The following is a 56,647-nucleotide window of genomic DNA, read 5'->3' as shown; positions in this document are numbered from 1 at the left end:
CTGGCGGGTTAATGCATGCTGATAAACGCGGATTCCCCGTCGTTCCTGCCAGGGGAACGGGGTTTTCGAGGCTTTGTCTTTCACCATTTCAACCGCAAGGGTCATGCCGTGCTGGCGGATGTCTCCCACGTTCGGGTGGTCGGCCAGATGTGCAACGGATTCGGCCATGCAGGCGGAGAGTCCGCGGTTGCTTTCGATCACGTTGTCATCCCGGAAGATGTCCAGGGTGGCCAGGGCCACGGCACAGCCAATGGGGTTGCCGGTGTAGCTGTGGCTGTGCAGGAAGGCCTTGAGGGTCTCGTAATCGTCGTAGAAGGCGTTGTATACGTCGTCAGTCGTCAATACGACAGACAAAGGCAGATAACCGGCGGTCAGCCCCTTGGACAGGCACATGAAGTCCGGGGTGATGCCGGATTGTTCACAGGCAAACAGGGTGCCGGTTCGGCCGAAGCCAACGGCAATCTCATCGGCAATCAGGTGCACGCCATAACGGTCGCAGGCTTCCCGCAGTTTGGTGTGATAGATCGGGTGATGCATTCGCATGCCGCCGGCACACTGGATCAGAGGCTCAACCACCACGGCGCAGATTTCATCGTGCTTTTCGGCCAGCAGTGTTTCCATTGCCTCGAACTGGCGCAGGGCGTAGTCTTCGTCGCTTTCACCCGGTTCCTTGTTATAGGCATCCGGTGAGGGGGCTGTCAGTACTTCCATCAGCAACGGCTGGTAGGTGTCCTTGTAAAGAGACACATCACCGAGGGCCAGCGCGCCCAGGGTTTCCCCATGGTAGCTGTTGCTCAGGTTCACGAAGTTTTTCTTGCCCGGTTTGCCCTGGTTTTTCCAGTAGTGGAAACTCATCTTCAGGGCGGCTTCGATCGCAGAAGAGCCGTTATCGGCGTAAAAGCACTTGTTCAGGCCCTCAGGCGTCACTTCGATCAGCCGTTCAGACAGATTGACCACCGGCTCATGGGTAAAGCCGGCCAGGATGACATGCTCCAGCTCGCCAATCTGCTTCTGAATGGCGGCATTGATTCTCGGGTTGGCGTGGCCGAACAGGTTGACCCACCAGGAGCTGACGGCGTCAATGAAGCGGTTGCCCTCAAAATCCTCCAGCCAGACACCTTCGCCCCGTTTTATGGGAACCAACGGCACGGCGCCTTCATGGTCTTTCATCTGGGTGCAGGGGTGCCACACGGACTTGAGGCCGCGGGCGACGAGGTCGGCATTGCGCATGAGAAATCTCCGTCAGACAGTCAGGTTCTTGATGGTTGGCGGTTAACCTGACTGGATATTACAGTTAACAGCGACAACTGGCCACTCTGCTGTCTGACGGTTGGGTTAGTGCGCCAACACCCGTGAAAGGAACGCCTGGGTGCGTTCGTTTTGCGGGTTGTCGAACACGTCGTCCGGTTTGCCTTGTTCCACGATCTGGCCTTCGTGGATGTAAATAACCCGGTCCGCCACTTCCCGGGCGAAGCCCATCTCGTGGGTTACGACCATCATGGTCATGCCTTCTTTGGCCAGCTCGCGCATGACGTCCAGCACTTCGCCGATCATTTCCGGGTCCAGGGCTGACGTAGGCTCATCGAACAGCATCAGACGCGGTTCCATGGCCAGGGCCCGGGCGATGGCGACTCGCTGTTGCTGGCCGCCGGACAGGTGGCTGGGGTATTTGTCGGCCTGGTCGCCGATGCCGACCCGGTTCAGCAACCTTTCGGCCGTGGCGTTGGCGACGGTTTCCGGCGCGTCCTTGACCTTCTTAGGTGCCAGCATAATGTTCTTCTTCACCGTGAGGTGGGGGAAGAGGTTGAACTGCTGGAACACCATGCCGACTTCCTTGCGGATTTCGGCCAGGACTTTCGGGTTGCCGCTCTTGGGCTCCAGCCGGTGGCCGTCCACCTCCAGATGACCGGATTCGAACTCCTCGAGGCCGTTTACACAGCGAATCAGCGTGGACTTGCCGGAGCCGCTGGCTCCGATAATCACCACGACCTCGCCCTGGCTAACAGTCAGATCTATATCTTTCAGGACATGCAGCTTACCGAAGTACTTGTTCATGCCCTTCATTTTGACGATATCAGTCATGAGTTGCTTCCTTCAGACAGAGACCAGTCCACGGCGCTCGATAAAGCGGAGAATCAGGGACAGTGAGAAAGTGATGGCGAGATACATGAGCGCGACCATAAAGTACACCTCGAACGCCTGGAAGGTAGTGGCGATGTAAATCTGGCCCTGACGAACCAGCTCGCCGACGCCGATAACCGAGAACAGGGAGGTGTCCTTGATGCTGACAATGGCCTGGTTGCCGAGGGGCGGTACCATGCGCCGGAAGGCCTGGGGCCAGATGATGGACCAGAAGGTCTGGGTCCGTGACAGGCCGAGTGACAGCCCGGCTTCGTTCTGGCCCTTGTCGATGGACTGGACGCCGCCGCGAACCACTTCCGAAATGTAGGCGCCGGAGTTTAATGCGATGGCGGCGATACCTGCGGTCAATGGATTAATGGAGGTGCCAATGAGGTCGGGCAGACCGTAGAAAATAAAAAGAACCTGAACAAGAATGGGTGTACCGCGGAAAATTTCGATATACGCGGTGGCCGGCCACTTCAAGAACCAGAGTTTGTTGATGCTCAGCAAACCAAAGAATATACCCAGGGCGAAGCCAATGAGCAGGCCGCCAAACGAAATCATCAGGGTATAAGGGATTCCCTCGAGCAGAAACGGAATTGCATTGATGGCTGCTTGCCAGTCGAACTGAAACTGGGATTCCACTGTAAGTGTCTCCAGAGGAAGTTGCGGTCAGAAAGAGCCGGGGCACTCAGGCCCCGGCGTCGAGAGTTGTATGTAGGTACCTTACAGGCCTTACATATCATCCGGCATGGGGCCGAACCATTTCTCGTAGATTTCCTTGTAGGTGCCGTCTTCTTTCATGGAAGCGAGGGCGCTGTTCACTTCGTCGACCCACTCACTGCCTTCTTTCAGGGCGATACCGTACTGCTGGCCTTCGTAGAGGGGGCCGATGGTTTTGACTTTGCCTTCGCCTTTGGTGCGTGCAAAGTAACCCACGTTCGGGGCGTCGTAGAAAACCGCGTCGATGGCTCCGGACATCAGCGCCATGTACATGTCGGCACTGCCTGGATAGGGCGTGACGCCGTCATCGGCCTCCAGGTTCTTCATCAGGTAGTCGTAACTGGTGCTGCCAATCTTGGTGCCGACCTTCTTGTCTTCAAGATCGTCGAATTCCTTGATGTCGCCATTGGCTTCGCGTACCAGAAGCCGAAGACCGGAATCGTAGTAAGGGTCGGAGAAATCAACGATTTCCTCGCGCTCGTCGGTGATGGTGATGCCAGCGATGGCAATGTCTACGTTACCGGATTGCAGGGCCGGAATGATGCCATTGAAATCCATGGTATTGAGATCAATGTCAAAGCCGGCGCGGTCCGCCACTTCGCGGATGATCTCCATATCGAACCCGATCATTTCGCCGGTTTCCTGATCCATCATTTCAAACGGAACGAAGCTTGGGTCGGTGACCACCTTGAGGGTTTCTGCGCTGGCGGTGCCCGCAGCCACGGTAAGGGCTAGGGTGACACCTACTGTTTTCAGCCATTTCGTACTCATGCTTTCTCCTTTTCTTTCTTATCAGGCTCCATTTGCCCGGTAAGGCAAACCGGACCAACCACTGCTGTTGACGGCGGTCTCCGGGGAGCGTTAGTGGAACTGCATCACATACACTTTAGACTATTACGCAGATGATCACAGGAAATCAAATGCTTGGAGATGAGGGACGTTGGCAGGTTGCCGGGAATCTTTGGGTCGGATTGGGCCCAAAAGGGCCGTCATCCGACCTCTTTAAATTCATCAGAAAGCGATCTTTTCCCGATCACTGATCCCCAGGTTCTTCCAGATGCTGATGCTGGGTTCTGCCTGGTTCAAAGTATAGAAGTGCAAGCCCGGTGCGCCGGCCTTGAGGAGCTTTTCACACATGTCAGTGACAACTTCTTCTCCGAATTTTCGGATGGAGTCGCTGTCGTCGCCGTAGGCTTCGAGCTGCTTGCGAATCCAGCGCGGGATTTCAGCGCCGCACATGTCGGAGAATCGGACCAGGCTGGAGAAGTTGACGATAGGCATAATGCCCGGCACCACGGGAATGGTGACGCCCATTTTTTCCAGGCGGTCGATAAAGTAGAAGTAACTGTCTGCGTTGAAGAAGTACTGGGTAATGGCGCTGTTGGCGCCAGCCTTCACCTTGCGGGCGAAGTTCTGCAGATCTTCCTCGGCATTGCGTGCCTGAGGGTGAAACTCAGGGTACGCCGCAACTTCCAGGTTGAAAGTGTCACCACTGTGCTCGCGGATAAATTCCACCAGCTCGTTGGCGTAACGCAGCTCACCGGCGGCCCCCATTCCGGAAGGCATGTCGCCCCGAAGGGCAACAATCCGGTTGATTCCGTTCTCTTTGTACACATCCAACAGCTCACCGATTTCCTGGCGGGTGCCTCCGACGCAGGAAAGGTGCGGTGCTGTGGAAATGCCCTGTCGGTGCAGGTTGAGCACAGTTTCAATGGTGCGGTCCCGGGTGGAACCGCCGGCGCCGAAGGTGACGGAGAAAAAGTCCGGATTCACCTCGGCCAGCTGATTGCGCACGTTCTGCAGCTTTTCCTTGCCCTGGTCGGTCTTGGGCGGGAAAAACTCAAAGCTGAAACGGCGCTTGAACTGTTTCTGGGATTGCATCTTTATACCCGATCAGTACTTGTAGCTTTCCGGCTTGTACGGTCCTTCGACCGGTACACCGATGTATTTGGCCTGCTCCGGGGTCATTTTGGTGACCACGCCACCAAAACCTTCCACCATGGCCCGAGCCACTTCCTCGTCCAGGTGCTTGGGCAGAACCTGAACGTACACGCCTTTCTCCCGGGCATCTTCCGGCAGATCTGCGAACTTGCGCTCGAACAGGTACATCTGCGCCAAAACCTGGTTGGCGAAAGAGCCATCCATGATCCGTGACGGGTGACCGGTGGCGTTGCCCAGGTTCACCAGGCGGCCTTCGGAGAGCAGAATCAGGTGGTCGTTGGTGGCCTTGTCGCGGTACACGATGTGAACCTGCGGCTTCACCTCGTCCCATTCCCAGTTCTTGCGCATGAAGGCGGTATCGATCTCGTTGTCGAAGTGGCCGATGTTGCACACCACGGCGCCTGGCTTCAGGGCCTTGAGCATGTGCGCGTCGCACACGTTCATGTTGCCGGTCGTGGTCACCAGAATGTCGGTGTTCTGCAGTAGGGCACGGTTAACACCCGCTTCAGTGCCGGTGTTCACGCCGTCGATGAAGGGAGACACCACTTCGAAACCGTCCATGCACGCCTGCATGGCACAGATCGGATCGGCCTCGGTGACTTTTACGATCATGCCTTCCTGACGCAGGGAAGCGGCAGAGCCTTTGCCCACATCACCGTAGCCGATTACCAGGGCTTTCTTGCCGGCAAGGAGGTGATCGGTGGCACGCTTGATCGCGTCGTTCAGACTGTGGCGGCAACCGTACTTGTTGTCGTTCTTGGACTTGGTAACTGCGTCGTTGACGTTGATGGCCGGCACCTTGAGGGTGCCTTCGCGCAGCATTTCCTGCAGGCGATGCACGCCGGTGGTGGTTTCCTCGGTCACACCGTGGCAGTTGGCCAGAACTTCCGGATACTTCTCGTGGAGCAGCGCAGTCAGGTCGCCGCCGTCGTCCAGGATCATGTTCGGCACCCAGCCTTCGACGTCGGCACCAACGGTACGCTCAAGGCACCAGTCGTATTCTTCGTCAGTTTCGCCTTTCCAGGCAAACACCGGGATGCCCTGTGCGGCGATGGCCGCTGCGGCCTGATCCTGGGTGGAAAAGATGTTGCAGGAGGACCAGCGCACATTGGCGCCCAGTTCCACCAGCGTCTCAATCAGCACGGCGGTCTGGATGGTCATGTGGATGCAGCCCATGATATTGGCGCCTTTCAGCGGCTGCTCGGCTTTGTACTTTTCGCGGAGCTTGATCAGGGCGGGCATTTCGCCTTCGGCGATGTTGATCTCTTTGCGGCCCCAATCGGCCAGTGACATATCGCGAACTTTGTAGTCATCAAAGTTGTTCAGGTTTTCTGCGGGAGTGCTCATGGTTTTCTCCTGTCAGTCAGTTTGGCTTGGGCGTATGCCAACGGACATACGCCCGAAATCGGTTTAGATACCGGCGGCGTCCTTGAGAGCGGCCGCGCGATCCGTCCTCTCCCATGGGAAGGAGGTAAACGTCTTGCCGCCAACCGTCATCTCGACTGGCTCGCGACCGAAGTGGCCGTAGGCTGCCGTCTGCTGATACATGGGGTGCAGAAGGTCGAGCATGTTAGTGATCGCGTATGGGCGCAGATCAAAGTGCTCTCGAACCAGCTGGACGATTTTGTCGTCGCTGATCTTGCCGGTGCCGAAGGTGTTCAGAGAGATCGACGTTGGCTGCGCTACGCCGATGGCGTAGGACACCTGGATCTCGCACTTGTCGGCCAGGCCGGCGGCCACGAGGTTCTTGGCTACATAACGACCGGCGTAAGCGGCTGAACGGTCAACCTTGGACGGATCCTTGCCAGAGAAAGCGCCACCACCGTGGCGGGCCATGCCGCCGTATGTGTCTACGATGATTTTGCGGCCAGTAAGGCCACAGTCGCCTACCGGGCCACCGATCACGAACTTGCCGGTCGGGTTTATGTGGAACTGGGTGTCCTTGTGCAACAGCTCGGCGGGCAGGGCGTGTTTGACGATCAGCTCCATCACCGCTTCCTTCAGGTCTTCCTGGGTCACGTCTTCGTCGTGCTGGGTGGACAGCACCACAGCATCGATACCGGCAACGCGGCCGTTTTCATAGCGGCAGGTGACCTGGCTCTTGGCATCCGGGCGCAGCCACGGCAGCAGGCCGCTCTTGCGGGCTTCTGCCTGGCGCTGGACCAGACGGTGCGAGAAGGTGATTGGCGCAGGCATCAGCACATCGGTTTCGTTGCTGGCGTAGCCGAACATCAGGCCCTGGTCGCCGGCGCCCTGGTCTTCCGGCTTCTGGCGGTCAACGCCCTGGGCGATATCGACGGACTGCTTGCCGATGATGTTGATGATGCCGCAGGTGTCGCCGTCGTATCCGACTTTGGAGGAGGTGTAGCCGATGTCCTTGATTACACCGCGCACAAGGTCTTCCAGATCGACCCAGGCGCTGGTAGTGATTTCACCACCGACGATAGCCACACCGGTTTTTACCATCGTTTCGCAGGCAACTCGTGCGTGGGGGTCTTCGGCCAGGATGGCGTCCAGGACGGCATCAGAGATCTGGTCGGCCAATTTGTCCGGGTGGCCTTCAGAGACCGATTCGGAGGTGAAGATATTGTAGTCAGACATAAAGCGTGCTCCTCTGTGAGCGTTTCAAAATCAGACCGATAAGAGCCTTGTTAAAGTGCCTTCCGGTTACCGGTTTGTTAGTTTCTGTGAGGATACGTAAAACTACGTATCTGTATATCAAAATTTGTTGATATTGCGACGTCGGTCTTCAGATCTGTCCGCTGATTTTCCAGAATTCCCGTACCTGTATCTGGAAGCCGTTGCGAAGACCGATGAACAGCTGTTCCCCGGCAACCAAACCCGCATCGGCAGCCCAGGCGGTCAGCTCTTCCGGCTCAAATCCCAACCAGAGGTCGCCGCAGTTCTCTTTGGTCCAGTCCTGGTCGTGGCTGCACAAGTCACTGATGACCAGGCAACCGCCATTGTTCATCAGCGCCGATGCATCAAGAAAAATATCAGCCGGGCTCGGTACGTGGTGCAGAACCATGTTGGCGACCACCAGGTCAAAGCCATCGCCCCGGGCTAGTAGTGTGTCGGTGACACCTTCAATCAGATCAATGTTATTCAGCCGCTCATCGATACAGGTGCGGGTGGCCTTGGCCAGCATGTCCCGGCTGTTGTCGAGGGCAACCACGTGCCCGCAAAGATCCGCCAGTACCGGCAGAAAACCGCCTTCGCCGGGGCCGATTTCCAGGGCCGTTTGCCACTGGTGTTTCCTGGACCGCTTGCGAATGAGCTGTGCCACAGGCTCGGCGTACAGATCAAAGGCGGCAATCAGTTCCTGCTGCTCCCGGAACTGTTCTGCATGCCGGGCGAAAAATGCCTGAGACTGGTCAGCGCGCTGGTTGCGGATGGCTTCAATCTTTTCCTGCAGGTGTAGCGGCAGCGGCACCCTGTCCACCGCTTCAAAAATCTGGCGGATGGTCTGGTCCATTGGCTTGTCGCTGTCCAGATGCAGGGGGCGGCGATAGAAAATGGCGTTGCCTTCCCGCTGTGGCTCCAGCAATCCTGCTTTGTTCATTACCTTCAGGTGGTGGCTCATGCCGGACTGGCGCATATCGAACAGCTGACTAAGCTCCAGCACCCCGAAAGTATCTCTCCTTAATACACGCAGGATTTCCAGGCGCAATGGGTCCCCACTTGCCTTAAAGATTGGGGCCAGTGTGTCCACTGAGGACAGCTCGTTTGCGCGTGTATTTATGGATGTCATGGGTGAGAAGTTTAGGTGGGTTCGGGTGGTCAATCAATAGGCATATCAAAAAAATTTGATATAGATTTATGATTCTTTGAAATCAGTCCGTTTACGGAGCCCTCAGACAAACTATCGCGAAAGAGTCGCATGCCGATTTGCCCCGGCACACAGTAATCGGCGAAAATACGCGCCTCTTTTTAAGTCGTCCGAATTCTTTCCTGAAAACACTGGAGAAACGTCAATGCCGTCTCGTAAAGATCTCGCCAACGCCATTCGCGCGCTGAGCATGGATGCGGTTCAGAAAGCCAAGTCCGGCCACCCGGGTGCGCCCATGGGTATGGCGGATATCGCCGAGGTTCTGTGGAACGATTATCTGAGCCACAACCCGGCCAACCCTCAGTGGGCCAACCGGGACCGTTTTGTGCTGTCCAACGGCCACGGCTCCATGCTGCAGTACTCGCTGCTGCACCTGAGCGGTTACGACGTTTCCATCGACGACCTGAAGAACTTCCGCCAGCTGCATTCCAAGACGCCGGGCCACCCTGAATACGGTTACACCCCGGGCATTGAAACCACCACCGGCCCGCTGGGTCAGGGCATTGCCAATGCCGTGGGTTTTGCCATTGCCGAGAAGTCCCTGGCAGCCCAGTTCAACCGCCCCGGTCACGAGATTGTTGATCACTACACCTACGCGTTCCTGGGCGATGGCTGCCTGATGGAAGGCATCTCCCACGAAGTGTCCTCCCTTGCCGGCACCCTGGGTCTGGGCAAGCTGGTTTTCTTCTATGACGACAACGGCATTTCGATCGACGGTGACGTCGATGGCTGGTTCACCGACAACACACCCCAGCGTTTCGAGTCGTACGGTTGGCAGGTGATTCCTGCTGTAGACGGCCACGACGCCGATGCCATTCGCGCTGCCATCGAAGCCGCCCGCGCGAACACCGAGCAGCCCACACTGATCTGTTGCAAGACCATCATCGGCTTCGGTTCCCCGAACAAACAGGGCAAGGAGAGCTGCCACGGTGCTCCATTGGGTGACGACGAAATCGCATTGACCCGGGAGCAACTGGGCTGGCAATACGGCCCGTTTGAAATTCCGGCCAACATTGCCAATGCCTGGAATGGTCGTGAGAAAGGTGCAGCGGCCCAGTCTGAGTGGGAGCAGAAGTTTTCTGCCTACGAAAATGCCGAGCCCGAGCTGGCTGCAGAATTCAAACGCCGCATGGCCGGAGACCTGCCGGCGGATTTCGCCGAACAGGCTCAGGCTTACATCCAGGAGTGCCAGGACAAGGGCGAAACTATTGCCTCCCGCAAGGCCTCCCAGAATACCCTGAACGCATACGGCCCCCTGCTGCCGGAGCTGATGGGCGGCTCTGCTGACCTGGCCGGTTCCAATCTGACCATCTGGAGTGGCGCCAAGGGGCTGACCAAAGAAGATGCCAGCGGCAACTACATCTATTACGGTGTGCGTGAGTTCGGCATGGCGGCGATCATGAACGGCATCGCGCTGCACGGTGGTTTCGTGCCCTATGGCGCCACCTTCCTGATCTTCATGGAATACTGCCGAAACGCGGTGCGCATGGCGGCACTGATGAAGCAGCGCTCCATCTTCGTGTTCACCCACGACTCCATCGGTCTCGGCGAAGACGGCCCGACTCACCAGCCCGTCGAGCAGATGGCCAGCCTGCGTACTACGCCGAACATGAGCATGTGGCGCCCGGCAGATGCCGTTGAATCCGCCGTGGCCTGGAAATCGGCCCTTGAGCGCACCGACGGCCCGACGGCCATGGTGTTCTCACGTCAGGGCTTGCCGGCCCAGCCGCGCGATGCTCAGCAGCTGGCGGATGTGGCCAAAGGTGGCTATATCCTGTCTGGCAGCGAAGGCACACCGGACCTGATCCTGGTCGCCACTGGCTCCGAAGTGGGTCTGGCTCAGGACGCTGCTGCCAAACTGCGGGCGCAGGGCAAGAATGTGCGTGTGGTTTCCATGCCGTCCACCGATGTGTTCGATGCCCAGAGCGCCGAGTACAAGCAGCAGGTTCTGCCGCTGGACGTGACCAACCGCATCGCCATCGAAGCCGGCATTGCCGACTACTGGTACAAGTACGTTGGCCTGGACGGTCGCATCATCGGAATGACCACCTTCGGTGAGTCCGCCCCTGCCGGTGAGCTGTTCAAGGAATTCGGCTTTACCGTCGACAACGTCCTGGAAGTAGCCGCTGAACTGCTGGACGCCTGATGACAGACTCTGCGCCTTTTCGTATTGCCATCAACGGGTACGGCCGAATCGGCCAGTGCGTGTTGCGTGCACTCTATGAAAATGGCTTCCGCGACCACCTGCAGGTGGTCGCGATCAACGAGCTGTCGGATATCGACACCATTGCCCATCTGACCCGATACGATTCCACCCATGGCCGGTTCCAGGGCGAGATTTCGGTGTCAGGCCAGGATCTGGTGGTCAATGGTGATGCCATCCGGGTGTTGCGTCATTCCGAACCGACGGAGTTGCCCTGGGATCTTCTCAAGGTCGATCTGGTGCTGGAGTGTTCAGGCGCATTTTCCGATCGCGCCACCGCCGAACGGCACATTGAGGCTGGCGCCAAACGGCTGTTGTTCTCCCAACCCGCCGAATCGGATGTGGACCGCACAGTGGTCTATGGCATCAACGACCGGGAGCTGACCGCGGACGATACCATTGTGGCCGCCGGCTCCTGCACCACCAACTGCCTTGTGCCCGTGATCAAGGTGCTGGACGAAGCATTCGGTGTAAAGCAGGGCAGTACCACTACCATCCACGCAGCGATGAACGACCAGCCGGTCATCGACGCCTACCACCACCAGGACCTGCGCCGAACCCGCAGCGCCCTGCACAATATCGTTCCGGTGGAAACCGGCCTCGCCAAGGGTATCGAGCGCCTGTTGCCCCATATGGAAGGCCGGTTCAGCTCCGTGGCCATGCGGGTACCGACCATGAACGTCTCCGCCATCGATATGGTGGTCAATGTCGGCAAAAGCACTGACGTGGCAGCGGTGAACAACCTGTTAAAAGAGGCCGCCAACGGCCCGTTGAAGAGCATACTCGGCTACACCGACGAACTGCTGGCCAGTTCCGATTTCAACCACGACGCCCATTCCGGCGTTGTGGACGGCGGCCAGACCCGGGTAACCGGGGGCTCCATGGTGAAAGTGTTGTGCTGGTTCGATAATGAGTGGGGGTTCGCGAACCGGATGCTCGATGTCAGCAGAAGCTGGTTAACCAAACACTCTTAATCTGATAATTTTGTTGAAGGGACGAACGTTATGGCCATCAAGAAAATGACCGATCTCAGCCTGGCCGGCAAGCGAGTGCTGATCCGTGAAGACCTGAACGTACCGGTCAAGGACGGCAAAGTCTCCAGTGATGCCCGCATCCGTGCGTCACTGCCCACTATTAAAGCTGCCCGCGATGCCGGCGCCAAAGTGATGCTGATGTCGCACCTTGGCCGCCCGGAAGAAGGCGTCTACGACGAAGCTTCCTCTATGAAGCCCGTCGCCGACCACCTCACCAAAGTACTGGGCCAGGAAGTGCGCCTGATCAAGGACTACCTGGACGGCGTTGAGGTTGCTGATGGCGAAGTGGTCCTGTTTGAAAATGTTCGCTTCAACAAAGGCGAAAAGAAAGACAACGAAGACCTCGCCAAAAAGTATGCGGCTCTGTGCGACGTCTATGTGATGGACGCCTTCGGTACCGCCCACCGCGCCCAGGCCTCCACCCACGGCGTAGCAAAATTCGCCCCCGAAGCTTGCGCCGGTCCGCTGCTGGCTGCTGAACTGGATGCCCTCGGCAAAGCCCTCGACCACCCGGCCAAGCCCGTCGTTGCCATCGTTGGCGGTTCCAAAGTCTCCACCAAGCTGGACGTCCTCAACGCCCTGGAAAATGTCTGCGACCAGATCATCGTCGGCGGCGGCATCGCCAACACCTTCCTGGCGGCAGCCGGCCACCCGGTCGGCAAATCCCTGTGTGAACATGACCTCATCGACACTGCTAAAGAGATTGCTTCCCGCGTGAACATCCCGCTGCCGGTAGACGTTGTCGTGGCTAGCGAATTCTCCGAAACCGCCACCGCCACCATCAAGAACATTTCCGACGTCAGCGACGACGACATGATCCTCGACGTCGGCCCGGAAACCGCTGGTCAGTTCGCCGAGCTCCTGAAAAACGCCAAAACCATCCTCTGGAACGGCCCGGTAGGCGTTTTCGAATTCGACCAGTTCGGCAACGGCACCAAAGCCCTGGCCGAAGCCATCGCCGAAAGCGGCGCCTTCTCCCTGGCTGGCGGCGGAGACACCGTCGCCGCCGTTGACAAGTACGGCGTTGCTGACAAAATCTCGTATATCTCCACCGGTGGTGGCGCGTTCCTCGAATTTGTGGAAGGCAAAACACTGCCGGCCGTAGCAGTGCTGGAAGAACGCGGCGCTTAAGCAACTGTTTAAAAGGCTTAGGCGCAAGAGCAAAGTCAGAATCGCAAGGAGGGTGGGGTAAGTCTTTCGCGGAATCTCGGAGGCCATGGACGGCCGGAGAGAAGCGCACATGGATGTGCTCGTAGCGGTTCCGCGAAAGACTTACCCCATCCTCCGCCGCAGACTCCAGAGTCTGCAACACAACCGAATTTAACTACTCAAAATCCAAATGAAGGAGACGACCCATGGCCCTGATTTCGATGCGGCAAATGCTGGATCACGCCGCCGAGCATGGTTACGGTGTGCCAGCCTTTAACGTGAATAACCTGGAACAGATGCGCGCCATCATGGAAGCCGCCGACAAAACCGACTCCCCGGTGATTGTCCAGGCCTCCGCCGGTGCCCGCAAATACGCCGGAGCCCCCTTCCTGCGCCACCTGATCCTGGCGGCCATCGAAGAATTCCCGCACATCCCCGTGGTCATGCACCAGGATCATGGCACCAGCCCCTCCGTGTGCCAGCGCTCCATCCAGTTGGGCTTCAGCTCCGTGATGATGGACGGCTCCCTGGGTGAAGATGGTAAGACTCCCACCGACTACGAATACAACGTCGACGTTACCCGTCGCACCGTTGAAATGGCCCACGCCTGTGGTGTCTCCGTAGAGGGCGAGCTGGGTTGCCTGGGTTCTCTCGAAACCGGCCAGGCCGGTGAAGAAGATGGCATCGGTGCCGAGGGTACCCTGGACCACAGCCAGATGCTGACCGACCCGGAAGAGGCGGCGGACTTCGTCAAGAAAACCCACGTGGACGCCCTGGCCATCGCCATCGGCACCAGCCACGGCGCCTACAAGTTCACCCGTCCGCCCACCGGCGACATCCTGGCCATCGACCAGATCAAAGCCATCCATGCCCGCATTCCGGACACCCACCTGGTCATGCACGGCTCCAGCTCCGTCCCCCAGGAGTGGCTGAAGATCATCAACGCATACGGTGGTCAAATCCCGGAAACCTACGGGGTCCCGGTCGAGGAAATCGTGGAAGGCATCAAGCACGGCGTTCGCAAGGTCAACATCGACACGGATCTGCGCCTGGCCAGCACCGGTGCCGTTCGCCGCTTCCTGGCTGAGAATCCGGCGGAGTTTGACCCGCGTAAATTCCTCAAGGAAACCATGAAGGCCATGACCGAAGTGTGCATCGCACGCTACGAAGCCTTCGGTTGTGCCGGCAACGCCAGCAAGATCAAGCCGGTTAACCTTGAGCGCATGTTCGAGCGTTACGCCTCCGGTGAGCTGGACCCGAAGGTTAGATAAGTTTCTGGATTCAAATGGGGCGGGTTGCCGCCCCAAAATCCTGACCCACCTCAAGTAACCGCAAGCCTCCCCTTGTAATTTCCCAAACCTCATCAAATATAGTGGTTAGTAAACGAGTAAATGCGCTCGGTAAAATAACCAGTGGTGAGGAACCAGATGGATTTTAAAGACTATTACGCCGTACTCGGTGTGAGCGAGTCTGCCTCCCCCGAGGAGATCAAAAAGGCCTACCGGAAGCTGGCCCGGAAATACCATCCGGATGTCAGTAAGGAAGAAGACGCAGACACCCGGTTCAAGGATCTTGGTGAAGCCTACGAAGTGCTCAAGGACCCCGAAAAACGGGCGGAATACGACCAGCTGCGTAAATACGGTGCCAAGGCAGATGGTTCCTTTGAGCCGCCTCCCGGCTGGCAGAGTGCGTCCGGCTTTGGCGGTGGTGGTTACACCGATGCCGATGCCCGCCAGTTCAGCGATTTCTTCGAGGAAATCTTTGGTGGCGGGCGTCGGGGTGGATTCTCAGGCGGGCCTGGCGGTGGTGGCTTTCGCAGGAGCATGAGGATGCGCGGTGAAGATGTGCACGCCAGGATCGCCCTGTTCCTGGAAGAGGCCTTTCATGGCTGCGACAAGCAGGTGTCATTTACCGTCCATGAAGCGGACCAGCATGGCCGGGTCGTTCCCCGGCAGAAGACCCTGAAGGTGAAGATTCCCTCCGGTATGCGCGAGGGCCAGCATATCCGCCTGAAAGGCCAGGGGGCCCCGGGCGTTGGCGGCGGCGAGCCGGGTGATCTGTTTATTGAAGTCGAGTTTGCGCCGCATCCCCAGTTTACCGTTGAAGGCCGCGACGTTCTGGTCACGGTACCCATAGCGCCCTGGGAGGCCGCTCTCGGTGCCACCATAACCGTGCCGACGGTAGGCTCGAAGGTGAACGTGAAGGTGCCCAGGGGCTCCACAAGCGGGCGTAAACTCAGGCTGAAGGGCAAGGGTTTCCCCGGTAAACACCCGGGGGATCAGATCGTCGTACTGCAGGTAGCCATGCCCGAGAAGCACAGCCCGGAAGCAGAGACGCTTTACGAGCAGCTGGCCCAGGCCGAGAAAAACTTCAATCCACGCAGCAAGCTTCACGTGTGAGCGGGAGTAAGGGATGAGTAAGCAAGATCATATTCTGACGGTCGAGGTGTTTGATCAGGATGGCAGCACCTTCACCCTGCGTGAAATATGCGAGCGCGGCGAATGTCATGCCGAGTTTGTTATCAATCTGGTGGATTACGGCATTATTGCGCCGCTTGAAGATCTGCCGGAAGCCGGGCAATGGCAGTTTAGCGTGGAGGCGCTGGGCCGACTGCGAAAAGCCATACGGCTGAAGCGGGATCTGAAAATCAACCTGCCTGGCCTGGCCATGTCGCTTGAGCTTTTGGATGAACTCGATGACATGCGCAGGGAAGTTGCGCGGCTCAACCATAGACTACGACAACTTATGGGGGAGTGAGCCGCCCCCGGATTATTTCCTTTCTTCCAGCGCCTGAATTTCGGCGTAGATTTTTTCCGCTTCTTCCATGAGGGTCCCGTGGGTTCTCAGGTCGCCGTTGCGTTGCGCGTGCAGCGCCTTGGATAGCTTGTCTTCGTAGGCCTTCTGCAGCTTTTTCCTTGGATTGCCCTTCAAAAATCCCAGCATGTGTCTGAACCTGTTTTGGTCAAGTGTTCCAGACTTTACGTCACCTGCTCCGTAAAGTTCAAAAAATTTTCATGATCAAAAACTGAACCGCCCGGATTAATGGGATTAACTCTCCAGATAACAAATTTGGAAAATAAGCCTGACCATGAAAAAGCCCCGCCTGGAAAATGAGTCCCGAATCAACTGAGTGGTTGAAGCTGACGACGATGTCCCTTGCAGCGGATATAATGATAGTTGGTGACAAACACTGGCCCGGAATGCCTGACAGGGAGAGAAAAGGTATGAAACGGCAACTGCGCAATTGTGTTTTCTGGCTGGCCGCCGGTACGGTGGCTTTCGGCATAATTTCTGCCTGCGGCGGCTCTGGTGGCGGTGGGCTTGGTGTCGCCCGGGGCACGGGGTTCAGTGTTGGTCCGGTTTCGGGCTTTGGGAGCGTTTTTGTAAATGGTGTGGAATTTTCGACAGAAGGTATTCCCAACCGCATTGTGGAGAGCAACGATGGAATCACCACCGAAGGCGCCCTAAGCGAAGGCATGATTCTCCGGGTGCAAGGTGAATGGCGAGAGGATGGTCAGGGAACCGCTGAAAAGCTTGGTTACGATGACACCTTGCGTGGTCCGATCAATCTGCTGGAATCGGACCCAAGCGGTGCAGGCGAATTTGTCGCGGTTACTGTCATGGGCCAGAAAGTGCGCGTTGATCGCCAGACCATAATAAGAGGAACCACCTTCACTTCACTGCTTGGTGGCGCTGATGCTGGAGAGCATTTGCGGGTGAGCGCCTGGCGGCAAGCGGACGGTTCATATCGGGCCGGATATATCGCGACGATTAGTCCGGATCTGTCTGATGTCGAGCTTGAGGGCTCTGTAACGGAAGTTAGTGAGGATCTGAACCAGTTTGCTATCGGTACGATAACCGTTGAGTACGACGAAGATAATGTTGTCTTCGGCTCGGGGCTGACGGAGGCCGACTTGAGTTCTGCGAAGGCTCTGGAAGTGGAGGGGAGTCTTGCCGACGGTGTACTGACCGCTATTTCAATAGATCGGGACGATTCCCGCCGTTTCGCTCGTGATAATTCAGGCGACATTGAGCTCACGGCTGCAATAGAAGCGCCATATGCTGCGCTTGGTTCAGGCGACCGCCCGGGTGAATTTACCATGGGCGGTCTAACCATCCGAGTTACCACTGCCACCGAACTTGAGAGCGGGTTGGCTTTGTCAGACCTGACGACAGACCTGTTGGTGCAGGTGGAAGGCAACTTCCTGTCAAACACCGTTGTGGAAGCGGAAGAAATCTCACTGCGTGAGGCCAACGCCAGGGTCAAAGGGGCGATCGGGACCATCGACAGCGCTACTGGCCCCTTGGAGGTGGGTGGCGTGACCGTAAGAATGACCCCTTTGACCACTCTGGTCCGGGATGGCGATAGCGCGCAGGCGTCTGTCGCTCTCGTCTCCGGAACGCGAGTTGAGATCGAAGGTGTTGAGAAATCTGACGCTTCCGGAGTCTATATTGAAGCCCTGAAAGTCGAAGTGGATAACGACGCAGGTGGTGATGACGTAAACAAGTTTGAGCTTGAAGGCCGGTTGCAGTTCATATCGCAGAACCCCGCAGCAAATGGTCTGTCCATTCTCGGATTAACCATGAGTGATTTGGGTGCGGAGTACGACGGCGAAGACAAAAATACTGCGAGAGAGGCAATTGTCAGCGCCTTCTATGCATCCGAGACAGTAATTCTGGAAGTCGAGTACTCCAACACGCCGTCTGGCTTCGTTGCCGACGAAATCGAACGGGAAGAAGACGATAACGACTGACTACAAAACCCGTACATAAAGGCGCCCCTTTCCGGCCTGGGTTTTGCTATATATATGGACACGCTTCGCAGGGATGCGGTAGACGGTTGTGCAGGATGCATGAAGCACACATGCCAGCGGAGTCCGTATGTCTTTAAGCTTTCTCAGGCGGCTGATCTCGAGCCGCCTCCTCAGGCCCGTTTTCCTGATCCTCATAGTCGCAGGTGTGGTTCAGGTGGTTGTCAGCCAGTGGTTGATTTCCAGTCAGGTGGAGCGTCTGGTCCAGACAGCCGGGTCCGCTCTTGAGTCCAGCAGCCAGCAGGTCAGTGCATCGTTCGGAGAGACCCGCGAGGATGTCCGCTCCCGTCTGGAGACCATGCGGCAGAAGACCACCGAGGAGTTGTCCACTGAACTTACCCGGCAGCAGACTGAACAGCAGGAGCGCGTTGCCGGTAATGTGCGCGCTGCGGTCATGTCCGAAGCCCAGGGGCTGGCGAATGTGCTTGCTGCGGTAGCCGCCCCGCTGATTTGGGACAGAGACATACCTCGCCTGACTGGCCTTGTTGAGCTGGCTGATGCCCGTCAATCGGTGGTGTTTGCCGTTTATTACGATCAGTACGGTGAGCGTCTGACCCGCTACGTTGATCGAACCGACGATCGCGTTCGCACCCTTATGGAGCAGGGGGAAGGCCGTGGTGCGGCAAATCGTGTCCTGGATGCGGCAAGTCGTGACCCGAACGTGGTGATCGTGACCGCGGATATCAAACCTCAGGGCTCCTCTATTGGCCAACTGAAACTCGGTTTGTCACTTGAGGGTATCAACCGGGATATGGCCGCCCTTGAGGAAGAGTTCGGAGCCACCATCGCCGGCAGCATCGATGCCCTTCGGGATACCCTGGAAGCTGAAACGGAGCAGGTGAATCAGCGCCTCCAGCAGCAGTTGGCCGGTATGGATTCAGACACCCGAACCAGAATTCAGAGCACGGTTGAGGCCCTGAACGCGGAGGCATCCAGCCTGTCGTCCAATCTCAGCATGCTGGCCATCGGCTCTGTGGTCATCCTGATCGTGCTGGTGGCGCTGGTGCTAGGCGGCGGGTTGCTGCCCCGTGTCTTACGCCTGAGTTCCGCCATCTGGGGTATTGCCGATGGCGAGGCCGATCTGACCCGCCGGGTCTCTCTCAAAGGAAGTGATGAGCTCACCGAGATGGCTCGGGGTGTGAACCGTTTCATCGCCCGGATCCAGGAACTGGTATCGGATGTCAAAGCCTCGGCTGAATCCGCCTCCGGCCAGGCTCAGAGCCAGGGCGAGATCAGTCGCAGTGCGGTAGCCGCGGTCAATCGCCAGGAACAGGACGTGGCCGAGGTGTCCCGAACCATGGAAGTCATGTCTGGCAGCATTGGCGAAGTGGCCGAGAGCATTCAGGACGTGGCCAGCTCCGTCAGTAATGTCAGCTCCGAAAGCGAGGCCACTGCCAGCATTTCACGGGAGGTCAGGGACCGGTTGGATCAGGTGGTCCGTAACGTCGAGCAGGCAGTCGAAGCGGTCAATCAGCTCGACCACCAGAGTAAAGAGATCGACTCGGTGCTGTCGGTCATCGGTTCTATCGCCGAGCAGACCAACCTGCTGGCCCTGAATGCCGCGATAGAAGCGGCCCGGGCGGGGGAGTCCGGTCGGGGCTTCGCTGTCGTGGCCGATGAGGTTCGCACCCTGGCGAGTCGCACCCAGCAGTCCACTACAGAGATTCAGGACATTATCGAGCGTCTGCAAAAAGGCAGCCGGCAGGCGGTGAGCGTGATTGGTGAAGTATCTGGCCAGGTGGCGGAATCTTCATCGGAGTTCCGCCGGGCCGATGAGCACTTCGATCGGATCAATCAGCTTCTGGGCAGCCTGCAAGACAGGGCACTCGCCATCTCGTCGGTAGCCGAAGAGCAGGGCCGGCATGCCAGCGAAGTAAGTGTGAGTGTCAACGACATCGCGGGTTCTTCCCGAGACACCGTAGAGGCCATCGAGCGCTCCGACCAGGCCAGTGGACAGATTGCCCAGACACTGGCCTCGCTGCAGACCAAGGCGTCACAGTTCCGGGTCTAGACGGGCCCGGGCATTACGGTACTCTTCAGATAGCCGGGCCACCAGGTCGGCGACGCTCAGAACGTCGTGGATCTGGCTCACGCCCTGGCCTGCGGACCAGACGGTTTTCCAGGCCTTGGCTTCATCATCAATGGGCTTGAGCTTCTCGCCATAGTTGATCTCGCCGGCCTGGCCGAGTTTGTCCATAGGGAAGCCTGCAGCCTCCAGGCTTTGCCGCATAAAACTGGCGGGTATACCGGATACCGCCGGTGTGTGAATGATGTCATCGGAAACCGCCTCGATGATCATGTTCCGGTAGGCCTCTTCCGCCAGGGACTCGGTGGTATTGATAAACCGGGTGCCCATGTAGGCCAGGTCGGCACCCAGGGCCTGTGCTGCCAGAAGGTCCTCACCATGAGACAGCCCGCCAGCCAGCAGAATGGTGCCGTCAAACACCTCCCTGATTTCATGAACCAGCACAAACGGGTTGATGGTGCCGGCATGGCCGCCGGCTCCGGCCGCCACTGCAATGATGCCATCGACTCCGGCCTCCGCCGCCTTGCGGGCATGCTTCTGATTGGTTACATCATGGAACACCACGCCGCCATAGCCGTGAACCGCCTCAACTACCTGGCTGGCCGCCCCCAGTGACGTAATGATGATCGGCACCCGGTGTTTTACACACAGTTCAAGATCCGCCTGCCAGCGCGGATTGGTTCGGTGCACAATCAGGTTCACCGCATAGGGCGCTGTTTTGCGGTCCGGATTCAGTTTCCGGAAGGCGTCCAGTTCTTCGTTCATCTGGATCAGCCAGTCCTCAAAGGCTTCACTTGTGCGCTGGTTCAGGGCCGGAAAGCTTCCGACAATGCCCTGTTTGCAGCAGGCCAGGGCCAGTTCAGGGCCGGAGATCAGGAACATGGGGGCGGCTACCAGGGGCAGGGCAAGCGTGTCTTTCAGGGAGGCGGGCAGCGGCATGAGGATTCCTTATTTTTTGTTGGATCTTTTGTAGGGTATAAAGGATCTTAGCGTGCCACGCTGGTTGTTGAAATGGTCGCCAGCTAATTGAGCCCGAATAATCCCAAGACAAAAAAGGAGCCCTTTCATGGGTGAAGCAAAACGTCGCAAAGCAACCGGAGCGCCGCCTCCCGGCAAGCCGAAATCCAACAAGCCGCTGTATATCGGCATCGGAGTGCTAGTCTTGGCAGCTGCGGTTCTCGTAGTCTTCTTCCTGACCGCCTCACCGAAACCAAACTCTGACGAACTACCGGTGGCTTCGGCCAATGCCGAGGCGTTTCCCTCGCAACTGGACCAATATGGGGTTTCGGTGGGGCCCGAAGACGCTGCAGTTGTGGTACGGGAGTTTGCAGATTTTCAGTGCCCGGCCTGTGGCAACTTCTCCTCCGCCAGCAAGCAGCTGAAACAGGAGTATGTCGACACCGGCAAGGTCCGTTTCGTCTATTTTGATCTGCCCCTGCAGCAGCATGACAATGCCATGCCCGCCGCCCAGGCGGCACGGTGCGCTGGCGACCAGAATGCCTACTGGAAGATGCACGATCGCCTGTTCGAAAACCAGACGGAGTGGAGCGGCTCCAACGACCCGGTGGCAACCTTCACCCGCTATGCCGGCGACCTCGGGCTTCAAGAGCGGCGCTTCCGGACCTGCATGACCACAGAGCTGCACCGGGAAGCTGTGGAGGAGAGCCGGCGCGTTGCCATGCAGCTCAAGGTAACCAGCACGCCAACCGTTCTGGTGGATAACATTCGCCTGACGCGACCCGGCTGGGGGCAGCTCTCTGCCGTTGTGGAGCGTGAGCTGGCCAGCAAGGCCGAGTGATTCCCAATAAGCCCGCAAAGTCTGCACAAATCCGCACTTGATCGTGAGCCTGAGTTGGTTAAAATTTGCGCCTTCTCAGGCTCCGGCCTTTAAGTGACCCTAAAATCACCTTGAACCCATGCTCCGGATTTACGATCCGGCCCGCAGGAGAACATGATGAGCAACGACGTTGTTGTCTGCGCACTGTACAAATTTGCAATCCTGAATGATTACAAAACCCTCCGCCAGCCCCTGCTGGACCTGATGCTCGAGAAAGATGTGCACGGCACCCTGTTGCTGGCCCGTGAAGGCATCAATGGCACCATCGCCGGCAGCCGCGAAGGCGTTGATGCCGTCAAAGCCTGGATTGCCAGCGACGAGCGGTTTGACGGCATTGACTATAAAGAATCCTTTGTGGACATCCAGCCGTTCAAGCGCACCAAGGTGAAGCTTAAAAAAGAGATCGTCACCATGGGCGTGGACGGGATCGATCCGAAGCGCATTGTGGGTACGTACGTGGATCCAAAGGAATGGAACGACCTGATCTCCGATCCGGAGGTGATACTGGTTGATACCCGTAACCAGTACGAGGTGGAAATCGGCACCTTCAAACATGCCGTCAACCCGGCCACTGATACCTTCCGGGAGTTCCCGGAATACGTGAAGCGGAACCTGGATCCCTCGAAGCACAAGAAGGTTGCCATGTTCTGTACCGGTGGTATCCGCTGTGAGAAATCCACTGCGTACCTGAAGGAGCAGGGTTTCGAGGAGGTCTATCACCTCAAGGGCGGCATCCTGAAATACCTGGAAGAGGTGCCCGAAGAGAATAGCCTGTGGCACGGAGAATGTTTCGTATTTGATGACCGTGTGACGGTCAATCACAGGCTGGAGCGTGGCGAGTATGACCAGTGCCATGCCTGCCGCCGGCCGATTGCCGAGGAAGATAAACAGCGTCCGGAGTATGAGCAGGGCGTGAGCTGCCATCGGTGCATTGATTCACTGACTGAAGAGCAGAAAGCGCGATTCGCCGAGCGTGAGCGGCAGATGCGCCTGGCCGAGGAACGGGGGGAAGCCCACGTGGGTGGTGAAGCGGCCCGCATCATTGCCGAGCGCAAGGCCCGGAAAAAGGCAGAGCGTGAGCGCCAGGCCAGAAAGAGTCTGGAAGGTGAGCGGGCTGGCTAAACGTTATTCCGAAGCCCAAGCTCATCCGGGTAAGGCGTAAGGTACTTCTGGGCGTGCAGGTAGTCCACCGGCTCCCGGCGCTGGGCCATGCGCAGCAGAGTCATCGGCACCACTAACGGCACCTCGCCCCGGCGATAGGCCTCCATGTGTTCCATAAGTACCTTGCGGTCCTCCTCGCCCATGGAGTCCCTGAGGTAACCCATCAGGTGCTGCATGGCGTTCATGTGGGAGCCCCGGCTGACCTTCTGGCTCATGGCCTCCATGAACGGATGGATGTAGCGGTCAGCGATGTCTTCCAGAGGTTCGGATTTCAGGTCCCCCAGCATGGGGCCGAGCTGGCGGTAAATCTTCTCGGAATGTGCCAGAAGCTGGAACTTGTGGCGGGTGTGGAACTCGATCAATGCCCGGGCTGAGAGTTGGTCGCCGGCGACGTTCTGCATCCAGTCATCGTAGGCAAAGACCCGTTCGATGAAGTTTTCCCGCAACATGTCATCGTTCAGGCGGCCTTCCTCCTCCACCGGCATCAATGGGTAGGCTTTCAGTAGTGCCTCGGCAAACATGCCCCGGCCGTCCCGACGAGTGACCTGCCCGTTCTCATTATGAACCTTGATGCGCTCCATGCCGCAGCTGGGCGACTTGGCCATCAGAATGTAACCCCGAAGGTCGGCCAGGGTGGGTATGATCTGATCGATAAAGCCCTGCATGGCGTCGGTGTGATCTGCCGTGCCTTTGGTTTCAATCAGCCGGAGGCCATCGCCGTATTCGCGCAGATGAATGGCGGGCCGGGGCACACCAAGGCCCGCTTCCAGCTCCGGGCAGATGGAGCGAAACTCAAAATGCTTTGACAGCACCTGGGTGCAGTAGCGGGAATGCTTGTGGCCGCCATCATGGCGAACTTCCTTGCCCAGCAGGCAGGTGCTGATTCCTACGGGAATGCCGCTCACGTAGACTCTCCGATTGTTTAAACGACCTTTTTAATACGTGATTCAAGTCTAGCCCGATCATCGCCCTGGCGAAAACCGTAACCCTACCTAGGGCTTTTTGCTCTCGGAGCGGTTCCGTTTCTTGGCGAACATGGCCAGGGTGGTGGCGTAAATGGTGCGCACATCGGTGGCGAACCGCTCCACGGAGTAGTCTTTCGAGAAATCCAGGGCCTGCTCGGACAATCGCTCCCGCAGCGCGTCATCTTCCAGCAGCTTTTTGACCTGCGCCCGCCACTGATCCTGCTTCTCCGGCGTCTTGAAGCCATTGAATCCGTGCCGGACCACGTCCTCGATTCCACTGGATCGCACAGCCACCACCGGCAGCCCGGCGGCCATGGCTTCCAGTATCACCATGCCCTGGGTCTCGGATTTCGAGGCAAACAGGAACGCGTCACCCAAGCGGTACCAGGTAGCCATATCCTCCGGGGGGATGGCGCCCACCAGGGTAAAGTACTGCTCCAGTCCCAGTTGCTCTATTTTCTTCTGCAGGCGGTCCCTCTGATGGCCATCACCAATCATAAGGAACCGGAACGGCACGTCGGTTTCCCGCCTGAGAGCGTCGATCGCTTCAATCATGAAATCGATGTTCTTCTCGTTCGACAACCGGGAAACGCTGACAAACACCTTCTCCTCGCCAAGATTCAGCTTGTTGCGCAGCTGCTCAATGTCTTCCGGGCGAACCTCCTGAAAACGCTGGTATTCAATACCGGTAGGCTGCACAAAGGTCGGCGTTTTCACCCCGATCATCCGCAGGTATTCCTCGGTGGAGTAGGTGGGCACGATCACGCCATCGCATTTGTTCGCAAAGTGCTTGATCAGGGCGTGAGAAATCAGGTTCCGGAACAGCATGCCCGGCAGCGGCACAAAGTGGGCATAGTGCTCCAGGCGGGTATGGTAGGTATAGATTGCGGGCACTTTAAGCCTGCGGGCAACGAACAGCCCCAGCGAGCCGAGCCAGAAGGGGTGGTGCACATGAATAATGTCCGGTGCGAAGGCGCGAACCTGCTTGCGGATCCGTCCAAGGAAAATATTGGCAAGTCGGAACTCCCGTTCCTCACCCATGGAAAGCAGCGACGGCACCCGAAGCACGTGGTCTTCCGACTCCGCCTGGCCCTTGTAACGGGGCGCCACGATCAGCAGCTTGTCTCCCAGCTTTTCCAGGCCCCGTCGCAGCCGCTCAATCGAAATGGGAACACCGCCGATGAACGGCAGATAGTTATTGGTAAACATGGCCACCCGTAGCGGCCGTTCCAACCACGGCGCCGGGTCCAGATCGTAATCCGGGTAATAATCCTTGCCAATAAAAATCGCCCCATAGAGCTTGATGGCCAGAGCGGCGAACACCGCAACAATCAGCAGGAAATTGATGTAGCCGGTGTAGAACAGGGAATAGATAAAGAACCAGAGGCTCTCCAGGCGCTTCAGAATCGGATGCTGGCCCACTTCCATGCGCTGCAGGCTGTGGCTCACCTCGCCATCGGCACTCACGTTCACCCGTACATAGTGGTAGAAACTGATGTCGTTGTTCATCACCAGGCCGCCGGCACCGCCGGTGGTTATGAACGTGGTGCTGTCCACCGTCTTTTCCGAATACAGTGACAGGTTGGCGGAAAACACCTGGTCAATATGGTGGTTACTCACAGTTTTGAGCAGCGCGTCCCGGAACTCGGGAGGCGCCAGGTAATCCTCCTGCTGATCAAACGGTGCGTTTTGGTCCGGGTGAAGCGGAGGGTGGCCGATGAACAGAATTCTGGCCTTGGACGAATCCTGCTTCAGCAGGTCATTCAGCCAGCGCATCTGCCAGCGCCAGGGGGTTTTGCCGGTGCTATCCAGGAAAATAAGCCGGGCATTGCCCGCCTGGACGCTAAAAAAGTGTGGCCCGAAATGGTCATAGAACCGGAAGCTGCCGAATTCCTCGTATTCGTGGGCGCCGAAGGTCAGCAGGTAGGGAATGGTCAGGTGGCTCAGGGTGCCATAGAGGGCACGGTATTTGTCTTCACCGCCACCGCTGACGGCATTGCCCGCGGATACCATGAAGTCAATCCCGGAACCGTTCAGCTCAGGAATAATGCGGTCTTCAAAGACACCCACCGAGTTATTGATGTTGCCAACGACGGCGAAACTGAAAGGTTGCCCTAGCTCGACAAGGCGATCAATCCGCTCAACCTGCTCGGTGTGAACGCCTTCGAAATCCTCCGTGAACAGGTTCAGATAGACCTTGTAACCAACCAGTAGAAGCACCACCAGCAGACACAGGTAGAACAGCAGTTTGAGTGGGTTTCGGAAAATCATCCGGTTCTCCTGCGATTGGCAATCAGTTCCCTCTGAAAGACCACCAGCCCGATAATCATGCCCAGGTAGATGGTCAGCAAGCGCCAGCCGACAATCACCAGGATCAGGTGATTGCCAGAGAGGATATCCCGGAAGAAGCTGCCAAAAATACCCTCGGAAATACCAGAGGCCCCGGGGGTGGGGGAGAAATACATAATGAAGGTGGTTACCACCAGCAGCCCCAGGGAAACCAGGTAATCCACACTATAGCCCAGCCAGTAGATCAGCAGCGCCGGGAAACTGAACAGGCTGAGCAGGAAAACCGCGGTAAACAGAATGGACATCACCACGAAGAGTGGGCGGCCGCGAAGGTAGTCGCTGAAGCTGCCGGAGAATCGCAGCATCTCCCGGCGGGCCTTGAACTGCCAGCGCCGGTGCCGGGATTCACTGATCAGGTGCATTCGTCGGGCGGTGCTCAGAAGTTTACTGAGCGGACCGATAAGCCAGTGAGTCCGGAACAACAGAATGGCGAAAAAGCCGAGGTAAATCAGGATAAAGACCGCCAGGGCAGTACCGACGCTTCCGGTAATGGCGTGATCCTTCAGCGCGTTCAGCGTGAGCAGAAACACGGGGGTCAGGGAAAAGATGAATATGACCGCCAGCACCGTCCGAATGGTGGTGGCCGCCGTGGCGGTGCCCACAGGCACCCCGTGGTTGTTAAGGTACCAGATCTGCGCGAACCCGCCGCCTGTTGCCATGGGTGTGATGTTGGAGAAAAACAGATTAATGAACACCAGCCGGAACATGGTCGACAGTGCCATCCGCTGACCGAGAGCCCTGAGCGTGAAGTAGAGGCGCAGCCCGTCTGCCACAAAATAGATGAGCAATAGGCCAATGATGGAAAGCACGGCGGCCGGCTGAATGAGCCGGTTATCGAAGTTAATACTCCGCTCGGCAAACTGATCATAAACGGTATACAGCCCGGCAGCCGTCAGAGCGACAAACAGCAGGCTAAAGATTGCCAGCCGTCGCCCGGAGGTGCGCTGTGAGTAATCGATGTCAGTGGAGTCAGTCATGGGCTGCCCGTCAGAGTCAGACGGGCAGTTTACAGGGTAGGGTGTGGTTGGTGTCTAGTGTCCATAAACCATCATGGTGGTGTTGGTAATGGCAAAGTCCGTGAACTGAACGTTACCAATGCTGGTGCCGCCCACTTTGAACACTGGCATATCGATATCCGCCCGGAATTCCACATCGTGGACCGATAGCCCCTCCTTGGCAGAAGCAGCACTGGTGCCCTGTGACAGCTTCGCCGTTGCACTGGCCATTCCGAAGTGTCCGAGAGTATCGTCGCCCCGGCGGTTATGAATCTGCAGCCCCTCGATGCCCACGGCGGCAAAGTTGAACAGCAGGATAACGTCAGCGGCATCCCAGTTCAGACTGCCGTTGGTAATCTCGAAGTGAGTATCCAGCTGCAACTCCGAACCGGAAACCTCGTTGCCATTTGCCAGCGTGCGAACCGAGCTGCCACCGTTACGAATCACCAGATCCGTAGGGCCGATATAGCCCTGCAGCAAAATGTTCGAGAACAGAGTCGCCGCACCATCGGCACCACTGCTGGTTACATCGCTCACCGCCAGTTCAAAATCCACCGCCTGCAGGTAATCGTCCAGATTGGTCGGATCGCCGTAATCGGTAGCCCCCAGGTGCATCACCAGATCACCGCTATTGAACTGCTTGCCAAAAGAGCCAGCGACAGAATACTTCGCCAGAGCATCGGCCACATCCGGATTGGTTGGGTCCAACAACCCCGAATTGGCCCGTCGGGCAATCTCTGAAAACCCGTGCTCAAGCACCTCCCCATCGCCGGCAATATCGATCGTCAGCTCAATGTTGTCCAACACCGTATCGTTCTGGCCAGAGAGCCGCAGCCCGTTCACATTCAGCGAACCTTCGTCAGTCCAGCTAAGCCGATCAATACTCAGCTTCGTTTCCAGCTCAATGGTCACCCCCGCCTGCCCGGTAACTCCCGACATGGCCCCATCGTTCATCGGTTGGAACTCCGCCATCGCAGGCAACGGAAGGGCCAGGGCGAGCATCCATACAGGAAGCGTGGAAGACGTGCTTATTCGATGGCAGACGTGTGGCTGAGTCATGGTGGCCCCAAAAGTCCGGTTTATTGTTCTTAGCGGAGAGCGTCAAAACACTCCCCAGGCCGCAGGGGGACAGCACAACCAATGCAGCAAAACTTTGGTTTGTTACAGACTGTTACGATAAGCGGCTAAGCAAGAAAGATCTGTGAGCTCTGTCACAGCGGGATACCACTGGAGAGGATTGGGCGAAGTGGACGTCCCGCCCACTTTGCTTGCACCAATTCTACGAAGAAAGGGCTTGCTGGATAAGCCTCTTTTGGTGCTCTGCAAATTGCCGAATCAAATCCTGGGCTTTATCAGAATCCCGCGCCAGAACCGCCTCAGGCAGATTGGTAAAAAACTCGCTGGTCTGGGCAAGCCCTTTCCGGTACCTGTCGGCACCGAGATAATAGGCCCGACTAACCGCCGGTTTGAAGTTTGAAAGGGCCTCTGTGAGATAGGGATTCCCGACCACCTCACAGCAGGCCTCCATCACCCCGAAACTGGCCTCCACCACCGCAGCAATATCGCTGGAAGGCCCCCTCATCTGCTCAATAACCTCGGCCACGGCATCCAGCATCCGCTGCCTGTCGCTCTCCCGCCAACGCATACAGAGCCGGGCAACCAGCATCATCAGAAGATGCATATACACATCATAAAGCTCGGACGCGTGGGCCGCGTCCAGCCGAGTCGCTGAAGCACCTTTGCGAGGGGTGATTTCCACCAGGTGCCAGCGCTCCAGGGTGTACAGGGCTTCCTTCACCGAGGCCCGGCTCACCTTCAGTTCACCGGCCAGCGTAGCCTCCTGAATCCGATCTCCCGGGCGAATCTTCCCGGTCATGATCCGTTCTGCCAGGTAATTGGCAATCTGCTCGGCCAGGGTGTTGGGCACCTGAAAATCCATAAAGGCTCTCTGGGCAGGTCGAAATAGCCGGTCGGCTGCTGAGGGAAGCCGGCCGGCCCGGGAATGTGTGCGCATGAGTTTATCACAGCCTCTGAGTCCGATTCCGGCAACACCTTGATCCGGCGAGTGGCTACCCCCGGCCCTTGAAATCCCCCTGAAACGCACACAGATATAATTCTTGAATCATGCGAAAAAGGGAAAACCACAATGCCCAAGCATTTCGAACAAGCCCCCGGCCTACACGAAGAACCCGTTCCCGAAACCGAAGGTTACGTATTCAATCAGACCATGATGCGTATCAAGGAGCCCGAGCGTTCCATGGACTTCTACACCCGAGTGATGGGCATGCGCCTGGTTCGCAAACTGGACTTTCCGGAAATGAAGTTCACCCTGTATTTCCTGGGTTATCTGGACGACCGCCACGCCGCCCTCGTGCCGCACGACGATGCCTACCGCACCACCTACACTTTTGGCCGTGAGGCGATGCTCGAGCTTACCCATAACTGGGGTACCGAAGACGACGAGGACTTTGCCTACCACAACGGCAACGACGAGCCCCAGGGCTTCGGACACATTGGTATTGCCGTGCCCGACGTTTATGCGGCCTGTGACCGTTTTGAAAGACTCGGCGTGGAGTTCGTGAAAAAGCCGGATGACGGCAAGATGAAAGGCCTGGCCTTTATCAAGGATCCCGACGGCTACTGGATCGAAATCCTGCAGCCGGACATGCTCGAGAAGCAGCGCAAGGGGAGCTGATTTCGCTCAGTCTGCGCCGGCTTCCTGGCCGGCTGCGGGCTTGCTGCCATACCGGGATGCAACGATCACCGCTGCGGTCAGGATCAGCGCACCGGTAATGCCGATAGGCCCCAGTATCTCCTCCAGGAACACCCAGGCCAGCAGAGCCACAAACAGGGGTTCCAGGGTGACAATGATGCTGGAAAGCGTGGCCGGTGTGGTTTTCATACCACTGAAGAAACTCACATAGCCAATGCAGGTCGGCACCACGCCGATATAGCCCACCATCAGCCAATGCCTCAGTTCCAGGCTTTCCAGTCCCTGAAATCCGCCACTGATTGCCACCACCGGTAACAGGATCAGTGCTGCGGTAAAAAAACAGATAAAGGCTGTGGTAAACACCGGTGTGCCGGCGGAGCTGTACCGGCTGGTCAGAGTGAAGCCGGTGTAGACCACGGCCGCCAGCAGTGCCATCAATATGCCGGCAAGGCGCAGGGTGCCACTGGTATCCATATCGCTGAGCACCAGCATGGCGGTGCCGGCAATGGCGGCGATCAGGGAGAGTATCGTCAGCAAACCCGGCTTTTCGCCCAGCAGCGGAGCCGCCAGAATGGCCACCAGTACTGGCGGCAGGCAGAGCGCAATCAGGGTGGCAATACCGGCGCCGGTGAGATCGACAGCCAGCAGGTAGCTGCCCTGGTAGAACGCCTGGAACAGCCCAAGAGCGGCCAGAGGCAATAGGGCTTTTGAGGTCATGCTTCGCAGCGAGCTGCCGGGCGCCCTGGCACCGGGGTTGGCTCGCTCAAGCTGTGCCTGTTCCCGCCGCATCAGCAGCCAGAAAAACGGTAACGCCACCGCCAGCCTCAGAAAACCCAGGGTGATAGCCTGAAGCTCGGTGCCGGTGAACAGGAATTTCGCAACAATCCCCGTGGTCGCCCAGAGCAGGGCAGCCAGGGCGATCAGCAGGGCGCCTCGGATCATTCAATAACCAGTACAATCAGCTCTTTGGGACCGTGAACACCGTAAGCAAGAGTCTGCTCAATGTCGGCGGTTTTGGAAGGGCCAGAGATTAACAGGGCATTGGTCGGCATGCCAGCAGACCAGTTCTGGGCCTTCATCGCTTCATGAAAGGTAGTGTAGAGTTCCGAGGCTTTGAGGATGGCTATGTGCACCGGCGGCACCAGGCTCATCAGCCGGGGTTCATCCACCGTTGGCCACAGGATCAGCGAGCCCGTCTCGGCAATACCACCCCGGGTGGAGGTGATGCTGGCGTCCACTTCGTTGAACAGATGGGCCTGCCAGCTGTGTATGGGCTCATCGTAGATCAACAGTTCCGGCAGATCGTTACGGCCTGCGTTGCGCAGGGACTGGCCGATCTCATGAGTCTTTGCCACCAGCAGGTTGCGGGCGCCCCGGGTAGCCAGAATCTCGGCAAGGCGGTCCATCCAGCTGTCTTCGGTACAGCGGTGAACCTCACCGTGAACCGACTCGATCATCCTCTCAAACCGGTCAACGCGCTCCGCCGGGGACCAGTCCGGCCGTTGGAGAACAGAAAAATCGCACTCCGGCACCGTCAGCTCGCCCCCGGTCCGGTTGCGCAGGCGTTGAAGAATCGTTTCCCGGGAACTCATTGGCCGCGCTCCTTCATCCGTTGGTGCAGGGTTTTGGCGGCCAGCTTCGGCGCTGTCCGGTAGTCGGTCCAGGCACCGGCACTGGCAGGCTGCAACGCTCGCAGCTTGCTGGCGGCACCGGTGCCAAAACGGTAGAACCCGGGGCTGGCGTGCATCCAGGCCCAGCCTTTCCAGATCACGGCTTCCATGGTACTGCGCTTGGCGCCGTGGCCGCGTACCTTGGCCGGGTGCAGCTTGTCACCATCTACTGATTCCTGGCGCAGCCGCACCAGCAGATCCGGAATGGGAATTTTCACCGGGCACACCTCACCGCAGGCGCCACAGAGACTGGACGCGCTCGGCAGGTGTCGGCCTTCATCCAGGCCAATCAGGTGCGGCATCAGGATCTTGCCAATGGGGCCGGGGTAGGTGGTGCCATAGGCATGGCCACCCACCCGGGTGTACACCGGGCAGTGGTTCATGCAGGCGCCGCAGCGAATGCAGCGCAGGGTGTCGAGCAGTTCGTCATCCTGGTAGATCGACGAGCGGCCGTTATCCACCAGCACCAGATGGACTTCCTCTGGGCCGTCCAGCTCCTCTGCTTTCCGCGGGCCGGAAATCATGTTGAAGTAGGTGGTGATGTGCTGGCCAGTGGCTGAGCGGGTGAGCAGGGCCAGAAGGCCTGTCACGTCTTCCAGGGTCGGCACCACTTTCTCGATGCCGGTCACCGCAATGTGGCAGGGCGGCACCGTGGTGGTCATCCGGCCGTTACCCTCGTTTTCCACCAGGCACAGGGTGCCGGTTTCCGCCACCGCAAAGTTGACCCCGGAAACCCCCACATCCGCGTTCATGAACTTTTCCCGCAGCTGCAGCCGGGCGTTGGCGGTGAGGTATTCCACATCGTTGGAAAGATCGGTGCCGGTTTTCTCGTGCAACAGCTCGGAGATTTCGCCGGTGTTCTTGTGAATGGCCGGCATGATGATGTGCGAGGGCGTTTCCCCGGCCAACTGCACAATGTATTCGCCCAGATCCGACTCCAGGGCTTCGATGCCCTGTTCTTCAAGGTAATGGTTCAGTTCCATTTCCTCAGAGACCATGGACTTGCCCTTGATCACCGTCTTGGCGTCCCGGGCCTTGCAGATGTCCCGGACAATCCGGCAGGCCTCATCGCCATCCAACGCCCAGTGAACCTTGACGCCGTTTTCCGTCAGCTTTTTCTCAAGCTGCTCCAGCAGGTCCGGCAGATTGGCCAGGGCCCGCATGCGGATGTTGGCACCCAGATCCCGCAGGGTTTCCAGGTCCCAGCCCTCAAAGGCGGCCTTGCGCTTGGACATCAGCCCATCCATGGCGCTGCGGAAGTTCTTGCGGATCTTTGGGTTCTGAATGGCCGCCTGGGCGCGGGGGTGGAACTGTTTTACATCGATATGATGGCCCGTGTGTTCGGTTGTTTCGCTCATGACTGTTGCCCCCCTTTGCCCTGTGTGCGCGCCCACAGGAAACTCAGAATGTGCTCGCCCTCAAGGGGCTTCTGGTTTTTCTCGGCGTAGCCGGCAATGTTCATCAGGCAGCCGCAATCGGTGGTGACGAACTGTCTGGAACCCGTTTCCACCAGGGTGTCGACTTTTTCACTCACCATGGCGCCGGAAATCTCCGGGTGGCGAACCGCAAAGGTGCCACCAAAACCACAGCATTCTTCCGGTCGGATCTGCTCCACCAGATTCACGTTTTTCAGCTGGCCCAGCAGTTTCGGGCCCACTTCCGCCACACCCATTTCACGGCGGGCGGAGCAGGAGGTGTGCATGGCCACAGTGGTGGGCTCGCCCAGGTCCTCCAGCTTGATATGGCACACGTTCAGCAGAAAATCGGTCAGCTCCCAGACCCGACCGGCAATGCCGGCGGCCTTCACCTCATCGGTGGTGTCCTTGAACAGGGCCGGGTAATGTTTGCGCATCATGCCGCCACAGGAACCGGAGGGCACCACAATGGGCCAGTCCTCGGGGAACAGGTTTAACTGGGCTTTGGCCACCGAACGGGCTTCGTCATGGTAGCCAGAGGTGTATGCAGGCTGCCCGCAGCAGGTCTGGTTTTGCGGAAACAGTACCTCAATGCCTTCCCGCTCCAGCAACTCCACTCCGGCAATGCCCGCATCGGGGTAGAACATGTCCACCAGACAGGTGCCGTAGAAATAGACCTTTGCAGGTTTTGATGGATAAACCTTGATGGTATCAACCATATGCCGCCGCTCAACCGTGTTGGAATTGTTATCCGGTAATAATAGGGTGGCGAGTGCGGTGTTGCCAGACGACTTTCAGAGTAGGGAGAGGAAAAAGCTGACAGGGCAGCGGCAGAGCGCCACTGCCCGGCGGTGTTATTTTATGGTCAGCCGTTTTGCGTTCTTTTCAACGGTGCGTTCGCCAATGCCTTTAACGTTGGCCAGGTCAGCAGTCACGGCGAAGGGCCCATTGGCTTCCCGGTAGGCAACAATGGCTTCGGCCTTGCTCTGGCCAATGCCATTCAGGCTGGCGAGGGTGGTTACGTCTGCGGTGTTGATGTTAATCGCAGCGTCTTGTGCGTAAGCAAAACCGGTAACCAGGCTGAACAGCAGAACAAGGGTGGCGAACATCGGTGTGCTTTTCATAGATACGAGCTCCTGAGACTGTATTGCGTTTTTTGGTTTTTTTGCCAGGGCGCAAAGCAGCAGAAGCGTAATGTAAGAAGAGAGCAGAAATGGGTGATAGACAGAAAAAGTGCACGGATGGGACCACGTTCCATGTGATCCCGTTTCCGTGGCTGATCCCTGCCTGATCCTTCAGGCGTGCGCATCATCCTGAGCGCATCATCCTTGTGGTCATCCCTGCAAGCCCTGATCCTTTGGGCAACTCCTGATCCTTGGAGTTCTCATCCTTGAGCCAACGTTCCGTGCTGGCTTGTCATCCCTGACACTGACAAGTCTACAGGGTGTGGAATTCGGCCATATCGGAGAATCGCTCCGGGGGGTGTGCGATATCTCCTACAGATTTGTGAGTACTCTGGCAGCCGCCTCCCGAATCCGCTCCATGGTGATCTCCCGAACCGCTTTCTGGCCGGCGCGAATATGCCGGGTCAGCCGGTCTGCGGCCTCACTGGCCATTCCATTTCGCAGTGCTTCCAGAATGGCTGAGTGGTCAACATAGGTGGCATCGACCCGGTCATCCCGGGTGAAGTCCAGTCGTCGGATGATCTGCAGCCGGTCGGTAATCTCCCGGTGAATCCGCGTCATCTCCCGGTTGCCGGCCGCGGCCACCAGATCGCAATGAAAACTCTCGTCCAGCGCACGAACCGTGCTGCCCACGGCCCGCTCGGAGGGGTGGTCCGGGTTCCAGATGGCGGTCAGTGTTCTCAGCGCCCGGGGCTCCCTGGCCAGGCCACAGATCTTGTGCACGGCGGCCCGTTCGAGAGTAATTCGCAGGTCGTAGAGTTCTTCCACCTGCTGGGAATCAAATGGCCTCACCTGCCAGCCACTGCGGAACAAAACCTCCACATGGCCTTCACGCTGCAAGCGGTAAAGCGCCTCCCGAACCGGGGTCCGGCTGGCATTCAGGCGCGTTCCCACATCGCCCTCGCTGAATTTGTCCCCAGGGATCAGCCGAAACTCAAAGATGTCCTCCTTCAGGGCTTCGTAGACCCTGTCGGCCACGGACTCTTTTCGTCGCTGGTTTGATGTTGCCATTGGCTCCGTTTGTCCCCTCTGTGGGCGCCAGATGTCTCCCTCGGGCTCAGGCTCTGGCAGCTATGAAGGCGCGCCAGTCGCCCTCGATATAGGCGTTCTGTCAGTCTCTGATGGTCCATCCGAATGTTGACGGCCTTCGTCATCCTCACGTGCGTTATCCACTTGTATACATGAGGGATGGCAATGCGTGTGCCATTTGCGGAGTTTTCTCGATATTTCTTTGAAAACAGAAATTTATGGGTTTTTTTGAAGCAAAAGGCGGTTCCTGTCTGCTCGAACCAGGTGCGGGCGCACCAAAATCGGGCCGGAATGCAGCAGCTTTGCGGGCCATTGCCCCGTGCCCGGACCGGGGGTGCGGCTTGTATACTAGATAAGGTTATGTTTTTTAGGGAAATATAGGGAATGTGGAACAGCAGATGCAGAGGCTCCGGTGCGTTTGATGACGAACTGCATACCTTACTAAGAAAAGGACCTTATAAAATGAATCTCAAAAAACACGTGAAACTGGGCCTCTCTGCACTCGCACTTTCCATCTCTTTTAACTCCGTTGCCGCGGAAGATCCTATCAAGGTCGGCATCCTGCACTCTCTCTCCGGCACCATGGCCATCAGTGAAACGGTTCTGAAAGACACCGTTGAAATGCTGATTGAGCAACAGAACGCCAAGGGCGGCATACTCGGCCGCCAGCTTGAAGCCGTGGTGGTAGATCCGGCGTCCAACTGGCCGCTGTTCGCTGAAAAAGCCCGGGAGCTGCTGGCTCAGGAAAAGGTCGACGTGATCTTCGGTAACTGGACCTCGGTCTCCCGTAAGTCCGTGCTGCCGGTGGTGGAAGAGCTGAACGGCCTTCTGTTTTACCCGGTTCAGTACGAGGGTGAGGAATCCTCCGAGAACGTCTTCTACACCGGCGCAGCGCCCAACCAGCAGGCGATTCCTGCGGTTAATTACCTGATGAACAACATCGGCGTGGAGCGCTGGGTGCTGGCGGGTACCGATTACGTTTACCCCCGAACCACCAACAAAATCCTTGAGACCTACCTGATGGACATGGGTGTGGCCAGGGAAGACATCATGATCAACTACACGCCTTTCGGTCATTCCGACTGGCAGAACATCGTGTCTGACATCAAGCGCTTCGGTTCCGCCGGCAAGAAGACCGCGGTGGTCTCCACTATCAACGGCGACGCCAACGTGCCTTTCTACCGTGAGCTGGGCAACCAGGGCATTGCGGCCTCGGACATCCCGGTTGTCGCCTTCTCCGTGGGTGAGCAGGAACTGTCCGGTATCGATACCGGCCCGCTGGTTGGGCATCTGGCCGCCTGGAACTACTTCATGAGCGTGGATAACGACGCCAACTACGACTTCATCGACGCCTGGGTGGCGTACACCGGCAAGGAAAATGCCGTGACCAACGACCCGATGGAAGCGCACTACATCGGCTTCAATATGTACATCGAAGCGGTCAAGAAAGCCGGCACCACCGACGTGGACGCGGTGAAAGACGCCATCATCGGCGTAACCGTTCCCAACCTCACCGGTGGCTACGCCGCCATGATGCCCAACCACCACATCACCAAGCCGGTGCTGATTGGCGAGATCCAGGACAACGGCCAGTTCTCTGTTGTGTGGGAAACCTCCGGCCTGGTTGCCGGCGATGCCTGGTCTGACTTCCTGCCCGGTTCACGGGACATGATTGCCGACTGGCGCAAGCCCATGTTCTGCGGCACCTTCAATACCGCAACTGGCAAGTGTGGCGCGTCTGCCGGTGAGATGGCGGCCGAGTCGAACTAAGAGCAAAGGCAAGGCAGTAAGACCGTCAGCCCGTTGGCATGTTTGCCACCGGGCTGACGCCTCCGCAACACGCTTTTAACCGACAGGACACCAACATGGGCATCATCCGATCGCTCACGCTTCTGTTTTTTGCCCTGGTTCTGGTCATGCCGACGGTCGCCACGGCACAGGGTGACGTCCAGGGAGCAGACCAGGGACAGAAACTGCTGATCAATCTGGCAGAGGCTCCCGCCAACAAAGTTGAGGAAGCCATTGGAGCCATCGTCAACAGCGGCGACGAACGCGCCCGGGGCTGGCTTGAAGCCTATGGCGCCAACCGTCTGAGCCGGATCAAAGACACCGGCCAGGTGGTCATTGTATTGAACAACCGGGGCCGGGACTGGGAAATCGCAGACCCGCTGACCGGAGAGAACATGGGCGAAATGTCCCGGCGTGAGCTGGACAGAGTCGCCATCAACAACCGAATTCGTGGCCAGTTGGAAGGCATCCTTGCCATGCTGGACCTGAGTGCTGCCGACCCGGACCTGCGCGAAGCCTCCGCACAGGACATGATGGGCAAGGTAGACGCCTCGCTGGTTGCGCCGCTGGAAGCGCGGCTGGAACAGGAAGAAAACTCGGACGTGCGCCAGCGCATTCAGGAAGCCCTGGCCATCTATCGGGTCAGTGAGGGCAACCTGGATGCCATCGACGTTCTGGCAGGCAGCCTGCACCCCCGTGCCCGTGCCGCCCTGAACGACGCGGTCCGCGGCGATGACCCGGTGCTAGCCAAGAGAGCCACGAAAGCACTGGAAAGCATCGAACAGAAACTCAAGCTCAACCGCGCCGCTGAGACCCTTTACTTCGGTCTCTCCCTCGGCTCGGTTCTCGTCCTGGCCGCCATTGGCCTGGCCATCACCTTCGGCGTGATGGGCGTGATCAACATGGCCCACGGCGAACTGATCATGCTGGGTGCCTACACCACCTGGGGCATGCAGCAACTCCTGCCCGGCCAGCCCGGCCTGGCACTGATTCTGTCGATTCCCGCCGGCTTCCTGGTGGCCGCCACCGCCGGCATCATCATCGAACGCAGCGTTATCCAGTATCTCAAGGGCCGCCCCCTGGAAACCCTGTTGGCCACCTTCGGCATCAGCCTGATCCTGCAACAGCTGGTGCGGACCGTGATTTCCCCCCAGAACCGCACCGTGGTCACCCCGGACTGGATGAGTGGCTCGGTGGTGATCAACGACGCGCTTTCCCTGACCCTCAATCGCCTCTACGTGCTGGCGTTCGCGTTGGTTGTCTTCGCCGCGCTGATGCTGATCATGCGCAAGACCCGACTGGGCCTGGAAGTGCGGGCCGTTACCCAGAACCGCGCCATGGCCCGCTCAATGGGCATTCGCGCCACCCGGGTCGACATCATGACCTTTGCCCTGGGCTCCGGCGTTGCCGGCCTGGCCGGGGTAGCGCTGTCCCAGCTCACCAACGTGGGCCCCAACCTGGGCCAGAACTACATCATCGATTCTTTCATGGTGGTGGTGTTCGGCGGCGTGGGTAACCTCTGGGGCACCCTCATTGCCGGGCTTTCCCTGGGCACCATCAACCAGCTGCTAGAACCCTGGGCCGGTGCCGTACTCGCCAAGATCATCGTGCTGGTGTTCATCATCCTGTTTATCCAGAAACGGCCGAAGGGGCTCTTCCCCCAGAAAGGCCGGGCGGCGGAGGGCTGAGTTATGGCAACAACCAATAGCTGGCTGCTCCGGCCATTTCAGGAGCGTTCAACCCAGATCTTCCTCGGCATACTGTTTGTGGCCCTGGTGGCGGTGACTTTCCTCCACCTGTTCACGCCCGAGGGCAGTGCCCTGCATGTGAGTGCTTACACCGTCACCCTGCTGGGCAAGTACCTGTGCTACGCCCTGCTGGCGGTCGCGGTGGACCTGGTGTGGGGTTACCTCGGTATCCTCAGCCTGGGCCACGGCGCCTTCTTTGCCCTCGGCGGTTACGCCATGGGCATGTACCTGATGCGCCAGATTGGCGACCGTGGTGTGTATGGCGATCCGGTCCTGCCGGATTTCATGGTGTTCCTGAACTGGCAGGAGCTGCCCTGGTTCTGGCACGGATTCGACATGGCCTGGTTCGCATTCATCATGGTGCTGCTGGCGCCGGGCCTGCTGGCGCTGGTGTTCGGCTTCCTGGCCTTCCGTTCCCGGGTAACCGGGGTGTACCTCTCCATCATCACCCAGGCACTGACCTTCGCTCTGATGCTCGCCTTCTTCCGCAACGAAATGGGCTTTGGTGGCAACAACGGCCTGACCGACTTCAAGGACATCCTCGGCTTCAACCTGCGCACGGATGCCACCCGCCTGGGGCTGTTCATCGCCACCGGCATCGCCCTGGCCATTGGCTATGTGATCTGCCGCGCCATCGTCGCCAGCAAGTTGGGCCGGGTGAGCGTGGCCTGCCGGGATGCCGAGGCCCGAACCCGCTTCCTGGGCTATCGGGTCGAACGGGTGCAACTGTTCGTGTTTGTGGTCTCCGCCATGCTCGCGGGCGTGGCCGGGGCGTTGTATGTGCCGCAGGTCGGCATCATCAACCCCAGTGAATTCTCGCCCCTGTTCTCCATCGAGATCGTGGTGTGGGTGGCCCTCGGTGGACGGGCTACGCTCTATGGAGCGGTCATTGGCGCAATTCTGGTGAACTACGCCAAAACCGTGTTCACGGGCATCATGCCGGACGCCTGGCTGTTTGCCCTCGGCGGCCTGTTTGTTCTGGTCACCGTGTTTCTGCCCAAGGGCATCGCCGGTTTGCTGTTCAGACACAGGAAAACCGACGACACGGGCAAGACCCCTGACACGCAGGAGGCCACGGTATGAGCATTCTTCAGGAGCTGACCGACCGGGAGCATGTGTTCGAGTTTCTGACTCAGGTGAAGTCGCCAGTGGACGTGCGCCATGGCCCGATCCTGTACCTGGAAGACGTGAACGTGAGCTTTGACGGCTTCAAGGCCATCAACAACCTCAACCTCACCATCGACGACGGCGAGCTGCGCTGCATCATCGGCCCCAACGGCGCGGGCAAAACCACCATGATGGACATCATCACCGGCAAAACCCGCCCGGACACCGGCTCGGTCTGGTTCGGCAGCCGCCACAACCTGCTCACCATGAATGAGCCGGACATCGCCTCCCTCGGCATCGGCCGCAAGTTCCAGAAACCCACGGTGTTCGAAGCCCTCACCGTGTTCGAAAACCTGGAGCTGGCCATGGCAACCGACAAGCGGGTCATCCCTACGCTCACCGCCATCATGCAGCCGGAATACCGGGACCGGATCGACGAAGTGCTGGAGATGATCGGCCTTGAGGCACTGCGGGACCGCCTGGCCGGCATCCTCTCCCACGGCCAGAAGCAGTGGCTGGAAATCGGCATGCTGCTGATGCAGAAGCCCCGCCTGCTGCTGGTCGACGAACCCGTGGCCGGCATGACCGAACAGGAAATGGAACGCACCGCCGAACTGCTTACCAGCCTCGCGGGCAAACAGTCCGTGGTGGTGGTGGAACACGACATGGGCTTTGTGCGCTCCATCGCCCGCAAAGTTACCGTGCTGCACCAGGGCAGTGTGCTGGCGGAAGGCTCGATGGATGAGGTCTCCAACGACCCGGAAGTGATCAAGGTGTATCTCGGGGAGGAGGCGTAATGCTCAAGATCGAGAAGCTGAACCAGTTTTACGGCGAAAGCCACACCCTCTGGGATCTGGACCTGGACGTGCCCCAGGGCCAGTGCACCTGCGTAATGGGCCGCAACGGCGTGGGCAAGACCACCCTGATGAAATGCATCATGGGCGAGGAAACCACCAAGAGCGGCAGCATCGAATTCGCCGGCGACGTGGAACTCACCAAAAAGAAAGTCGAAGACCGCTCGCGCCTGGGCATCGGCTACGTGCCCCAGGGCCGGCAGATCTTCCCGCTGCTCACCGTGGAAGAAAACCTCCGCACCGGCCTCGCCGTGCGCAAGGACGGCAGCAAGAAAATCCCCGACCGGGTCTACGAACTCTTCCCGGTACTGAAAGAAATGCGCAACCGCCGGGGCGGCGACCTCTCCGGCGGCCAGCAACAGCAACTGGCCATTGGCCGGGCCCTGGTGATCGAACCCCGCCTGCTGATCCTCGACGAGCCGGGCGAGGGCATCCAGCCCAACATCGTGGCCCAGATCGGCGAGGTCATTCAAAGGCTGATCAAGGAAGACGGCCTCACCGTGCTGTTGGTGGAGCAGAAGCTTCCCTTTGCCCGCAAATACGCCGACCGCTTCGCCATACTCGACCGGGGCCGCCGCGTGGCCGAAGGCGAAATCGCCGGCCTGACCGACGAACTCATCAAGAAGCACCTGACGGTATGACGGTCTATCAGCCCCTGACAGCCGCCAACGACTCCGGCCACCGCTTCGACGAAGGCCGGCGCTGGGCCGCGTCCATCTCCCTGGGCTTCGATGCCCGGCCGGACGGCGACAACACCGCCACCCGCATGACCCACGTGCGCCACCAAGGCCCGTTACGAGTGCAGCGCCCGTTCTACCCCGAAGGCCGCAACGGCTGCTGCCACGTGTACCTGCTGCACCCGCCCGGCGGACTGGTCAGCGGCGATGCTCTTAGCATCAACGCCCGGGTCGGCGAGGGCGCTCACACCCTGCTCACCACCCCGGCCGCCGCCAAACTCTACAAGGCCGACAGCCACGGCGTCGCTTGGGCCCAGCACACCACACTGAACGTGGAAAAAAACGGCATCCTCGAATACCTGCCCCAGGAAACCCTCGCCTTCGACGGCTCCCGGGGCGAACAAAGCACCACCATCGAACTGGCAACCGGCGCCAGATGCCTCGGCTGGGAAATCCTCGCCCTCGGCCGCCCGGCCAGCAAGCTGCCGTTCGTCTCCGGCCACCTGGAACAGAAATTCCGGCTGCTCATGGACGGCCGCCCCCTGTGGCTGGAACGCCAGCCCATGGACCCGAACCACCCAAGATTCAAAGGCCACTGGGGCCAGGGCGGCGCTACCGTACAGGCCACCCTCTGGGTTGTCGGCCTGGACGACGAAGCCGCCGCCATCGAAGAACTCAGAGAAACCCTGCCCGCCAGCCACCGCTGGGCCGTCACCCGCCGCCGGGGCGTGGTGCTGCTGCGCTACCTGGGGCAGGAAAGAAACGAAGCCTGGGCTTTATGCCAGCAAGCCTGGGAACTGCTCAGACCAAGACTCACCGGCCAGCCTGCTAGCGTTCCAAGAATCTGGCTGACCTGAACAACATCCGAACTGCGTAGCGATAAACGGAGCAAGAACTGATGGAATTAACGCCCAGAGACAAAGACAAACTGCTGCTGTTCACCGCAGCCCTGCTGGCCGAACGCCGCAAAGCCAAGGGCTTGAAACTGAACTACCCGGAAGCCGTCGCCCTCATCAGCGCCGAAATCATGGAAGGCGCCAGAGAAGGCCGCACCGTGGCCGAACTCATGACCGCCGGCACCGAAATCCTCACCCGCGACGACGTCATGGACGGCATCGCCGAAATGGTCGACGAAGTGCAGGTGGAAGCCACCTTCCCGGACGGCACCAAACTCGTCACCGTCCACAATCCCATTGTTTGAGGAGCGCGCCATGATCCCCGGTGAATACGACCTGAAAGACGGCGACATCGAACTCTGCGAAGGCCGCGAACGCATCCAGATAGACGTGGCCAACACCGGCGACCGCCCGGTCCAGATCGGCTCCCACTACCACTTCGCCGAAGCCAACCCGGCCCTGGATTTCGACCGCGCCAAAGCCAGGGGCTACCGCCTCGACGTAGCCGCCGGCACCGCCATCCGCTTCGAGCCCGGCCAAAGCCGCGAAGTCACCCTGATTCCGTTTACCGGCGGCAGAGAAATCTACGGTTTCCGCCAGGAAGTCATGGGCAAACTGGACTCCACGAAATGATCAGCAGGACCGGTCGAGTCATCCCTTCCGGGAATGTGCGGAGCCATGGATGGCGGAGCCCAAGCGCCACATGGATGTGCCGCAAGGAGCGTTTCCCGGAAGGGATGGCTCGACCGGTCCAAGCACCAGAACACGAGGGATAACATGAAGATAACAAGACAAGCCTACGCCGACATGTATGGCCCCACAGTGGGTGACCGGGTAAGACTCGGCGACACCGACCTGTGGATCGAAGTGGAAAGCGACACCGCCCACTACGGCGACGAAGTAAAATTCGGCGGCGGCAAAGTCATCCGCGACGGCATGGGCCAGAGCCAGCGCGCCGATGACTCCGTGATGGACACTGTCATCACCAACGCCCTGATCCTCGATTGGTGGGGCATCGTCAAAGCCGACGTCGGCATACAGAAAGGCCGCATCGCCGCCATCGGCAAAGCCGGCAACCCCGACACCCAGCCAGACGTCACCATCGTCATCGGCCCCGGCACCGAAATCATCGCCGGTGAAGGTAAAATCCTCACCGCCGGCGGGATCGACGCCCACATCCACTTCATCTGCCCCCAGCAGATCGAAGAAGCCCTCATGAGCGGCATCACCACCATGCTCGGCGGCGGCACCGGCCCGGCCACCGGCACCAACGCCACCACCTGCACACCGGGTGCCTGGCACATAGGCAAAATGCTCCAGGCCGTGGACGCCATGCCCATGAACATCGGTTTTCTCGGCAAAGGCAACGCCAGCCTGCCGGAATCCCTCGAACTGCAAATCAAAGCCGGTGCCATGGGCCTGAAACTCCATGAAGACTGGGGCACCACCCCCGCCTCCATCGACAACTGCCTCACCGTGGCGGACAAATACGACATCCAGGTGGCCATCCACACCGACACCCTGAACGAATCCGGCTTCGTGGAAGACACCCTGGCCGCGTTCAAGGAACGCTGCATCCACACCTACCACACCGAAGGCGCCGGTGGCGGCCACGCACCGGACATCATCACCGCCTGCTCCAAACCCTACGTGCTGCCGTCGTCCACCAACCCGACCCGGCCCTACACCGTGAACACCATCGACGAACACCTCGACATGTTGATGGTGTGCCACCACCTGGACCCGAACATCCCGGAAGACGTCGCCTTCGCCGACTCCCGCATTCGCCGCGAGACCATCGCCGCGGAAGACATCCTCCATGACCTGGGCGTGATCTCCATGATCGCCTCCGACTCCCAGGCCATGGGCCGGGTGGGCGAAGTGGTGTGTCGCACCTGGCAGACCGCCCACAAGATGAAACAGCAGCGCGGCCTGTTGCCGGAAGACGAAGCCCTGGGCGCCGACAACCTGCGCGCCAAACGCTACATCGCCAAGTACACTATCAACCCCGCCATCACCCACGGCATCGCCCACGAAGTGGGCTCCGTGGAAGTGGGCAAGCTGGCGGACCTGGTGCTCTGGAGCCCGGCGTTCTTCGGCGTGAAACCGGCCACCATCCTCAAGGGCGGCATGATTGCGGCGGCGCCCATGGGCGACCCGAACGCCTCCATACCGACACCCCAGCCGGTGCATTACCGCATGATGTTCGGCGCCTTCGGCAAGGCCGCCAGTGCCACCCGCCTGACCTTCGTCAGCCAGGCCGCGCTTGATGCCGGCATTGGCAAGGAACTGGGGCTGGACAGCCCGCTCTCCGCCTGCAACGGCGTGCGCACCGTGCGTAAGAGCGACATGAAACTGAACGACGCCTGCCCGCACATCACCGTAGACCCGCAAACCTACGAAGTGCACGCCGACGGCGAACTGCTTACCTGCGAGCCGGCCACCGAACTGCCGCTGGCCCAGCGTTATCACCTTTTTTAAACAAGACAGCTCATGGCTGTTCCAGGAGACCGACATGCTTGAACTTACCCAACGGGTCGGGCCGGTAGAAACCAGCGAAATCCACGACCACCTCACGCTGCCCTTCGAGCTGCGCATGCGCGGCCGCCTGCGCGCCAAAACCGACACCGGCTACGACGTGGGCCTGTTCCTCGACCGTGGCCCGGTGCTGCGCGAAGGCGCCTTCCTGCAGGCGGAAACCGGCGAGATCATACGCATCCGCGCAGCCGATGAGCCGGTAGTAACTGCTTACATCGAGCCGGGCCTGGCGATGGCGCGGCTGTGCTACCACCTGGGCAACCGCCATGTGGCTCTCCAGATTGGCGCCAGCGGCGCGATCGGCAGTGACGAGGGCAGGGAAGACGGCCCCCTCGATGGTAAAACCGGCTGGGTACGCTTCCCGCCGGACCACGTTCTGGAAGAGCTGGCCGAACGCCTGGGCGCCACCCTGGAACACCACCGAGCACCCTTCGATCCGGAACCGGGGGCCTACGCCCAGGCGGGCAACGGGCATTCCCACGGACACTCACACAGCCACGGCCACCACCATGACCACGCTCACTCTCACTGACAGCGGCCAGACCACCGTGGGCGATCTCGCCCTGCTGGGCCTGCTGCAACTGGTCAGCCCCGCGCTGCCCATCGGCGCCTTTGCCTGGTCCCAGGGGCTGGAAAGCGCCTTCGAGCTGGGCTGGGTGAACAACGAAGGCGAGCTGGGGGATTGGCTGGAAGGCGTGCTGGAAGACGGCCTGACCAAGTGCGAACTGCCGCTGCTGATCCGGGTTCAGGAAGCCTGGGCGAACGGCGACGGCCAAACCGTGGCCGAGTGGAACGACTGGCTGCACGCCACCCGGGAAACCGCCGAACTGACGGATGAGGACCTCCGCCTCGGCGCAGCCCTGGTGCGCCTGCTCGGCAGCCTGGAGCTGTTGCCGGCGAAAGACCTGCTGCCGGAGGAACCCGGCTACGTCACCCTGTTCGCCTGGGCCGCCCACAGGCGCCGCGTACCCGCACGGCAGACCCTGCTCGGTTTCGCCTGGGCCTGGCTGGAAAACCAGCTGGCCGTCGCCTGCAAGGCCATGCCCCTGGGCCACACCGCCGCCCAGCGCCTGACCGAACGGCTGCGCCCGCAACTGGTGATGGCCGTGGATAAAGCCCTGAAGAAAGAAGACCACGAACTCGGCCCGGTACTGCCGGGCCTGGCTCTCGGCAGCGCTTTACATGAAACCCAGTATTCACGGCTTTTCAGAAGCTGAACCAACAACGAACAGGAGAACACGCCATGAAACATTGCCTGAGAGTAGGCGTCGGCGGCCCGGTCGGCTCCGGCAAAACCGCCCTGCTGCGCCAGCTGTGCAAAGCCCTGAAAGACCACTACGACATCGCCGTGGTCACCAACGACATCTACACACGGGAAGACGCCGACTTCCTGCTCAAGCACGATGCACTGCCAGCGGACCGCATCCTCGGCGTGGAAACCGGCGGCTGCCCCCACACCGCCATCCGCGAAGATGCGTCCATGAACCTCGCGGCCATCGACGACCTGCAAAGCCGACACCCGAACCTGGAACTGGTGCTGGTGGAATCCGGCGGCGACAACCTCTCCGCCACCTTCAGCCCGGAACTGTCGGACCTCACCCTGTACGTGATCGACGTATCCGCCGGCGACAAGATCCCCCGCAAGGGCGGCCCCGGCATCACCAAATCCGACCTGCTAATCATCAACAAGATCGACATCGCAGAACAGGTACACGCCTCCCTGGACGTGATGGATCGGGACTCAAAGAAAATGCGTGGTGAGCGGCCTTTTGTGTTCACCAACCTGTATGACGGGGTAGGGCTGGAGACGATTATCAGCTTCATTTTGGAGCGGGGGATGTTGCCGGAGCGTCGGCCCGGGAAAGTGGCTGAATCCGCCTAATCACCATCAAATTCTCAATGTTTAACGCACTACGGAGATACACCCATGAAACTACGCAATAGACTCACTTTGACGGCCAGCCTGCTTCTTACGTCCGGCGTAGCCTGGGGCCATGCCGGACATGAAGCCTTCGGTGATGGGGTGCATATTGAGTACCTGCTGGCGGCCGGTTTGGCTGCTGCCGTTGGCATCTTTGCCCTGATTCGGCGCAAGCGGGATGGGCAGGACTAACGCTAATATTGGCGGGCCTCAAGCAACTCAGAATTGGGCAGGCCTGACAAAAAGAATCGGGAAAACAAAAAGCTGCGCGGCAATGCCTTGCAGCTTTTTTGTGGCATAAAATTTATATATTTTTGTAATTGGAGCAGACAAGCAGCGCTGGGATGGTCTACCTTAGGTAGCTAAACACTACGGAAGTACCGATTGTTAGGGACAACGGCCGATGGACCCCTCAGTACTGCTACAGCCTCTTTTGCAACTCTGGTACTTCATACCCCTAGTACTTCATACCCCTAGTACTACTGTTAGTCATCCTGCGTTCCCCCTGGTTCAAGGGCCATCTGGGAGAGTTCGTTGTGAACGCCTCCGCTCGCCTGTTCCTCGCTATGGCGTATTCGCAGTGAGCACCAAGAGCATGAAATGGTTGATCTTAGGCAGTGCCAAATGCCGCTGTGGTACGCAGAAGATCTATCAGAATTCACGGAAAATTCAGAATCCTCTGCATCAGAACTATCAATATCTGAAAGCTATGCAGCGCCAGTTAGAACGTAGTGATCAGCAAGTCTCTTCTTTAAAGGTATATGTGTCTGATTCTATCTTCCAGACTGGCCTGCCGGAGAATGTGATGCGGGGATTGGCGTATCTCCGTTTCATCAAGTCTCACACTGATCGGATACTGAATGCGGAACAGGTGGGATCCATATTGGAAAGGATAACTTCCGATCACTTGAAAGGTTCGTTTGGGACTCATCGCGAATACGTGAGGTATCTCGAGCATATCGTAGGGCGGAAGCATCTCTCAGAATACCTCGACAACCCCACTTACAAAGGCCCATCAATTCAGCGGCCTAGATCACTAGGGAGACGATGGGTTCCTGAGCTAGCGACCTTCCTCATTGTTTCTGTCGTGGCAGCCCCCCTTTCGCGCACCACAAAACGCAGAAAGAAACCCGCCCCCACGGGAATTCCCGGCCCTCGCAATCAGCTGTTTCAAAATTGTCAAATGTTAATGGCACTGCCGACCAGTCAAGGCTGGTCGCGAAGAGCATAGTTTTGTTCCAGCATTCGGAATTATTTAACAATTTTTAAAAGGTATAGCACAGTAAATGTTGGACGCAGAAATAGTAAAAATTTCTCAAAACAAGACACTTCATGTCATTGATGTGAAGGAGATAGATGACGATACAAGAAAGCTCTTGGATAAGTTCTTTATTGAGATCTGTGAGGGCGAGTCCGATAGTGAGCTTGAGTTAGTAAAGTTAAGGCTGGCAAATTTCCTAAAAACAAAAAAAGAAGACACGCAGATGGGGGCTGTGGCTGAGTTTCTAGTTCATATTTATCTAAATAAAATGGGGTTTAAGCAGGAGTTTTTGTTCTTCAACTTAGAAGAGGGGTCAATTAAGAAAGGCTTCGATGGTTTGTTTTCAAAGGATTCTGAAACGTACTTAGTTGAGAGCAAGTCTGGATCAATTCTAAGTAAAGGTATAAGTCACAAGAATAAACTTAAAACAGCGTATTTAGACTTAAAGGACTACGTAGCTGGGAAAAGCGAGAAAGGGAAAAATAATCCCTGGAAAAACGCGTTTAATCATGCGAGCCATTGCGATGTGGGTACTGAGAAAAATATTAGGCAGAAGATTAAAGCGTTAAGAGATATGTATGATCGAGGAAAGTACACTAAGATAGAGGATTACAACGTAATTGCATGCTCTACAATATATTTAAGCTCTACGTGGGATGGTTCGGCGAATAGTAAGGTTCTCAATGAGCATCAATTTATCGAAGAATTTTCTGCGGTTAGTGTAAGTGCTTTATGTATAACTAAGGCCAGCTTGCAAAAATTCATAGACTATCTGGGTGAGTAAGTTGTCGATGTCATTTTCTTGGCTAAAACGAGATGAGAAGTTTCTTTCCGCAATAAAGAAAATGTCTCTAAATATCGCTCTTGAAGAAAGTGAGTTGGAGTTTGTCTTAGCTTGTGCTGTTGTTTTTATCAGAGAATACTCTAAAGACAGGCGCAAACGGCCATATTTTGAAATCGCTTACTTTATAGTTCTAAAGTGTGCGGTCAACAATGGTTTATATGAACCTATTTTAGATGTAAGCTCAAATTTCGGTCTATATCCGATTTCAAGTTACATAAAGCGCAATGGACTATTTGATTGTGAGGGGGTGTCTGATTTTAGCTTGGATTACCAGTTAGAAAAATTCAGGTACCGTAATATTGTAGAGACGTATGAGCAGCGTGAGTCAAGGAAGGCTTTGATTGCTAGTAATAGAGAAGAGAATTGCTATGTGGCGCCTACCTCATTCGGTAAAAGCTCTTTAATCGTAGAAATTATAAAGAGTAAGAATTTACCAAAGACTTCTATCATTGTTCCTACAAAATCGTTGTTAATTCAAACATATAGAGTTATAAAAAATAATTTTCCTGATAAAAATATAATTTTTCATGATGAAATGTATGATGGCAGTGATGAATTCATTTCTATATTTACTCAAGAAAGAGCGCTTAGATTTCTGAAAGACGAAAATCTGTCATTTGATCTTCTCGTAATCGACGAAGCGCATAATCTTTTTAATAAGGACTCAAGGAGTTTATTGCTTACTCGTTTAATAAGAAGGAATAGGTTAAGAAGCCCTGATTCAGTAAATTATTATCTTTCGCCGCTGATATCCGATGTAGATAATCTAAAAATATATGATAGCCAGGATATTTTTGAGCGACGAGTTTTAAATAATGTGAAAGAAGCGGATATTTTTGAGCTAAAGGAAAGTGGAGAGGTTAAGAAGTATAATCGTTTTGTTGATGATTTTTTTGATCTTGGGGTGAGCGAAAATATATTTGGTTATATAAAAGGCAGCTCAAAAAATAAAAACTTTTTGTACCTTAGGGCTCCAAAGAAAATTGAAGAGTTCTCGATTCAGATGGCGTCGGAATTGAACAATGTTGAGTCAGAAGAACTGGATGACCTTTCAGAAGTTGTTTCGAACAATGTTCATGAAGACTTTTACTGTGTAGATTATATTAAAAAAGGACTGGTTTATCTTCATGGTAAGTTGCCTGACCTGCTCAAGGAGTACTTAGAGTTTAAGTTTTCTAAAAATAAGAAAATTAAATATGTTATTGCCAATTCGGTGATACTGGAAGGGGTTAATCTTCCCGTTGATAATATGTATATTTTGAATGCCCATGCTCTAGATGCAAAATTGCTGACGAATTTAATAGGGCGTGTCAATAGGTTGAACGAAGTTTTCGATGACGAAAGGAAGTCCTTGGATAAACTTCTGCCAAGTACCCATTTCATTAATTCAGAGTTTAATAGGAAAAATGGAAACATGGCCAACAGTATTAGAAAATTAAAAAGTGGATTATTTAAAGATTCCGTTGATAATCCGCTACTAGCAAATTTTGATATGAATAAAGTTATTGGGGAGTTAGATAAAGCCAAGGAGCGCGGTGATGATGATAAGGCCCTGTCCTTGCAGGAAACTATTGACAGGTATAGCAGCTTGCGGGCAAAAGAAGATTTCCTTGTACATAATGATTTAGATAGTAAAAATAGAGTTAAGAAGGTGTTGCTAGAGTCAAATGTCCTCTCTGTTTATTCAGATTCAGATTATATGTCTGAGAAGCTTGAAGCCAGAGTTGATTACATCACTTTGGACAGCGGATGGGAGGATGCCCATGTCGTGGATAAGGTGTATATGTTTTTTATAAAAGGTTTTGAAGACTTCGTTTCAGAACAGAGTTTTTTGCGCCTTCAGCACGAAGTGGCCAGATCATTTTATAAGAAGTTCACACAGAATTTGCATCGCCTTAGCTTAAAAGAGCATATATCCGAAACGATTTCGTATTTTCAGTCTATAAAGCGAATGCGGCAAGGTCGGCAATTCTATATAGGTGCTTCCTATGGAGAGTTTGCTAAACAAGATGTTTCTGGAGGATCTCAAAACAATCTCTATATTGATCTATCGGCTAAAACTTCTAAGCAATTGGCAAATATCGCTTTGGTGAAAATAAAAATTGAAAATGATTTTGTTTCTTACACGCTTAATAATTATGTAAATGTGCTCTTCGATCTTGGGATGATATCTGATGAAGAATATCAGTTGTATATTTACGGAACCACAAAGAAGCGAAACTCTGAGTTTGTGAAAATCGGTTTGAGCGGTGCCTTAATAAATAAATTAGACAGGGATGATCAGATCGGTAATATTTCGATAAATGAGCATGGAATCGTTGAGTATAATGGGGAGTTTTTAAGTTATATTGAAAGTCAGGATGATTTGGTTAAATTTGAGATCGGTAAGTATATAGATTTTTAAAAGTTGGACTGTCTGGAAGTTTACGAGCTGCATAATTGTTCGCATGTTTTCAGTGGGCAGAGCTAAATCTGTCGAGAAAAATTGGCGAAAGGGAGCGGATCGTGTGGGTGATTGAGTTATTGTCAGGGTATAGGGCTTTAAATCTTTAATTGGCTCGATGACCAGGAGCACCCTTTGGATCTGGGAAGTAAATCTGCATCAGTTTCTTTGTTCATACATAAGATTCTAATATTTTGACATTCCGGTGGTATCAGATCAGGAGGACAGATCCTTTAACTAAACCTAAGAGTTTCAGAAGGGGGCCGTAGGAATAGTTCCGGCGGATTGGTGGGCCGAATTGGGGTGCAGTAAAGTATCTAAGTCTTGCGTTTTGGTTTTTACTGTATAGAGGCTAAATCGATTGTTAATTTGGAGGGAGTCAATGAATGAACAACAATACCTAACGTACCTTAGTCATCGATTTAGACATACATTTCACGATACTTACACTCCTGAATGGAAATGTCCTCATTGTGATCGTGGATTGCTAGCGCTAGAACTTGAGTCCCTTCACTATACGGAAACATCCGAATCTTTGAATCGAAAAAGGGGCGGAGACTGGGAACCAGAGATGACGGAGTATCGCTTCTCAGCACGATTCGACTGTAATTGTTGTTATCAACAGACTTTCACCGTCGGTACGGGGAGGGTTGTCGCCCTTTACGATTCATCCAATGAGTGTGGGGATGTAATCTATATAGACGAGTTCATGCCGAAGTTTTTCTTCCCTACCCTTAAGCTTTTCAGCATCCCTAAGAGCTGCCCAGTTTCGATTCGTAATGTAGTTGAGTCATGTTTTTCCGTGGCTTGGGCCGACATACCTGCTGGCGGTAACAGGTTGAGAGTGGCTATTGAAAAGCTGGTAGACGACCTACAGGCCCCCAAGAGTGAAAGAGAAACCCTTCACTCAAAAATCAGGAGACTTTCAAATACCTACCCACAAGAGAGTCGCCTTCTCGACGCTATTAAATGGCTCGGGAACGAGGCTAGTCATGACGATAACTTAGAAGAACATGACCTTGCATTCGGCTTTAGGGCGTTGGACCTAGTTTTAAGAGAACTGTACTCAAACGAAAAAGATGAAATAGCCCAATTGGCTGAAGAGATCATCAAGAATAAAGGACCAATAAAATTTGGTTAGGCCAGCTAGTAAGAGGAAGAGCGACTGTAAATTGATCAATTCGGTCTCGTCCTAGTATTGGATGCAGTCCTTCCTTTGAGCCAACGGATAGGTTTCAAGTTCTCAAACGGAGTTGGCCCATTCCGAGGAAGCCCTTGTATCTTTCGTGAATCCCCGGGCATGTAATGCAATATGGCCATAACCGAGTGGCTAGTTTCTCAGTGGAAGAAGACTTTAGTAAAACCGGTACAGGTTGTTTTCCCTACTTTTCTTAGAAATCAAAGCTCGTGGGAGTCACTATCAACCCTCTCTGTGCTTTGGTTAGTAAAGGCTGCAAGTGCACAGAACGGATTCTATGGTTCAAATGCAAGGAGATGCTGATGCCTAGACGGGCTAGGGTGATTGTGCCCGGTTCTCCCTCCCTATAAAGTTAAACTTACGAAAAACCGGGACAGATCTATTTTTTCGGCTTCTCCAGTGCCTCGAGGCTAATTTGAGCCCCTATTAACCGGCTTTGTAGTTCGGTTAACATCAATCTTCAATGCACAGAACGGATTCTGTGCCGAAAAAAGCAAGGAGTAGCTGATGCCCAGACAGGCCAGAGTGATTGTGCCCGGTTTTCCCCATCATATTGTTCAACGTGGTCACAACCGCCAACCGGTGTTCGTCGAACCCCGTGATTTCGAATACTACCTGGCGAACCTTCAGGAATGGAAGCAGGTCTATGAGCTGGAGGTGTTCAGCTACTGCCTGATGACGAACCATGTTCATTTGGTGGTTCAGGCGAACGACAACCTGACCGCAATTCCTCAACTGATGAAGCGTCTGGCTGGTCGGCAGACCCGTTTTGATAATGCCCTCGAAAAACGGAGTGGTTCGCTCTGGGAAGGACGCTACAAGATTAGCCCGATTGATACTGACGCCTATCTGTTAGCTTGTTGTCGCTATGTGGAACTCAATCCTGTTAAAGCAGGGATGGTAGATAAGCCTGAGGTGCCGGGGTCAGGTCTTGCGTTTTGCCCCGCCTTGCCATTTCGATCTGATCCCCGCAGTCTATCCCGCCCCAAGTAAAACCACGGAAGGAGCCAAGGAATGGCCAGACCGTTGCGACTGGAGTTTGCCGGCGCGTTGTATCATGTGACGTCTCGCGGAAACCGACGGGAGATGATCTATGAATCAGACGAAGATCGGCGCGCCTGGTTGTCGACCCTTGATGAGGTATGCGAGACCTTCAACTGGGTTTGTCATGCTTATTGTCTGATGGGCAATCATTATCATCTGTTGATTGAAACGCCTGAAGGCAATCTGTCGAAAGGTATGCGCCAGCTAAACGGCGTCTATACGCAGGTTTTCAATAGGCACCACGGCCGGGTAGGGCATGTTTTCCAGGGGCGCTATAAGGCGATTTTGGTTGAGAAGGACAGCTACCTATTGGAACTGTGCCGCTACATCGTGCTCAATCCTGTTCGTGCAGCGATGGTTCGATCGGCTGTGGAATGGCCTTGGAGCAGCTACCGCGCAACGGCGGGTTATGAAAGGGGCATAAAGGCACTTGATGTTGATTGGATTTTGTCTGCTTTTAATGATCGGCGGGCCAGGTCAGTAGAGAGCTACGAACAGTTTGTTGCTGACGGCAAGAACCAGCCGTCTCCATGGGAGAAGCTCAAGAACCAAGTCTATCTTGGAAGCGATCAATTCGTTGACGACATGCAGAGGCGAATTGATGGGGCAGAATATCTCTGCGAAATACCTACTAGTCAGCGCCGCCCTTTGGCCAAGCCGCTGCAATGGTACTGGGATTCTGCTTCGTCCCGAAATGGAGCGATCCATTTAGCGTATGCGAGTGGCGGTTACAGCTTGAAGGAAATAGGTGATTTTTTTGGGCTCCACTATTCCCGAGTAAGTCGGATTGTTAGGGAGGCAAAACGCAAGACCTGACCCCGGGGTTGGGCGCAGGAGCGGATCTGGGATTAACAAGTTAAGAAAACCGGGACAGACCTATTTCCCCGTAAAGACAAAAAATTTAATAAAGAAGATAATAAGACCTAACCAGTCGCTGGTGGTGACGCCACTCGTTGGCGATCACGGCGCGCCACAGCTTTAACTTGGCTGTAAGGAAACGATAAGGACTCAGGTTTCGCTATGAATAAAAAAACCACTTTCGACCAAGTTCGGGCTGAACAGCTGAAATACAACGCGAAGCGAGCTTCGGGCTATCGAGAGCAGGCGCTGAAACTCTTTCCCCATATTTGTGGCCGCTGTGCGCGGGAGTTTGCTGGCAAGAATCTATCGGAGTTAACTGTGCATCATGTCGACCATAACCACGATAACAATCCGCCGGACGGCAGTAATTGGGAACTCTTGTGTCTTTATTGCCACGATGAGGAGCACTCAAAATTTGAAAATCTCGTGCGTTATGGCAGTAGAAAAGAAAGCAATCAAGCCCCGGCAACCCACAATCCTTTCGCAGATTTAAAGGAAAAAATGGATCAGAAGAAGTAGCTCGGACATAAAACCGGGACAGATCTGTTTTTTGAAACCGGCGGTCGCCTGTACACCGCCATCCGCGAAGACGCCAGCATGAACCTGGCCGCCATTGATTCGTTTAGCCGCCCAGGCCCAAGCCCAGTATATAGAGACCGATTCCAGCCCAGGTGATCAGTAGCAGCGCCCAAGGTAGCCATGGGGTTCGATAGCAGATCTCGGATTTTGCAGGATTTTGTTCCGCGCTTTCGGTCGCTGTTTGGTGTTGTTCTTTTTTGCGCTGTTTGTCTTTTTCCCGGGCTTTGGCTTTTTGCTGTTTTTTATACTGATCAATGCCCTTTTCGATACCCTGCGCGATCATTTTTGTCTGCTCCTTGCTTTGCCGGGGCCGCTGAGTCGCCTTTGCCATGGCCAAGGCTTCCTCCTGGGTTTGCGGTGACGGTGGCTGCTTTTTGATTTTTGCCATAGGGCTCGGCTCGGGTTGTTGGTGAATGGGCTATTGGAGCGCATCGTAGGGGTCGGCGTCGAATGTTTCCACGGTCACCGTGCTTCGGTTAAGATCGGCGTCCAGCGCAGAAAGGATTCTGTGTTTGAAAAGCAGGGAGAAGCTGATGCCAAGACAGGCCAGGGTGATTGTGCTTGGTTTTGCCCATTATCAGCTTTGTTTATTCAGCCAGGAGCCACGTCATTACCTTTCCGCTGCCTCGTTTATATTCTTTCCGTCGTTGTCCTTACGCTATGCGCGCTCGGCTCGGGATCTTGTTTGCCGGACTGACCGTGGAGCTGCGGGAAATCGTGTTAAAAAACAAGCCGGCGCAGATGCTGGCGGTCAGTCCCAAAGGCACGGTTCCTGTTCTGGAGCTGGCAGGAGGTGATCGTTCTGAGAGGCTCGTTATTGAGGAAAGCAGGGAAATCGTCGAATGGGCGTTGCGGCAGAGTGATCCGAAGGGTTTGTTGAACACTGATTTAGTAAGCGCTAATGCCCTGATCGACCGCAACGATAACGAATTCAAACACTGGCTGGATCGCTATAAATACGCGGATCGCCATCCAGAACTCTCCCAGTTGGATTACCAGCAAAAGGGTGAGGTGTTTTTGCAGGCGTTGGAAAGCCTATTAGCCAAGGACCGGTATCTCCTGGGGAGCAACATCAGCATCGCTGATATTGGCATCATGCCCTTTGTACGCCAGTTCGCCCATGTCGATCGGGAGGTGTTTTACAGTCTGCCCTATCCGAATTTACAGAAATGGCTGAGGGATTGGCTGGAACATCCAGTGTTCCTGCAGGCCATGAGCAAATTCCCGTCTTGGCAGGAAGGTGATGATGAGGTGGTATTTCCACAAATAACCGGGACAGATCTATTTTCCCCCTGCCCGTTCCCGCCGAATCAGCAGTACCAAAGCCAGCGCCGCCAGTGACCCCATCACAGCGGCGAAAGTGATCCCAGTCGTCATCAGGCTGGTCATGCTCGCCATCAATCCCAGGCCGATCACCGGCACCGAGATAGCAATATAGGCCACGACAAAGAACGTGGACGTCACCGCTGCCTTCTCCCCTGCAGGGCTGGCCGCGGCGATGGCGCCCATGCCGGCGCGGAATGAGATGCCCTGGCCGATACCGGCAATCACCGCACCGCCGATGAACAGCGCGAGGGACTGGGTGTATATGCCTAGTGCTATCGGAACTACCCCGAGCATCAGGGATGCGCAGCCCAGAGGCAGGCGCAGCCTGAGCGGCAGTGTGCCCTGCAGGAACTGGCCCAGGGTTGAGGCGATGAAGATGCTGCCGGCCACAACGCCGATCAACAACC

General features: G+C 56.7%; 54 protein-coding genes and 1 pseudogene (1 of these 55 cut by a window edge). 32 read left to right on the top strand and 23 right to left on the bottom strand.

Going from position 1 to position 56,647, the window contains the following annotated elements; translation table 11 throughout:
* The 8 genes from ACN0XM_RS13540 to ACN0XM_RS13505 form a co-directional block, all read right to left on the bottom strand.
* A protein-coding gene (locus ACN0XM_RS13540) for an adenosylmethionine--8-amino-7-oxononanoate transaminase (protein ID WP_417567474.1) crosses the window boundary here: on the bottom strand, window positions 1-1,230 show its 5' portion. 123 nt of this gene lie to the left of the window's left edge; only the first 1,230 of its 1,353 coding nucleotides appear in the window; it begins with the start codon at window positions 1,228-1,230; the stop codon falls past the left edge of the window.
* A 105-nt stretch (window positions 1,231-1,335) separates the two neighbouring features.
* Window positions 1,336-2,082 carry an amino acid ABC transporter ATP-binding protein gene (locus ACN0XM_RS13535; protein WP_417567473.1) on the bottom strand — a complete coding sequence of 249 codons (747 nt, stop codon included), beginning with the start codon at window positions 2,080-2,082 and terminating at the stop codon, window positions 1,336-1,338.
* A 12-nt stretch (window positions 2,083-2,094) separates the two neighbouring features.
* Window positions 2,095-2,766 carry an amino acid ABC transporter permease gene (locus ACN0XM_RS13530; RefSeq protein ID WP_417567472.1) on the bottom strand — a complete coding sequence of 224 codons (672 nt, stop codon included), beginning with the start codon at window positions 2,764-2,766 and terminating at the stop codon, window positions 2,095-2,097.
* 90 nt (window positions 2,767-2,856) lie between these two features.
* Window positions 2,857-3,615 (bottom strand): transporter substrate-binding domain-containing protein, encoded by a 759-nt coding sequence (locus tag ACN0XM_RS13525; RefSeq protein ID WP_417567471.1) that lies wholly within the window; start codon window positions 3,613-3,615, stop codon window positions 2,857-2,859.
* Between the two features lie 240 nt (window positions 3,616-3,855).
* Window positions 3,856-4,725, bottom strand: coding sequence for a methylenetetrahydrofolate reductase [NAD(P)H] (gene metF, locus ACN0XM_RS13520; RefSeq protein ID WP_417567470.1), 870 nt, complete (start codon window positions 4,723-4,725; stop codon window positions 3,856-3,858).
* Between the two features lie 12 nt (window positions 4,726-4,737).
* Complete coding sequence (gene ahcY, locus ACN0XM_RS13515) at window positions 4,738-6,132, bottom strand: adenosylhomocysteinase (protein WP_417567469.1); 1,395 nt, start codon at window positions 6,130-6,132, stop codon at window positions 4,738-4,740.
* 63 nt (window positions 6,133-6,195) lie between these two features.
* A complete protein-coding gene (metK, locus tag ACN0XM_RS13510) occupies window positions 6,196-7,386 on the bottom strand; it encodes a methionine adenosyltransferase (protein ID WP_417567468.1) in 1,191 nt (396 codons plus the stop codon).
* 148 nt (window positions 7,387-7,534) lie between these two features.
* On the bottom strand, window positions 7,535-8,536 hold the full coding sequence (locus ACN0XM_RS13505) for a metalloregulator ArsR/SmtB family transcription factor (RefSeq protein ID WP_417567467.1): 1,002 nt from the start codon (window positions 8,534-8,536) through the stop codon (window positions 7,535-7,537).
* A gap of 223 nt (window positions 8,537-8,759) precedes the next feature.
* On the opposite strand from ACN0XM_RS13505, the gene tkt reads away from it, so the two are divergent.
* The 6 genes from tkt (at window position 8,760) to ACN0XM_RS13475 (ending at window position 15,757) form a co-directional block, all read left to right on the top strand.
* A complete protein-coding gene (tkt, locus tag ACN0XM_RS13500; protein ID WP_417567466.1) occupies window positions 8,760-10,760 on the top strand; it encodes a transketolase in 2,001 nt (666 codons plus the stop codon).
* Window positions 10,760-11,791 carry a type I glyceraldehyde-3-phosphate dehydrogenase gene (gene gap / locus ACN0XM_RS13495; RefSeq protein WP_417567465.1) on the top strand — a complete coding sequence of 344 codons (1,032 nt, stop codon included), beginning with the start codon at window positions 10,760-10,762 and terminating at the stop codon, window positions 11,789-11,791. Before tkt ends, gap begins: the two co-directional genes overlap by 1 nt.
* A gap of 30 nt (window positions 11,792-11,821) precedes the next feature.
* Complete coding sequence (locus tag ACN0XM_RS13490; RefSeq protein WP_417567464.1) at window positions 11,822-12,982, top strand: phosphoglycerate kinase; 1,161 nt, start codon at window positions 11,822-11,824, stop codon at window positions 12,980-12,982.
* A 224-nt stretch (window positions 12,983-13,206) separates the two neighbouring features.
* Complete coding sequence (gene fba / locus ACN0XM_RS13485; protein ID WP_417567463.1) at window positions 13,207-14,271, top strand: class II fructose-bisphosphate aldolase; 1,065 nt, start codon at window positions 13,207-13,209, stop codon at window positions 14,269-14,271.
* A 156-nt stretch (window positions 14,272-14,427) separates the two neighbouring features.
* Window positions 14,428-15,399 carry a DnaJ C-terminal domain-containing protein gene (locus ACN0XM_RS13480; protein WP_417567462.1) on the top strand — a complete coding sequence of 324 codons (972 nt, stop codon included), beginning with the start codon at window positions 14,428-14,430 and terminating at the stop codon, window positions 15,397-15,399.
* Between the two features lie 13 nt (window positions 15,400-15,412).
* Window positions 15,413-15,757 carry a chaperone modulator CbpM gene (locus ACN0XM_RS13475; protein ID WP_417567461.1) on the top strand — a complete coding sequence of 115 codons (345 nt, stop codon included), beginning with the start codon at window positions 15,413-15,415 and terminating at the stop codon, window positions 15,755-15,757.
* A 12-nt stretch (window positions 15,758-15,769) separates the two neighbouring features.
* Here ACN0XM_RS13475 and ACN0XM_RS13470 read toward each other — a convergent pair whose 3' ends face one another.
* Window positions 15,770-15,943: a DUF6435 family protein gene (locus ACN0XM_RS13470; RefSeq protein WP_417567460.1), complete on the bottom strand. Its 174-nt coding sequence runs from the start codon at window positions 15,941-15,943 to the stop codon at window positions 15,770-15,772.
* Window positions 15,944-16,224: 281 nt separating this feature from the next.
* Here ACN0XM_RS13470 and ACN0XM_RS13465 point away from each other — a divergent pair, with 281 nt between their 5' ends.
* Together ACN0XM_RS13465 and ACN0XM_RS13460 are read left to right on the top strand one after the other, a co-directional pair.
* Entirely contained in the window at window positions 16,225-17,754 is a 1,530-nt protein-coding gene (locus tag ACN0XM_RS13465; protein WP_417567459.1) for a DUF5666 domain-containing protein, read from the top strand.
* Window positions 17,755-17,881: 127 nt separating this feature from the next.
* On the top strand, window positions 17,882-19,822 hold the full coding sequence (locus tag ACN0XM_RS13460) for a methyl-accepting chemotaxis protein (protein ID WP_417567458.1): 1,941 nt from the start codon (window positions 17,882-17,884) through the stop codon (window positions 19,820-19,822).
* Here ACN0XM_RS13460 and ACN0XM_RS13455 read toward each other — a convergent pair.
* The gene (locus tag ACN0XM_RS13455) at window positions 19,805-20,776 is read right to left on the bottom strand and encodes an NAD(P)H-dependent flavin oxidoreductase (RefSeq protein WP_417567457.1); all 972 of its coding nucleotides are present in this window, start codon (window positions 20,774-20,776) and stop codon (window positions 19,805-19,807) included. The genes ACN0XM_RS13460 and ACN0XM_RS13455 overlap by 18 nt on opposite strands.
* 127 nt (window positions 20,777-20,903) lie before the next feature.
* Between ACN0XM_RS13455 and ACN0XM_RS13450 the strand changes: the two genes are divergently transcribed.
* Both ACN0XM_RS13450 and ACN0XM_RS13445 read left to right on the top strand, forming a co-directional pair.
* Window positions 20,904-21,635 (top strand): DsbA family protein, encoded by a 732-nt coding sequence (locus ACN0XM_RS13450; RefSeq protein ID WP_417567456.1) that lies wholly within the window; start codon window positions 20,904-20,906, stop codon window positions 21,633-21,635.
* Between the two features lie 156 nt (window positions 21,636-21,791).
* The gene (locus ACN0XM_RS13445) at window positions 21,792-22,796 is read left to right on the top strand and encodes a rhodanese-related sulfurtransferase (RefSeq protein ID WP_417567722.1); all 1,005 of its coding nucleotides are present in this window, start codon (window positions 21,792-21,794) and stop codon (window positions 22,794-22,796) included.
* Here the strand turns inward: ACN0XM_RS13445 and ACN0XM_RS13440 are convergent.
* From ACN0XM_RS13440 to ACN0XM_RS13420, 5 genes are all read right to left on the bottom strand, one after another.
* Complete coding sequence (locus ACN0XM_RS13440; RefSeq protein WP_417567455.1) at window positions 22,793-23,740, bottom strand: YbgA family protein; 948 nt, start codon at window positions 23,738-23,740, stop codon at window positions 22,793-22,795. The genes ACN0XM_RS13445 and ACN0XM_RS13440 overlap by 4 nt on opposite strands.
* Window positions 23,741-23,827: 87 nt before the next feature.
* Window positions 23,828-26,071, bottom strand: coding sequence for a glycosyltransferase (locus tag ACN0XM_RS13435; RefSeq protein ID WP_417567454.1), 2,244 nt, complete (start codon window positions 26,069-26,071; stop codon window positions 23,828-23,830).
* Window positions 26,068-27,126 (bottom strand): lysylphosphatidylglycerol synthase transmembrane domain-containing protein, encoded by a 1,059-nt coding sequence (locus ACN0XM_RS13430; protein ID WP_417567453.1) that lies wholly within the window; start codon window positions 27,124-27,126, stop codon window positions 26,068-26,070. The genes ACN0XM_RS13435 and ACN0XM_RS13430 overlap by 4 nt, the downstream gene beginning before the upstream one ends.
* Before the next feature lie 54 nt (window positions 27,127-27,180).
* Window positions 27,181-28,146: a DUF6160 family protein gene (locus ACN0XM_RS13425; protein ID WP_417567721.1), complete on the bottom strand. Its 966-nt coding sequence runs from the start codon at window positions 28,144-28,146 to the stop codon at window positions 27,181-27,183.
* A gap of 277 nt (window positions 28,147-28,423) precedes the next feature.
* On the bottom strand, window positions 28,424-29,083 hold the full coding sequence (locus tag ACN0XM_RS13420; RefSeq protein ID WP_417567452.1) for a GntR family transcriptional regulator: 660 nt from the start codon (window positions 29,081-29,083) through the stop codon (window positions 28,424-28,426).
* Between the two features lie 207 nt (window positions 29,084-29,290).
* Here ACN0XM_RS13420 and gloA point away from each other — a divergent pair, with 207 nt between their 5' ends.
* Window positions 29,291-29,839, top strand: coding sequence for a lactoylglutathione lyase (gene gloA, locus ACN0XM_RS13415; protein ID WP_417567451.1), 549 nt, complete (start codon window positions 29,291-29,293; stop codon window positions 29,837-29,839).
* Between the two features lie 6 nt (window positions 29,840-29,845).
* Here gloA and ACN0XM_RS13410 read toward each other — a convergent pair whose 3' ends face one another.
* The 6 genes from ACN0XM_RS13410 to ACN0XM_RS13385 form a co-directional block, all read right to left on the bottom strand.
* A complete protein-coding gene (locus ACN0XM_RS13410; RefSeq protein WP_417567450.1) occupies window positions 29,846-30,799 on the bottom strand; it encodes a DMT family transporter in 954 nt (317 codons plus the stop codon).
* Window positions 30,796-31,449 carry a LutC/YkgG family protein gene (locus ACN0XM_RS13405; RefSeq protein ID WP_417567449.1) on the bottom strand — a complete coding sequence of 218 codons (654 nt, stop codon included), beginning with the start codon at window positions 31,447-31,449 and terminating at the stop codon, window positions 30,796-30,798. Before ACN0XM_RS13405 ends, ACN0XM_RS13410 begins: the two co-directional genes overlap by 4 nt.
* A complete protein-coding gene (locus ACN0XM_RS13400) occupies window positions 31,446-32,885 on the bottom strand; it encodes a LutB/LldF family L-lactate oxidation iron-sulfur protein (protein ID WP_417567448.1) in 1,440 nt (479 codons plus the stop codon). Before ACN0XM_RS13400 ends, ACN0XM_RS13405 begins: the two co-directional genes overlap by 4 nt.
* Window positions 32,882-33,661 carry a (Fe-S)-binding protein gene (locus tag ACN0XM_RS13395; RefSeq protein ID WP_417567447.1) on the bottom strand — a complete coding sequence of 260 codons (780 nt, stop codon included), beginning with the start codon at window positions 33,659-33,661 and terminating at the stop codon, window positions 32,882-32,884. Before ACN0XM_RS13395 ends, ACN0XM_RS13400 begins: the two co-directional genes overlap by 4 nt.
* Window positions 33,662-33,796: 135 nt before the next feature.
* Window positions 33,797-34,066, bottom strand: a complete 270-nt coding sequence (locus ACN0XM_RS13390) for a ComEA family DNA-binding protein (RefSeq protein ID WP_417567446.1) — start codon at window positions 34,064-34,066, stop codon at window positions 33,797-33,799.
* Between the two features lie 372 nt (window positions 34,067-34,438).
* On the bottom strand, window positions 34,439-35,137 hold the full coding sequence (locus ACN0XM_RS13385) for a GntR family transcriptional regulator (protein ID WP_417567445.1): 699 nt from the start codon (window positions 35,135-35,137) through the stop codon (window positions 34,439-34,441).
* Between the two features lie 480 nt (window positions 35,138-35,617).
* Here ACN0XM_RS13385 and urtA point away from each other — a divergent pair, with 480 nt between their 5' ends.
* From urtA to ACN0XM_RS13285, 20 genes are all read left to right on the top strand, one after another.
* Window positions 35,618-36,925, top strand: a complete 1,308-nt coding sequence (urtA, locus tag ACN0XM_RS13380; RefSeq protein ID WP_417567444.1) for an urea ABC transporter substrate-binding protein — start codon at window positions 35,618-35,620, stop codon at window positions 36,923-36,925.
* 95 nt (window positions 36,926-37,020) lie between these two features.
* A complete protein-coding gene (gene urtB, locus ACN0XM_RS13375; RefSeq protein ID WP_417567443.1) occupies window positions 37,021-38,631 on the top strand; it encodes an urea ABC transporter permease subunit UrtB in 1,611 nt (536 codons plus the stop codon).
* 3 nt (window positions 38,632-38,634) lie between these two features.
* Window positions 38,635-39,774 (top strand): urea ABC transporter permease subunit UrtC, encoded by a 1,140-nt coding sequence (gene urtC, locus ACN0XM_RS13370; RefSeq protein ID WP_417567442.1) that lies wholly within the window; start codon window positions 38,635-38,637, stop codon window positions 39,772-39,774.
* Window positions 39,771-40,595, top strand: coding sequence for an urea ABC transporter ATP-binding protein UrtD (gene urtD / locus ACN0XM_RS13365; protein WP_417567441.1), 825 nt, complete (start codon window positions 39,771-39,773; stop codon window positions 40,593-40,595). Before urtC ends, urtD begins: the two co-directional genes overlap by 4 nt.
* On the top strand, window positions 40,595-41,293 hold the full coding sequence (gene urtE, locus ACN0XM_RS13360; RefSeq protein ID WP_417567440.1) for an urea ABC transporter ATP-binding subunit UrtE: 699 nt from the start codon (window positions 40,595-40,597) through the stop codon (window positions 41,291-41,293). Before urtD ends, urtE begins: the two co-directional genes overlap by 1 nt.
* Entirely contained in the window at window positions 41,290-42,186 is an 897-nt protein-coding gene (locus ACN0XM_RS13355; protein WP_417567439.1) for an urease accessory protein UreD, read from the top strand. The genes urtE and ACN0XM_RS13355 overlap by 4 nt, the downstream gene beginning before the upstream one ends.
* Window positions 42,187-42,227: 41 nt before the next feature.
* Entirely contained in the window at window positions 42,228-42,530 is a 303-nt protein-coding gene (gene ureA / locus ACN0XM_RS13350) for an urease subunit gamma (protein WP_070964506.1), read from the top strand.
* A 10-nt stretch (window positions 42,531-42,540) separates the two neighbouring features.
* Complete coding sequence (locus tag ACN0XM_RS13345) at window positions 42,541-42,858, top strand: urease subunit beta (RefSeq protein ID WP_417567438.1); 318 nt, start codon at window positions 42,541-42,543, stop codon at window positions 42,856-42,858.
* 144 nt (window positions 42,859-43,002) lie between these two features.
* Window positions 43,003-44,706 carry an urease subunit alpha gene (ureC, locus tag ACN0XM_RS13340; RefSeq protein WP_417567437.1) on the top strand — a complete coding sequence of 568 codons (1,704 nt, stop codon included), beginning with the start codon at window positions 43,003-43,005 and terminating at the stop codon, window positions 44,704-44,706.
* Window positions 44,707-44,740: 34 nt separating this feature from the next.
* Window positions 44,741-45,295, top strand: a complete 555-nt coding sequence (gene ureE, locus ACN0XM_RS13335) for an urease accessory protein UreE (RefSeq protein WP_417567436.1) — start codon at window positions 44,741-44,743, stop codon at window positions 45,293-45,295.
* A complete protein-coding gene (locus tag ACN0XM_RS13330; RefSeq protein ID WP_417567435.1) occupies window positions 45,273-45,980 on the top strand; it encodes an urease accessory protein UreF in 708 nt (235 codons plus the stop codon). The genes ureE and ACN0XM_RS13330 overlap by 23 nt, the downstream gene beginning before the upstream one ends.
* Before the next feature lie 26 nt (window positions 45,981-46,006).
* Window positions 46,007-46,645: an urease accessory protein UreG gene (gene ureG / locus ACN0XM_RS13325; RefSeq protein WP_417567434.1), complete on the top strand. Its 639-nt coding sequence runs from the start codon at window positions 46,007-46,009 to the stop codon at window positions 46,643-46,645.
* Window positions 46,646-46,690: 45 nt separating this feature from the next.
* Window positions 46,691-46,876, top strand: coding sequence for a hypothetical protein (locus tag ACN0XM_RS13320; protein ID WP_417567433.1), 186 nt, complete (start codon window positions 46,691-46,693; stop codon window positions 46,874-46,876).
* A gap of 211 nt (window positions 46,877-47,087) precedes the next feature.
* Entirely contained in the window at window positions 47,088-47,915 is an 828-nt protein-coding gene (locus ACN0XM_RS13315; RefSeq protein ID WP_417567432.1) for a nuclease-related domain-containing protein, read from the top strand.
* A gap of 55 nt (window positions 47,916-47,970) precedes the next feature.
* Window positions 47,971-48,729, top strand: coding sequence for a hypothetical protein (locus tag ACN0XM_RS13310; RefSeq protein WP_417567431.1), 759 nt, complete (start codon window positions 47,971-47,973; stop codon window positions 48,727-48,729).
* Window positions 48,730-48,736: 7 nt separating this feature from the next.
* On the top strand, window positions 48,737-51,193 hold the full coding sequence (locus ACN0XM_RS13305) for a DEAD/DEAH box helicase family protein (protein WP_417567430.1): 2,457 nt from the start codon (window positions 48,737-48,739) through the stop codon (window positions 51,191-51,193).
* Window positions 51,194-51,803: 610 nt separating this feature from the next.
* Window positions 51,804-52,373 (top strand): DUF4145 domain-containing protein, encoded by a 570-nt coding sequence (locus ACN0XM_RS13300; protein WP_417567429.1) that lies wholly within the window; start codon window positions 51,804-51,806, stop codon window positions 52,371-52,373.
* 564 nt (window positions 52,374-52,937) lie between these two features.
* Window positions 52,938-53,423, top strand: a complete 486-nt coding sequence (locus tag ACN0XM_RS13295; protein ID WP_417567428.1) for a transposase — start codon at window positions 52,938-52,940, stop codon at window positions 53,421-53,423.
* 21 nt (window positions 53,424-53,444) lie between these two features.
* Entirely contained in the window at window positions 53,445-54,290 is an 846-nt protein-coding gene (locus ACN0XM_RS13290; RefSeq protein WP_417567427.1) for an REP-associated tyrosine transposase, read from the top strand.
* A 204-nt stretch (window positions 54,291-54,494) separates the two neighbouring features.
* Entirely contained in the window at window positions 54,495-54,854 is a 360-nt protein-coding gene (locus ACN0XM_RS13285) for a YajD family HNH nuclease (protein WP_137435457.1), read from the top strand.
* Between the two features lie 103 nt (window positions 54,855-54,957).
* Here ACN0XM_RS13285 and ACN0XM_RS13280 read toward each other — a convergent pair whose 3' ends face one another.
* On the bottom strand, window positions 54,958-55,302 hold the full coding sequence (locus ACN0XM_RS13280) for a DUF2956 domain-containing protein (RefSeq protein WP_417567426.1): 345 nt from the start codon (window positions 55,300-55,302) through the stop codon (window positions 54,958-54,960).
* Between the two features lie 233 nt (window positions 55,303-55,535).
* Between ACN0XM_RS13280 and ACN0XM_RS13275 the strand changes: the two genes are divergently transcribed.
* Window positions 55,536-56,255, top strand: a complete 720-nt coding sequence (locus ACN0XM_RS13275; protein WP_417567720.1) for a glutathione S-transferase — start codon at window positions 55,536-55,538, stop codon at window positions 56,253-56,255.
* Here the strand turns inward: ACN0XM_RS13275 and ACN0XM_RS13270 are convergent.
* Window positions 56,196-56,647 (bottom strand): annotated as a pseudogene (locus ACN0XM_RS13270) (MFS transporter); the annotation flags it as partial. The gene ACN0XM_RS13275 and the pseudogene ACN0XM_RS13270 sit on opposite strands and share 60 nt — an antisense overlap.

It is taken from the genome of Marinobacter sp. (assembly GCF_048269445.1).
Classification (GTDB): domain Bacteria; phylum Pseudomonadota; class Gammaproteobacteria; order Pseudomonadales; family Oleiphilaceae; genus Marinobacter.
This window is presented reverse-complemented; position numbering and strand designations above follow the sequence as displayed.

Coding starts and splice junctions, on each gene's coding strand:
- ACN0XM_RS13420 (WP_417567452.1), bottom strand. CDS start 29,083: ATGGATTTTCAGGTGCCCAACACCCTGGCCGAGCAGATTGCCAATTAC.
- metK (WP_417567468.1), bottom strand. CDS start 7,386: ATGTCTGACTACAATATCTTCACCTCCGAATCGGTCTCTGAAGGCCAC.
- ACN0XM_RS13460 (WP_417567458.1), top strand. CDS start 17,882: ATGTCTTTAAGCTTTCTCAGGCGGCTGATCTCGAGCCGCCTCCTCAGG.
- ACN0XM_RS13405 (WP_417567449.1), bottom strand. CDS start 31,449: ATGAGTTCCCGGGAAACGATTCTTCAACGCCTGCGCAACCGGACCGGG.
- fba (WP_417567463.1), top strand. CDS start 13,207: ATGGCCCTGATTTCGATGCGGCAAATGCTGGATCACGCCGCCGAGCAT.
- ACN0XM_RS13390 (WP_417567446.1), bottom strand. CDS start 34,066: ATGAAAAGCACACCGATGTTCGCCACCCTTGTTCTGCTGTTCAGCCTG.
- ACN0XM_RS13300 (WP_417567429.1), top strand. CDS start 51,804: ATGACGGAGTATCGCTTCTCAGCACGATTCGACTGTAATTGTTGTTAT.
- ACN0XM_RS13525 (WP_417567471.1), bottom strand. CDS start 3,615: ATGAGTACGAAATGGCTGAAAACAGTAGGTGTCACCCTAGCCCTTACC.
- ACN0XM_RS13355 (WP_417567439.1), top strand. CDS start 41,290: ATGACGGTCTATCAGCCCCTGACAGCCGCCAACGACTCCGGCCACCGC.
- ACN0XM_RS13435 (WP_417567454.1), bottom strand. CDS start 26,071: ATGATTTTCCGAAACCCACTCAAACTGCTGTTCTACCTGTGTCTGCTG.
- ACN0XM_RS13490 (WP_417567464.1), top strand. CDS start 11,822: ATGGCCATCAAGAAAATGACCGATCTCAGCCTGGCCGGCAAGCGAGTG.
- ACN0XM_RS13285 (WP_137435457.1), top strand. CDS start 54,495: ATGAATAAAAAAACCACTTTCGACCAAGTTCGGGCTGAACAGCTGAAA.
- ACN0XM_RS13345 (WP_417567438.1), top strand. CDS start 42,541: ATGATCCCCGGTGAATACGACCTGAAAGACGGCGACATCGAACTCTGC.
- ACN0XM_RS13470 (WP_417567460.1), bottom strand. CDS start 15,943: ATGCTGGGATTTTTGAAGGGCAATCCAAGGAAAAAGCTGCAGAAGGCC.
- ACN0XM_RS13395 (WP_417567447.1), bottom strand. CDS start 33,661: ATGGTTGATACCATCAAGGTTTATCCATCAAAACCTGCAAAGGTCTAT.
- ureC (WP_417567437.1), top strand. CDS start 43,003: ATGAAGATAACAAGACAAGCCTACGCCGACATGTATGGCCCCACAGTG.
- ACN0XM_RS13315 (WP_417567432.1), top strand. CDS start 47,088: ATGGACCCCTCAGTACTGCTACAGCCTCTTTTGCAACTCTGGTACTTC.
- gap (WP_417567465.1), top strand. CDS start 10,760: ATGACAGACTCTGCGCCTTTTCGTATTGCCATCAACGGGTACGGCCGA.
- ACN0XM_RS13425 (WP_417567721.1), bottom strand. CDS start 28,146: ATGCTCGCCCTGGCCCTTCCGTTGCCTGCGATGGCGGAGTTCCAACCG.
- urtB (WP_417567443.1), top strand. CDS start 37,021: ATGGGCATCATCCGATCGCTCACGCTTCTGTTTTTTGCCCTGGTTCTG.
- ACN0XM_RS13480 (WP_417567462.1), top strand. CDS start 14,428: ATGGATTTTAAAGACTATTACGCCGTACTCGGTGTGAGCGAGTCTGCC.
- ACN0XM_RS13295 (WP_417567428.1), top strand. CDS start 52,938: ATGCCCAGACAGGCCAGAGTGATTGTGCCCGGTTTTCCCCATCATATT.
- ACN0XM_RS13410 (WP_417567450.1), bottom strand. CDS start 30,799: ATGATCCGAGGCGCCCTGCTGATCGCCCTGGCTGCCCTGCTCTGGGCG.
- ACN0XM_RS13310 (WP_417567431.1), top strand. CDS start 47,971: ATGTTGGACGCAGAAATAGTAAAAATTTCTCAAAACAAGACACTTCAT.
- urtA (WP_417567444.1), top strand. CDS start 35,618: ATGAATCTCAAAAAACACGTGAAACTGGGCCTCTCTGCACTCGCACTT.
- metF (WP_417567470.1), bottom strand. CDS start 4,725: ATGCAATCCCAGAAACAGTTCAAGCGCCGTTTCAGCTTTGAGTTTTTC.
- ACN0XM_RS13455 (WP_417567457.1), bottom strand. CDS start 20,776: ATGCCGCTGCCCGCCTCCCTGAAAGACACGCTTGCCCTGCCCCTGGTA.
- ACN0XM_RS13400 (WP_417567448.1), bottom strand. CDS start 32,885: ATGAGCGAAACAACCGAACACACGGGCCATCATATCGATGTAAAACAG.
- ACN0XM_RS13535 (WP_417567473.1), bottom strand. CDS start 2,082: ATGACTGATATCGTCAAAATGAAGGGCATGAACAAGTACTTCGGTAAG.
- ACN0XM_RS13465 (WP_417567459.1), top strand. CDS start 16,225: ATGAAACGGCAACTGCGCAATTGTGTTTTCTGGCTGGCCGCCGGTACG.
- urtD (WP_417567441.1), top strand. CDS start 39,771: ATGAGCATTCTTCAGGAGCTGACCGACCGGGAGCATGTGTTCGAGTTT.
- ureA (WP_070964506.1), top strand. CDS start 42,228: ATGGAATTAACGCCCAGAGACAAAGACAAACTGCTGCTGTTCACCGCA.
- gloA (WP_417567451.1), top strand. CDS start 29,291: ATGCCCAAGCATTTCGAACAAGCCCCCGGCCTACACGAAGAACCCGTT.
- tkt (WP_417567466.1), top strand. CDS start 8,760: ATGCCGTCTCGTAAAGATCTCGCCAACGCCATTCGCGCGCTGAGCATG.
- ACN0XM_RS13280 (WP_417567426.1), bottom strand. CDS start 55,302: ATGGCAAAAATCAAAAAGCAGCCACCGTCACCGCAAACCCAGGAGGAA.
- ahcY (WP_417567469.1), bottom strand. CDS start 6,132: ATGAGCACTCCCGCAGAAAACCTGAACAACTTTGATGACTACAAAGTT.
- ACN0XM_RS13385 (WP_417567445.1), bottom strand. CDS start 35,137: ATGGCAACATCAAACCAGCGACGAAAAGAGTCCGTGGCCGACAGGGTC.
- ureE (WP_417567436.1), top strand. CDS start 44,741: ATGCTTGAACTTACCCAACGGGTCGGGCCGGTAGAAACCAGCGAAATC.
- ureG (WP_417567434.1), top strand. CDS start 46,007: ATGAAACATTGCCTGAGAGTAGGCGTCGGCGGCCCGGTCGGCTCCGGC.
- ACN0XM_RS13475 (WP_417567461.1), top strand. CDS start 15,413: ATGAGTAAGCAAGATCATATTCTGACGGTCGAGGTGTTTGATCAGGAT.
- ACN0XM_RS13320 (WP_417567433.1), top strand. CDS start 46,691: ATGAAACTACGCAATAGACTCACTTTGACGGCCAGCCTGCTTCTTACG.
- ACN0XM_RS13445 (WP_417567722.1), top strand. CDS start 21,792: ATGAGCAACGACGTTGTTGTCTGCGCACTGTACAAATTTGCAATCCTG.
- ACN0XM_RS13305 (WP_417567430.1), top strand. CDS start 48,737: ATGTCATTTTCTTGGCTAAAACGAGATGAGAAGTTTCTTTCCGCAATA.
- ACN0XM_RS13290 (WP_417567427.1), top strand. CDS start 53,445: ATGGCCAGACCGTTGCGACTGGAGTTTGCCGGCGCGTTGTATCATGTG.
- ACN0XM_RS13450 (WP_417567456.1), top strand. CDS start 20,904: ATGGGTGAAGCAAAACGTCGCAAAGCAACCGGAGCGCCGCCTCCCGGC.
- ACN0XM_RS13430 (WP_417567453.1), bottom strand. CDS start 27,126: ATGACTGACTCCACTGACATCGATTACTCACAGCGCACCTCCGGGCGA.
- urtC (WP_417567442.1), top strand. CDS start 38,635: ATGGCAACAACCAATAGCTGGCTGCTCCGGCCATTTCAGGAGCGTTCA.
- ACN0XM_RS13330 (WP_417567435.1), top strand. CDS start 45,273: ATGACCACGCTCACTCTCACTGACAGCGGCCAGACCACCGTGGGCGAT.
- urtE (WP_417567440.1), top strand. CDS start 40,595: ATGCTCAAGATCGAGAAGCTGAACCAGTTTTACGGCGAAAGCCACACC.
- ACN0XM_RS13505 (WP_417567467.1), bottom strand. CDS start 8,536: ATGACATCCATAAATACACGCGCAAACGAGCTGTCCTCAGTGGACACA.